This is a genomic window from Mycoplasma sp. 6243 (assembly GCF_051200785.1).
In the GTDB taxonomy this organism is placed as follows: domain Bacteria; phylum Bacillota_I; class Bacilli_A; order Mycoplasmatales; family Metamycoplasmataceae; genus Mycoplasmopsis.
Window position 1 is genome coordinate 922,743 of record NZ_CP195154.1, and the last position, 57,671, is coordinate 980,413.

At 30.6% G+C, this 57,671-nt stretch carries 41 protein-coding genes, 8 tRNA genes and 2 rRNA genes (2 of these 51 cut by a window edge); 33 read left to right on the plus strand and 18 right to left on the minus strand.

Annotated features, from left to right (window positions below):
- On the minus strand, positions 1–545 hold the beginning of the coding sequence (locus tag ACR82Z_RS03820; RefSeq protein ID WP_435129031.1) for a DNA gyrase/topoisomerase IV subunit B. 1,396 nt of this gene lie to the left of the window's left edge; the window shows 545 of its 1,941 coding nt (coding positions 1–545); it begins with the start codon at positions 543–545; the stop codon falls past the left edge of the window.
- 271 nt (positions 546–816) lie between these two features.
- On the opposite strand from ACR82Z_RS03820, the gene secY reads away from it, so the two are divergent.
- The 10 genes from secY to ACR82Z_RS03870 all read left to right on the plus strand — a co-directional run bounded on the left by secY (position 817) and on the right by ACR82Z_RS03870 (position 7,642).
- Positions 817–2,238, plus strand: coding sequence for a preprotein translocase subunit SecY (gene secY, locus ACR82Z_RS03825; protein WP_435130640.1), 1,422 nt, complete (start codon positions 817–819; stop codon positions 2,236–2,238).
- Entirely contained in the window at positions 2,232–2,891 is a 660-nt protein-coding gene (locus tag ACR82Z_RS03830; protein WP_435129034.1) for an adenylate kinase family protein, read from the plus strand. The genes secY and ACR82Z_RS03830 overlap by 7 nt, the downstream gene beginning before the upstream one ends.
- A gap of 62 nt (positions 2,892–2,953) precedes the next feature.
- Positions 2,954–3,700, plus strand: a complete 747-nt coding sequence (gene map, locus ACR82Z_RS03835) for a type I methionyl aminopeptidase (protein ID WP_435129037.1) — start codon at positions 2,954–2,956, stop codon at positions 3,698–3,700.
- Position 3,701: 1 nt separating this feature from the next.
- Positions 3,702–3,920 carry a translation initiation factor IF-1 gene (infA, locus tag ACR82Z_RS03840; RefSeq protein ID WP_435129040.1) on the plus strand — a complete coding sequence of 73 codons (219 nt, stop codon included), beginning with the start codon at positions 3,702–3,704 and terminating at the stop codon, positions 3,918–3,920.
- A gap of 11 nt (positions 3,921–3,931) precedes the next feature.
- Entirely contained in the window at positions 3,932–4,045 is a 114-nt protein-coding gene (gene rpmJ, locus ACR82Z_RS03845; protein WP_435129043.1) for a 50S ribosomal protein L36, read from the plus strand.
- A 17-nt stretch (positions 4,046–4,062) separates the two neighbouring features.
- Positions 4,063–4,431: a 30S ribosomal protein S13 gene (gene rpsM / locus ACR82Z_RS03850; RefSeq protein WP_435129046.1), complete on the plus strand. Its 369-nt coding sequence runs from the start codon at positions 4,063–4,065 to the stop codon at positions 4,429–4,431.
- Positions 4,431–4,820, plus strand: coding sequence for a 30S ribosomal protein S11 (rpsK, locus tag ACR82Z_RS03855; RefSeq protein WP_435129049.1), 390 nt, complete (start codon positions 4,431–4,433; stop codon positions 4,818–4,820). Before rpsM ends, rpsK begins: the two co-directional genes overlap by 1 nt.
- A gap of 31 nt (positions 4,821–4,851) precedes the next feature.
- Positions 4,852–5,862 (plus strand): DNA-directed RNA polymerase subunit alpha, encoded by a 1,011-nt coding sequence (locus tag ACR82Z_RS03860; protein WP_435129052.1) that lies wholly within the window; start codon positions 4,852–4,854, stop codon positions 5,860–5,862.
- Position 5,863: 1 nt separating this feature from the next.
- Positions 5,864–6,226 carry a 50S ribosomal protein L17 gene (rplQ, locus tag ACR82Z_RS03865; RefSeq protein ID WP_435129055.1) on the plus strand — a complete coding sequence of 121 codons (363 nt, stop codon included), beginning with the start codon at positions 5,864–5,866 and terminating at the stop codon, positions 6,224–6,226.
- Positions 6,227–6,424: 198 nt separating this feature from the next.
- Positions 6,425–7,642 (plus strand): IS3 family transposase, encoded by a 1,218-nt coding sequence (locus ACR82Z_RS03870; protein ID WP_435129058.1) that lies wholly within the window; start codon positions 6,425–6,427, stop codon positions 7,640–7,642.
- A gap of 43 nt (positions 7,643–7,685) precedes the next feature.
- On the opposite strand, the gene ACR82Z_RS03875 is transcribed toward ACR82Z_RS03870, so the two are convergent.
- From ACR82Z_RS03875 to recO, 9 genes are all read right to left on the minus strand, one after another.
- The gene (locus tag ACR82Z_RS03875; RefSeq protein WP_435129061.1) at positions 7,686–9,587 is read right to left on the minus strand and encodes a M13 family metallopeptidase; all 1,902 of its coding nucleotides are present in this window, start codon (positions 9,585–9,587) and stop codon (positions 7,686–7,688) included.
- A gap of 19 nt (positions 9,588–9,606) precedes the next feature.
- On the minus strand, positions 9,607–11,409 hold the full coding sequence (gene lepA / locus ACR82Z_RS03880) for a translation elongation factor 4 (RefSeq protein ID WP_435129064.1): 1,803 nt from the start codon (positions 11,407–11,409) through the stop codon (positions 9,607–9,609).
- Between the two features lie 289 nt (positions 11,410–11,698).
- Positions 11,699–13,789 carry an elongation factor G gene (gene fusA / locus ACR82Z_RS03885; protein WP_435129067.1) on the minus strand — a complete coding sequence of 697 codons (2,091 nt, stop codon included), beginning with the start codon at positions 13,787–13,789 and terminating at the stop codon, positions 11,699–11,701.
- Between the two features lie 18 nt (positions 13,790–13,807).
- Positions 13,808–14,278, minus strand: a complete 471-nt coding sequence (gene rpsG / locus ACR82Z_RS03890) for a 30S ribosomal protein S7 (RefSeq protein WP_435129070.1) — start codon at positions 14,276–14,278, stop codon at positions 13,808–13,810.
- A 34-nt stretch (positions 14,279–14,312) separates the two neighbouring features.
- Positions 14,313–14,726 (minus strand): 30S ribosomal protein S12, encoded by a 414-nt coding sequence (rpsL, locus tag ACR82Z_RS03895; RefSeq protein WP_435129073.1) that lies wholly within the window; start codon positions 14,724–14,726, stop codon positions 14,313–14,315.
- 241 nt (positions 14,727–14,967) lie between these two features.
- A complete protein-coding gene (locus ACR82Z_RS03900; protein ID WP_435129076.1) occupies positions 14,968–16,260 on the minus strand; it encodes a hypothetical protein in 1,293 nt (430 codons plus the stop codon).
- 18 nt (positions 16,261–16,278) lie between these two features.
- On the minus strand, positions 16,279–18,666 hold the full coding sequence (locus tag ACR82Z_RS03905) for a S8 family serine peptidase (RefSeq protein ID WP_435129079.1): 2,388 nt from the start codon (positions 18,664–18,666) through the stop codon (positions 16,279–16,281).
- 1 nt (position 18,667) lies between these two features.
- Positions 18,668–20,323 (minus strand): hypothetical protein, encoded by a 1,656-nt coding sequence (locus ACR82Z_RS03910; protein ID WP_435129081.1) that lies wholly within the window; start codon positions 20,321–20,323, stop codon positions 18,668–18,670.
- A 102-nt stretch (positions 20,324–20,425) separates the two neighbouring features.
- Positions 20,426–21,097: a DNA repair protein RecO gene (recO, locus tag ACR82Z_RS03915; RefSeq protein ID WP_435129084.1), complete on the minus strand. Its 672-nt coding sequence runs from the start codon at positions 21,095–21,097 to the stop codon at positions 20,426–20,428.
- A gap of 96 nt (positions 21,098–21,193) precedes the next feature.
- On the opposite strand from recO, the gene ACR82Z_RS03920 reads away from it, so the two are divergent.
- The 18 genes from ACR82Z_RS03920 (at position 21,194) to ACR82Z_RS04005 (ending at position 46,399) form a co-directional block, all read left to right on the plus strand.
- Positions 21,194–21,490, plus strand: a complete 297-nt coding sequence (locus ACR82Z_RS03920) for a hypothetical protein (protein WP_435129087.1) — start codon at positions 21,194–21,196, stop codon at positions 21,488–21,490.
- Positions 21,490–23,115: a DAK2 domain-containing protein gene (locus ACR82Z_RS03925; protein ID WP_435129090.1), complete on the plus strand. Its 1,626-nt coding sequence runs from the start codon at positions 21,490–21,492 to the stop codon at positions 23,113–23,115. The genes ACR82Z_RS03920 and ACR82Z_RS03925 overlap by 1 nt, the downstream gene beginning before the upstream one ends.
- Positions 23,115–24,083 (plus strand): phosphate acyltransferase PlsX, encoded by a 969-nt coding sequence (plsX, locus tag ACR82Z_RS03930; RefSeq protein WP_435129093.1) that lies wholly within the window; start codon positions 23,115–23,117, stop codon positions 24,081–24,083. The genes ACR82Z_RS03925 and plsX overlap by 1 nt, the downstream gene beginning before the upstream one ends.
- Positions 24,076–24,786, plus strand: a complete 711-nt coding sequence (gene rnc / locus ACR82Z_RS03935) for a ribonuclease III (protein WP_435129096.1) — start codon at positions 24,076–24,078, stop codon at positions 24,784–24,786. Before plsX ends, rnc begins: the two co-directional genes overlap by 8 nt.
- The gene (locus ACR82Z_RS03940) at positions 24,773–27,718 is read left to right on the plus strand and encodes an AAA family ATPase (protein WP_435129099.1); all 2,946 of its coding nucleotides are present in this window, start codon (positions 24,773–24,775) and stop codon (positions 27,716–27,718) included. Before rnc ends, ACR82Z_RS03940 begins: the two co-directional genes overlap by 14 nt.
- 216 nt (positions 27,719–27,934) lie before the next feature.
- Positions 27,935–37,141, plus strand: coding sequence for a beta-N-acetylglucosaminidase domain-containing protein (locus ACR82Z_RS03945; protein ID WP_435129102.1), 9,207 nt, complete (start codon positions 27,935–27,937; stop codon positions 37,139–37,141).
- Between the two features lie 222 nt (positions 37,142–37,363).
- Positions 37,364–38,869 (plus strand): 16S ribosomal RNA (locus ACR82Z_RS03950).
- 269 nt (positions 38,870–39,138) lie between these two features.
- A 23S ribosomal RNA gene (locus ACR82Z_RS03955) occupies positions 39,139–42,044 on the plus strand.
- Together the 16S and 23S rRNA genes with 8 tRNA genes alongside form the textbook arrangement of a ribosomal RNA operon.
- Before the next feature lie 269 nt (positions 42,045–42,313).
- Positions 42,314–42,390: transfer RNA gene (locus tag ACR82Z_RS03960), tRNA-Pro, on the plus strand.
- Positions 42,391–42,394: 4 nt separating this feature from the next.
- Positions 42,395–42,471 (plus strand) — tRNA-Ala (locus ACR82Z_RS03965).
- A gap of 5 nt (positions 42,472–42,476) precedes the next feature.
- Positions 42,477–42,553: transfer RNA gene (locus ACR82Z_RS03970), tRNA-Met, on the plus strand.
- 22 nt (positions 42,554–42,575) lie between these two features.
- Positions 42,576–42,651 (plus strand) — tRNA-Ile (locus tag ACR82Z_RS03975).
- Positions 42,652–42,655: 4 nt separating this feature from the next.
- Positions 42,656–42,748, plus strand: a tRNA-Ser gene (locus ACR82Z_RS03980).
- Positions 42,749–42,784: 36 nt separating this feature from the next.
- A tRNA-Met gene (locus ACR82Z_RS03985) sits at positions 42,785–42,861 on the plus strand.
- Positions 42,862–42,863: 2 nt separating this feature from the next.
- Positions 42,864–42,939: transfer RNA gene (locus tag ACR82Z_RS03990), tRNA-Asp, on the plus strand.
- Positions 42,940–42,941: 2 nt separating this feature from the next.
- Positions 42,942–43,017: transfer RNA gene (locus ACR82Z_RS03995), tRNA-Phe, on the plus strand.
- A 102-nt stretch (positions 43,018–43,119) separates the two neighbouring features.
- Complete coding sequence (ileS, locus tag ACR82Z_RS04000; protein WP_435129105.1) at positions 43,120–45,792, plus strand: isoleucine--tRNA ligase; 2,673 nt, start codon at positions 43,120–43,122, stop codon at positions 45,790–45,792.
- Positions 45,785–46,399: a signal peptidase II gene (locus ACR82Z_RS04005; protein WP_435129108.1), complete on the plus strand. Its 615-nt coding sequence runs from the start codon at positions 45,785–45,787 to the stop codon at positions 46,397–46,399. Before ileS ends, ACR82Z_RS04005 begins: the two co-directional genes overlap by 8 nt.
- A gap of 72 nt (positions 46,400–46,471) precedes the next feature.
- On the opposite strand, the gene tuf is transcribed toward ACR82Z_RS04005, so the two are convergent.
- Positions 46,472–47,665 carry an elongation factor Tu gene (gene tuf, locus ACR82Z_RS04010; RefSeq protein ID WP_435129111.1) on the minus strand — a complete coding sequence of 398 codons (1,194 nt, stop codon included), beginning with the start codon at positions 47,663–47,665 and terminating at the stop codon, positions 46,472–46,474.
- A 315-nt stretch (positions 47,666–47,980) separates the two neighbouring features.
- On the opposite strand from tuf, the gene ACR82Z_RS04015 reads away from it, so the two are divergent.
- Complete coding sequence (locus ACR82Z_RS04015) at positions 47,981–48,631, plus strand: transposase (protein WP_435129114.1); 651 nt, start codon at positions 47,981–47,983, stop codon at positions 48,629–48,631.
- A 580-nt stretch (positions 48,632–49,211) separates the two neighbouring features.
- On the opposite strand, the gene nagB is transcribed toward ACR82Z_RS04015, so the two are convergent.
- The 3 genes from nagB to ACR82Z_RS04030 are packed head-to-tail and all read right to left on the minus strand — an operon-like array spanning position 49,212 to position 51,890.
- Complete coding sequence (gene nagB, locus ACR82Z_RS04020) at positions 49,212–49,934, minus strand: glucosamine-6-phosphate deaminase (protein ID WP_435129117.1); 723 nt, start codon at positions 49,932–49,934, stop codon at positions 49,212–49,214.
- Positions 49,935–49,941: 7 nt separating this feature from the next.
- A complete protein-coding gene (gene nagA / locus ACR82Z_RS04025; protein ID WP_435129119.1) occupies positions 49,942–51,042 on the minus strand; it encodes an N-acetylglucosamine-6-phosphate deacetylase in 1,101 nt (366 codons plus the stop codon).
- A complete protein-coding gene (locus tag ACR82Z_RS04030; protein ID WP_435129122.1) occupies positions 51,042–51,890 on the minus strand; it encodes an N-acetylmuramic acid 6-phosphate etherase in 849 nt (282 codons plus the stop codon). Before ACR82Z_RS04030 ends, nagA begins: the two co-directional genes overlap by 1 nt.
- 181 nt (positions 51,891–52,071) lie before the next feature.
- On the opposite strand from ACR82Z_RS04030, the gene ACR82Z_RS04035 reads away from it, so the two are divergent.
- Positions 52,072–52,401 (plus strand): hypothetical protein, encoded by a 330-nt coding sequence (locus ACR82Z_RS04035; protein ID WP_435129125.1) that lies wholly within the window; start codon positions 52,072–52,074, stop codon positions 52,399–52,401.
- Positions 52,401–54,182: a PTS transporter subunit EIIC gene (locus ACR82Z_RS04040; RefSeq protein ID WP_435129127.1), complete on the plus strand. Its 1,782-nt coding sequence runs from the start codon at positions 52,401–52,403 to the stop codon at positions 54,180–54,182. The genes ACR82Z_RS04035 and ACR82Z_RS04040 overlap by 1 nt, the downstream gene beginning before the upstream one ends.
- A 163-nt stretch (positions 54,183–54,345) precedes the next feature.
- Here ACR82Z_RS04040 and ACR82Z_RS04045 read toward each other — a convergent pair whose 3' ends face one another.
- Together ACR82Z_RS04045 and ACR82Z_RS04050 are read right to left on the minus strand one after the other, a co-directional pair.
- On the minus strand, positions 54,346–54,858 hold the full coding sequence (locus ACR82Z_RS04045) for a transposase (protein WP_435129130.1): 513 nt from the start codon (positions 54,856–54,858) through the stop codon (positions 54,346–54,348).
- A 20-nt stretch (positions 54,859–54,878) separates the two neighbouring features.
- A complete protein-coding gene (locus tag ACR82Z_RS04050) occupies positions 54,879–55,121 on the minus strand; it encodes a transposase (protein WP_435130642.1) in 243 nt (80 codons plus the stop codon).
- Positions 55,122–55,234: 113 nt separating this feature from the next.
- On the opposite strand from ACR82Z_RS04050, the gene ACR82Z_RS04055 reads away from it, so the two are divergent.
- Entirely contained in the window at positions 55,235–56,569 is a 1,335-nt protein-coding gene (locus ACR82Z_RS04055) for an IS256 family transposase (RefSeq protein WP_435129133.1), read from the plus strand.
- 18 nt (positions 56,570–56,587) lie between these two features.
- Here ACR82Z_RS04055 and ACR82Z_RS04060 read toward each other — a convergent pair whose 3' ends face one another.
- On the minus strand, positions 56,588–56,842 hold the full coding sequence (locus ACR82Z_RS04060; RefSeq protein ID WP_435129136.1) for a hypothetical protein: 255 nt from the start codon (positions 56,840–56,842) through the stop codon (positions 56,588–56,590).
- 10 nt (positions 56,843–56,852) lie between these two features.
- A complete protein-coding gene (locus tag ACR82Z_RS04065) occupies positions 56,853–57,233 on the minus strand; it encodes a hypothetical protein (RefSeq protein ID WP_435129138.1) in 381 nt (126 codons plus the stop codon).
- Between the two features lie 50 nt (positions 57,234–57,283).
- On the opposite strand from ACR82Z_RS04065, the gene ACR82Z_RS04070 reads away from it, so the two are divergent.
- A protein-coding gene (locus ACR82Z_RS04070; RefSeq protein WP_435129141.1) for a hypothetical protein crosses the window boundary here: on the plus strand, positions 57,284–57,671 show its 5' portion. The gene runs 365 nt beyond the window's last position; 388 of the gene's 753 nt are visible here — the first part of the coding sequence; it begins with the start codon at positions 57,284–57,286; its stop codon lies beyond the right edge, outside the window.

Below are 57,671 nucleotides of genomic sequence, written 5' to 3' on the forward strand. Positions count from 1 at the left end.
ATATTTAATTTAGCACGTTTAAAGAAGTGATAATCGGGTCAAAATTCAACCGATGTCCCTGTCTCCTTGCTCTTTCCTACTTCATGGGTTCGCTCTTTAATATTATCACCTTCGAAAACAGTGCGATATAATTTACCATTTCTTGCTACAGTTGCTATTAATTGAGTTGACAAAGCATTGGTAACACTTGAACCAACACCGTGTAAACCACCTGATGTTTTATAAGCACTTGAATCGAATTTTCCACCAGCATGTAATTCAGTAAAAACAACTTCTACAGCACTGCGATCGTCATCTTTTATCTTATCTACAGGGATTCCTCGACCATTATCTGTAACTTTTACCGAACCATCTGTTCTTAAAAATACTGCTATTTTGTTTGCATAACCAGCCAAAGCTTCATCAATTGCATTATCTACAATTTCTCAGACAAGATGGTGTAAACCATTTACATCAGTTCCACCAATATACATTCCAGGACGCTTACGAACCGCTTGTAAACCTTTTAATTGTTGGATACTACTTGCATTATATTGCTCATTCATAATTTTAATTATATAATTATTTTCGCTACATTTAAAATTGAAAAGCAAAATAATGTTTGTTTTATAAATTTTTAAAATTGCTTTCAAATTTCGTTAAAATAATAAGAAATTTAAAAGCAATTTAGTTTTTTGAAATTATATTAATTAAAACAATATAATATTTAAAGGTATGATATATAGACAAAAATGTAAAATATCTTTACTATTTTAAGCACACATATTTAATAAAAAAAGGTATAATTAAAATGTTTTTTATAAAGGAGTAAATTTGTTGACTTTTAGTAATCTTTGATATAAACTATCTAAAGGCTGAAGAAAGTTTTGAGAGAATAAAAATTTAAGTAAAAAAATTATTTTTACGATTATAATGCTTACTGTTTTTGTTTTTGGAACCACTATTACAGCACCATTTATTCGTATTGCTGATCCAAGTCAACTTTCGAATAATGCTTTTTTAAACACTCTTAATTTAATTGGTGGTGGGGGTTTGCGTCAGTTTTCGATTTTTGCCTTAGGGATTAGCCCTTTTATTAATGCATCCTTGATAATGATGATTTTGCAATCAAAGTTTGTTCCACCAATTTACAAACTTTCACAAAGTGGGCCACAAGGAAGAAAGAAAATTAATGTTATTACCCGTTTTGTAACATTAGCAATTGCTTATCCGCAGGCAGTGTTTTTAACAAGAGCTCTTTCATCAGGGAGTCCATCATCTGTATTTATTTCAATTACAGGAACCCAGTATTTTAGTGAAAATGCATTAGTATATTTTATAATTCCGATGATTTTAGTTTCTGCTTCGTTATTAGCACTTTTTATTTCAGAACAAATTACCAACAAAGGAGTGGGTAACGGAACCAGTTTATTAATTTTTACTGGTATTGCAGCAAGGTTACCTCGTCAGTTTCATACAGCAATTTTATATTATATAGGTGATTTAGCTGAAAGTGGAATAATGAAAGGCATAATAAGCTTTATTAGTTATTTATTAGTTTATATTTTAACAATTGTAATAATTGCAATTGTATATGTTTCGGAAAGACATGTGCCGATTCAACAAGTCGGAGCAGGACGCTCAAAGAGTCGTAAGGAAATGGGTAAATTACCAATTAAAGCGAATCCGGGCGGGATAATGCCTATAATTTTTGCAATGTTAGTTTTATCATTTCCTACAATGATCGCTAATGTTTTACCACAACATAGTGCTGCCAAATTTTGAATAAACATAAATTTACAATTCACTCAACCGATTGGATTTACTTTGTTAATTGTAATAGTGTTAGTGTTTTCAGTGTTAATGGGAATTCAGCAATCAAAAGTTGATAAAATAGCAGAAGATTTTACTAAAAACTCTACATTTATTCCTGGGGTGCGTCCTGGTGAAGAAACGCAAGATTATTTAGTTGCTATAGTTTTTCGTTTAAGTGTATTTTCATCACTTTACTTAGTAATTCTAGGAAGTATGCAATTTATTGCAATTATGGCTCATATACTTCCTCAAGCAATTGCTTTTGGTGGAACAGGTTTAATGATTTTGGTATCAACTTCACTTGAAACACTCGGACAACTTAAAGCACGTCGTATGAGCAACAAATTATCTAAGGCAAAACGACTTACTCTTGAAAATTTTGAAAATTTAAATTCTGATAAATCAGACGATGATAAGAAGATGGGAACAGGATTATTATGATAGGAAAAATAGATACAAATATAATTTTAATGGGACAACCTGGAGCAGGTAAGGGAACTGTAGCAGGAGTTTTTGCTAAGAAAACCGAATGAATACATTTATCTACCGGAAATATTTTTCGTCAAGAAATCCATAATAAAACACAACTTGGTCAGAAAGTAGAATATTATGTAAACTCAGGTGGATATGTTCCTGATGAAATCACAAATGAAATAGTTAAAAATGCAATTTTGAAACTACGAACAGAAAATAAGTTTTTTATTTTAGACGGTTATCCACGTACTATTGCACAAGCAGAATTTCTAAAACAAATTCCTAATTTAAAATTCAAAGTTATATTATTAACTGCTTCTGAAAAAATAATAATGGAACGTTTATCTGGTAGACTTGCTTGCGAAATTTGTGGGACAGGTTATCATATAAAATTCAAAAGAAGTTTCGTTCCCGATTATTGCGATATTGATGGTGGAAGGCTTTATTCACGCGATGATGACAAGCCTGAAAAAATTAAAAACCGTCTTAAAATATACGATGAACAAACTAAACCATTATTAGAATATTATAAAAAAGCAGGTGAATTACTAACTTTTGCTTGTGAAGGCGATCCTGAAGAAGTTGCCAATGAAATTGCTTCTCATTTTAAAATAAGATGATAAAATTATGATACTTTTGAAAAAGTATCATTTTTTTGTTTTCAAAAGTACATCTGGAGGTAGTATTGATTCAAATTTTAAACGAAGAACAAATCAAAAAAATTACCAAAAGTTGTAAAATCTTGGCAGAAGTAAAACAAATTTTGTGAGATTTCATAAGACCAGGGGTTTCTTTAAAAGAAATTGATCAATTAGCTTTTAAAGAAATTACTAAAAGGGGTGCTAAACCAGCTTTTTTAGGTTTATATGGTTTTCCTGCAACAACATGCATCTCTGTAAATGAACAATTGATCCACGGAATCCCTAATAATTACATTATAAAAGATGGTGACTTAGTTAGTGTTGATATCGGTTGCATCTGACAGGGGTTTAATAGTGATAGTGCATTTACCAAAGCTATTGGTAATGTATCTGCATCTGACCAAAAACTTATTGATGTTGCAAAAGGAGCCTTTGAAGCAGGATTAAAAGCAATTAAAAGAGGCGCTCGAATTGGTGACATCAGTGCTGCAATAGGTAGGTATATCAAAAAAAACGGATTATATACACCTGTTGAGTTTTGTGGTCATGGTATTGGAAGTCAACTCCATCAAGATCCAAATGTTAATAATACAGGACATAAAGGAAGTGGTCCTTTATTAAAAAACGGTATGGTTCTTTGTATTGAACCAATGATAATTCAAACTCCACATATTAAAATTTTATCAGATGGTTGAACTGTTATTAGCGCTAATAAAACAAATACAGCCCATTATGAACATACCGTTTTAATAAAGGATTTTCAAGGTGTCGTTCTAACGAAAGGAATATAATTTGGCAAAAGACGCAATTAAATTTAAAGCAGTCGTTAAAGAAGCTCATACAACAGACTTATATACAGTTGAATTAAGCGATAACGGTGCCCTAATTAAAGCTCATATTTCAGGTAAAATGCGTGTAAATCATATTCGTATTTTACCTGGTGATACAGTTGATGTAGAAATGAGTCCTTATGATTTGACACAAGGACGCATTGTCTATCGTCATAAATAAAAGGAGAAACTATGAAAGTTAGAGCAAGTGTAAAGAGTATTTGCAAAGATTGTAAGATCATTAAACGTAAAGGTGTAAACCGTGTGATTTGTATTCATCCAAAACACAAACAAAGACAAGGTTAATAAGAAAGGAAAGTTAAATGGCTAGAATTTTAAATGTTGAAATTCCAAATGATAAGCGTGTAGTTGTTTCATTAACTTACATTTATGGAATTGGAAGAACCTTAGCAAAAGAAATTTGTAAAACTGCAAAAGTAAGTGAAGATGCTCGTGTTAAAAATCTAAGTGAAGAAGAATTATCAAGAATTCGTGAAGCTGCAAAAGTATATACCACCGAAGGTGATTTACGCAGAGAAGTAACTTTAAACATTAAACGTTTAATGGAAATTAAATGCTACCGTGGGATCAGACACCGTAAAGGATTACCAGTTCGTGGTCAATCAACCCAAAAGAATGCTCGTACCCGTAAAGGTCCAAGAAAAACTGTAGCAGGAAAGAAAGGTAAATAATGGCTCGTAAATCAAAAAAGAAAAATATTGTTAGTGGAATAGCACATATTCACTCAACAAATCAAAACACTATTGTTACTTTCACAGATGAAAAAGGTGATGTAATTGCTTGATCATCAGCAGGAGCAATTGGTTATAAAGGAACCAAGAAAAAAACTCCATATGCTGCAGGTTTAGCAGCACAAGCAGCCGCGGAAGCTGCAAAAGAACACGGAATGAAGACAGTCAAGGTTGAATTAAAAGGACTAGGAGCAGGTAAAGATGCTGCTAGAAAACAAATCGAAGTCGCTGGAATTACAGTTACTGAAATTAAAGATGTTACACCTGTTCCGCATAATGGTACTAGACCTCCAAAACGTATTTTAAAACGTGAACGTGCAAAAAAATAATTAATACCATAGTATTTAAAGGAGTCTCGATATGGAAAAGATGAAACAATTATCTTATAGAAAAAAACCAGTATTTAGAGAAACAGACGATAATGAAACCACATTCACCTTACAAGGACTCGAAAGAGGTTATTCAAACACATTAGGAGTTGCATTAAGACGTGTATTGCTTTCATCTACTACTTCGCTTGCACCGTTTTGTGTTCGCATCGAAGGGGTAGAGCATGAATTTTCTACAATTAAAGAAGTTGTAGAAGATGTTCCAAGTTTGATTATGAATTTGCGTAAGGTTAAATTCACTTATGATCCTAATATTGTTTCAGATAATGAAATTGTTAAGGTTAAATTGGTAGCAGATGAATCAGGTGTATTAACAGCAGGAAAAATGCAGATTTCAAACCCTGGTGTTCGTGTAATTGATCCATCAGTACACATTGCAGAAGTAGTGAATCCAAATGCATTAAAATTAGAAATGTTTTTACGTGCAGGACGTGGATTTGTTTCATTTGAGGAGAATAAAGTTCTTTTACTAAATCCACAAATCAAAGTTTCGTTAGATACAGATATTAAAAAGGCTGAATATATCGCAGTTGATTCTGATTTTTCTCCAATTGAAAAAGTATGATATACACAAAGAGAACTAAACTCATCATCACCCAAGATTGAAGAAGAACTTGAATTAAATATTAAGACAAACGGAACGGTTTCAGCAAAACAAGCGATTAAATCTGCATCAGAAATTTTAATCGGTTTATTCGCTGTTATCGGTAATGTTGATAGTATGGAAGATGTAAAAATCTTTGAAGAACCAAAACAAGTTGAAGAAGAAAAACCTGATGATGATATTGATATTTCACAACTTGGTTTAAGTGTTCGTTCATATAATGCACTTAAAAAAGCTAATAAACGCAAACTTAGTGAATTTGCTGCAATGAAACTTGAAGACCTTGAAAACATTAAAAACTTAGGTAAAAAATCTATTGAAGAAATCGTCAAAAAACTCGCTGAGCAAGGTATTATTTTAAAAGAAGGAGTTGAATAATATGGCAAATCCAAAACAAATCTATTCACGTGATACAAAATGAAGAACTGGTGTAATGCGTTCATTAGTTAGTGAGTTGATAGCTCATGGACATCTAACAACAACCTTAACCCGTGCAAAAGAAGTTCGCAGACATGCTGAACGTATGATTCAAAAAGCAAAAACCCCTACCTTAGCAAACAGACGTGCAGTAGCTTCATATGTTCGCGACATTAAAGTTGAAGGTAACAAAAATGTTCTTAAACATTTATTTGACACAGTAGCACCTAAATATGCACAAAGAAACGGTGGATACACAAGAATTATTAAATTACCAAAACGATTGGGTGATAATACACGAATGGCCTTAATTGAATTAGTTTAATTTCCTTACTTATTTTAGAGCTTTAAAAATTTATTGCAAACAGCCCACTTAGGGTTGTTTTTTTGTATAAAAATATCCACATATAAAGTAGGACAAAAAGATTAACAATTAATTCTGTTAATTTTTTTGTTTTATTAATAGGATTAACCAACACCCCTAGGGGTGTCCGCGCCTAAAAATATTAAAGAAAGGAAAGCAATGTCAAGGCGTTTTAAGAAGGAAGAATTTGATAAAATTTTTGAAATTTATTCAAGTGAAGGAACCGAAAAAGCTTTATATTTTATGAAAGAAATCGAGTCAAAATTAATCTTTATTAAATCAACAAGTTTAAGAAATAGATTGAAAAAAATTGTTTCATATTATAATTTAAATATGGAAAATCAATTATTAACCAAAAAGTGGTTCATAAAGAAAACCAGGTTCTGGAAGACCGAAGAAAGACAAGAAAATCTAAGGTTCCAAATTTTGAAAAAATTTACCAGACAAGATCTAATAATTATCGCGACTCGATACTATGAAATCGCAGAAAAAATGGATAAGAATCAAAAGAAAAATGAGTCTCATGAATTAGAAGACTTATCACAAACTAAGACAGCAGAAATATTAGATGCAACTAGACAAACTATCTCAAAATGAAAAACAAATTCAATAAGCAAAAAGGAAGAAAAATACGAGCAATACAGAGAAATAATCCTGAAAGTTTTTTACGAAAACAAGCAAGTTTATGGTCGTGTAAAAATGTCTATTGTATTAAGAGAAAAATACGGAATATACATAAATTACAGGACTTTAGGAAGAATAATGAAATATTTAAATATAAAATCTTTTGTTCGTAATAAGAAAAAAGTTCGTGAAAAGAAGAATACAAATTTTCAAAAAGAAGATCTAGTTAAAAGAGATTTTAATGATAAAGATTCTAGAGGAATCATCGCTACTGATGTAACATATATCCCTGCTCCTGCTGACCTAAAACCTTTCCAAAACCATATATTCTTATCTGCAATTATTGAACATAAAACTAAAAGAATTTTAGGATATTCAATATCCACCAAAAATGATTTAAAACTTGTTATCGATAACTTTAAAAACATTAAAGATTTTAATCGTGATTCTTTTATAATCCATTCGGATCATGGATATCAATATACTTCAAAATACTATATTGATATGATAGAAAGAAAGAATGGAAAAGTATCATTTTCAAGAGTTGGTAATTCTTTGGATAATAGAGAAATCGAGTATTGATTTTCTTGCTTAAAATCAGAATGACTAAAAAAGGTTGATTATTCAAAAATTACTTTCGATGAATTAAAAAAACTAATACACCAATACATAATTTGATATAATACAAAACGAATTCAATCTGTTTTAGATTGAAAATCACCTCAGCAATATGCCGAGATGATACAATGTTAATTTTCTGTTAATTTTTATGTCCTTGTTTAATAAGCGGATATTTTTATCAAATTTTAATGCGCTTTTCAGGTGATAAATACATTTGATCACCTTCTTTTATATCGTAGATTTTCAAAAATAATTCGTTATTAGATAAAACTTTATTTGCACGTACTTTGGTTGGAGTATGTACATCTGAATCAAGTAGTCTTTTTGCTCTACCTTCTTTATAAATTGCTCTTCAAACAGTAGCTCAGTTTTCAAAGAAAGCATGTGCATCAAAATCAGGATATTTTTGAGCTGCTTTTAAAGCACAATCAAATCCACCTAGATCTGCGATATTTTCAGAAACTGTTAATTTTCCATTCACTTTGCCATATTCTGTCTCTGTTCCATCATATAGATCAATAACTGCTTGAGTGCGCTTTTTAAATTCATTTAAATCATTTGCTGTTCATCAGTTGTTTAACTTACCGTTTTCGTCAAATTGTGCTCCGTTGTTATCAAAACCATGTGAAATTTCATGTGCGATAACAACCCCGATTCCACCGAAATTAGCCGACTTAGACTGATTTACATCATAAAAAGGAGATGCTAATATCGCAGCAGGAAAAACAATTTGATTTCGCATCGGATTATAGTAAGCATTAATTGTAGCGGGTGTCATACCCCAAAGTTTTTTATCTTCTGATTTATGATATAAGGATAATTGATATTCACTGATATGTTTGTTAAATTCCTTAATGTTTTCAAAAATATTAGAACCATCTTGATATGTTTTTACCTTAAATTTAGCATAATATGGACGAATTTTTTCTGGATAACCTACCATTGGTTCAAATTTTTCAAGTTTTAAGATTGCTTTTTGAATTGTTTCTTTTGATAGTCAACTGTTATGTAATAAACTATCTTTGTATACATCAATCATAGATGCAATCATATTTTCCACATCTGCTTTAGCTTTTGATCCAAAATATTTATCAGCATAGAACATTCCGAGTGGCATTCCAAAGAACTTACTGGTTAAATCATATGCAAAATCATTTAATTCTCTTACTTTTGCCACTGAATTTACTGCATTAGCATACTCGGTTGCTTTAATTCTTATTTCTTCTGATAAATAAGTTGTAGTTGCTAGCATATTTTTAATAAACATTGAATCACGGAATTTTTCAAAGTTTACTTCATTAAAAATTTCATCAAACTTAGCAAAAAGTCTTAGATTTGGAATTGATGCTTCTGATACTTTTTGTCCAATAATTAAGTCTAAGAGTCTTAAAAAGTCATATTTTTTAGAAAACAAACTTAGTTCTTCTCTGGTTTTCAGATTATATAAGGATACATAATCAGCTTGTTCGACTGATGAAAGAATGTAGTCTTTATAAATATCATCAAAAGCAATCGCATTTTCAATCATTATATTTACTTTTTGCTGAGCAAAACCGTAATCTAAAAGTAAATCATTTACCATATTTTTTCATGCATTAAGTAATTTTTCTTTTTCTTTTGGTTGCTCATAAGTTTCCTTAGATGGTAAGATTACTGAAACTGAATCAAGTCATAAAATTCTTTTATCATTATCTGTAAAATCTTCATAAATTTGTAATTCTAATGGTAAGAAATTGTAATTTAATCACACATCACGATTTGCATTGAAAATATCATTAAAAGAGTTAAATTGATATATTCTATCTAAAAAATTACGAACAGGTTGTCAGCCTAATTCATTTCTTTTTTTTGAATTAATAATGAGTTGATAAAATTTTACTAAATCAGACATCATCGGATGATCTTTTGGCAATTCTTGTTTACCTAATGATCATAGGGAAATTAAGTTCTTAAGTAATTTTTCTAAATTTAACTCTAACTCAACAAAAGATCCGATTGATGAACGATCTTCTGGTATTTTAGCAGTTTTTAATCATTCTGCATTAACATATTCATAAAAATCATCTTTTTTATTCATATTTCTCCTATTTTTTTGTTTATATATTAGTTTTTAAAATTGATAAGAAGGCTTCTTGTGGAACTTCGATGCTACCAAGTTTTTTCATACGTTTTTTACCTTCCTTTTGCTTTTTAAGTAACTTTTGTCTTCGAGTTACATCTCCACCATATAACTTAGCAGTAACATCTTTTCGATAAGCCTTAATAGTTTCGCGAGCGATAATTTTTCCACCGATTGTTGCTTGCACAGGGACTTCAAAGTTTTGTCTAGGAATAGCATCCTTTAGTTTAACACATAATTGTCGAGCTTGTTCATAAGCACGATCACGATGACATATAATTGAAAAAGCATCAACTTTATCCCCGTTAAGTAAAATATCTACTTTTACTAAATCACTTTCACGATATCCTAATCATTCATATTCAAATGAAGCATAGCCCTTGGTAGTTGATTTAAGACGGTCAAAGAAATCAAAAATAGTTTCAGCCAATGGTAGTTCATAAATTACATTAGAACGCTTAGAATCTATCATTTCAAGCGACTTATATATCCCACGCTTGTTTTGACATAATTCCATTACATTACCGATATAGTCGTTAGGGATAAAAATTTGTGCTTGCACATAAGGTTCTTCGATTTTTTCAATAAATGTTCGATCAGGGAGTAAGGTAGGATTGGCGATCATTTCTATTTCACCTTTGGTGGCGGTAACTTTATATTCTACACTTGGAGAAGTTGCAATGATACCAACTTTATATTCACGATCTAATCGTTCTTGTAGGATTTCCATATGTAAAAGTCCTAAAAAACCAACACGAAATCCAAATCCTAATGCTTTGGATGTTTCTTGTTCTCAACTTATTGATGAATCGCTTAAAGAAATTTTTTCTAAGCTCTCTTTAAGTAGTGAATAATCTCGTGTATCAACTGGATAAAATCCAGTAAAAACAACAGGTTTCATTTTTTTATAACCAGGTAAAGCATTTTGAGTTGGTTCTTCTAAATATGTAATGGTATCACCGACATTAACTTCCTTAGCATCTCTGATGGCTGCAGAAACTCAACCTACTTCACCTGCTTGTAACACCTCTTTTTTAGTTTCATAAGGATTTCTGACCCCTAATTCGATTACATGATAGCGATTGTTCTCATCGTTTCGAGACATAAATTTAAATTTATCACCTGCTTTTAAGATCCCTTCAAAAATCCGAACTAACATTACAACACCACGGTATGGATCAAAATAACTATCGAAAATTAAAGCTTTTAATGGTTTATCATCATCAGCATCTTTTGCGGACGGGATATATTTTATAATTGCTTCAAGTAACTTATCTACCCCTAATCCTGTTTTTGCTGATACTAATACAGCATTCTCGGTTGGTATCCCGATAACATCTTCAATTTCTTTTTTAACACCTTCCACATCTGCAGATGACAAATCAATTTTATTAATTACCGGAATTATTTCAAGGTTGTTTTCTAGAGCAAGATATACATTTGCAAGAGTTTGTGCCTCAATGCCTTGTGTTGCATCAACTAGTAACAAAGCACCTTCAGAAGCTGCCAAGGAACGTGAAACTTCATAAGTAAAATCAACATGACCAGGGGTATCAATAAGATGAAAAATATAATCTTTATATTTAATTTGCACTGCATTAAGTTTTATAGTAATTCCACGCTCTTTTTCTAAATCCATTGAATCAAGAAATTGCTCTTTTAATTCTCTTGTTGCAACAGTGTTAGTTATTTCAAGAATGCGATCAGCGAGGGTACTTTTACCATGATCAATATGTGCGATGATTGAAAAATTTTTAATTTTTGATTTGTCTATTTTCATATTATTAAATTATATTAAATTCTTTCTTTATGCGTATTAAATTTTGTATAATGTATCATTTGCGTTGCATTATAAATTTGTTTTGTTACTTTTTTATATTTAAATTATAATGCAAAAAAGTAATTTTTATTTATTTGTTATTAGTATGTATTTATAAGTCTTCTACTAAAAATAAAGTAGATATAATGATATGGAAATAAGTTGTAAGTAAACATAAAATCCATATCTAAGATAACAAAACACAAGAAAATTTCTTGTGTTTTGTTATTATTTTATGAAATTGTTAATATTAATCTTCGTCTTTAGATTGAATATTTCTACGTTTAATAATTTCATCAGCAATGTTTTTTGGTGCTTTTTCATAGTGATCAAATTGCATTTGATATGTACCACGTCCACTAGTCATTGATCTAAGTTCGGTTGAATAACCAAACATTTCAGCAAGCGGAACCATTGCTTTAACAACAACTGCACCATCGCTTCTTTGTTCTTGATCATTCACCAGTCCTCTACGACGTGATAAATCACCGATAACATCTCCCATATGATCTGATGGAACAACAACCGCAACATCCATAATAGGTTCTAATAAAACAGTCCCAATCATATCTTTTGCTTTTGTTAAGGCTTTAGAAGCTGCTATTTTGTATGCTAATTCAGATGAATCGACATCATGGTATGAACCATCAAATAATGTTGCTCTAATGTCAATCATTTGATATCCTGCTAAAATTCCTGCAGCCATTTTTTCTTCAAGTCCTTTTTGAATTGATTTAATGTATTCTTTAGGGATTTTTCCACCAACAATTTTATCAACAAATTCAAAACCACCATCAGGATTTGGTTCAAATTTTAATCAAACATGACCATATTGTCCTTTACCACCTGATTGTTTAATATGTTTTCCTTCGACATCTGCTGTTTTTGTGATTGTTTCACGGTAAGAAACTTGTGGAGCACCAACCTTTGCTTGAACTCCGAATTCACGTTTTAAACGATCTACAATAATATCAAGGTGCAATTCACCCATACCAGCGATAATTGTTTGACCTGTTTCATCATCGGTATATGTTCTAAAGGTTGGATCTTCAGCAGCTAATTTTTGTAATCCGATTGAAAGTTTTTCGGTAGCTGCTTTTGATTCAGGTTCGAGAGCTTGAGAAATAACAGGTTCAGGGAATACCATTTTTTCTAAGATGATTTTCGCACCTTTTTCATTAACTAAGGTGTCCCCAGTTGTAGTATATTTTAAACCTACAGCTGCAGCAATATCTCCGGCACGACATTCATCAATTTCGACACGACTGTTGGCATGCATTTGCAATACACGTCCGATTCTTTCTTTTTCTCCCTTAGTAGAGTTATATACATAACTTCCTTTTGTTAAAACTCCACGGTATACACGGAAGAAAGTTAATGAACCAACAAAAGGATCGTTCATAACTTTAAAAGCTAATGCGGCAAATTCACCATCATCGGTTGCTTCAACACTAACTTCATGCTCGTTATCATGTGCTTTGATTGCTGGAATATCAACAGGTGATGGTAGATAATCAACAACAGCATCAATCATCTTTTTTACACCTTTATTTTTGAATGATGTTCCACACACTACTGGGAAGAATTCAGAAGATAATGTCGCTTTACGAATCGCTTCTTTGAAAGCAGGTATTTCAACTTCATGTCCTTCTAAAACACTCATCATTAGTTCATCATCAAAAGCAGCAACTGCTTCTAATAATTCTTGACGTTTAATTTCAATGATGTCTTTAAGATCTTCTGGTATTGCTGTTGCAAATTCTTCTTCTTGTGGTTCGCCATTATATGTATATGCTTCACGGGTTACAAGGTCGATAATTCCTTTGAATTCTGATTCAGCACCAATTGGTCACTGAATAGCAACAGCGTTTCCACCTAAACGTTGTTTAACAGAAGCAACTGAAGCAGCAAAATCAGCACCAGCTTTATCCATTTTGTTTACATAAACTATTCTAGGAACTTTGTAGTTTGTTGCTTGTCTTCATACTGTTTCAGTTTGTGGTTCAACACCAGATTGTGCATCTAAGACAGCGACTGCACCATCTAAAACACGCAATGAACGTTCAACTTCAACGGTGAAGTCAACGTGTCCAGGGGTATCAATAATATTGATTCTTTTACCTTTTCAAAAAGCTGTTGTAGCAGCAGATGTGATGGTAATTCCTCTTTCTTTTTCTTGATCCATTCAGTCCATTTGAGAACCACCATCATGGGTTTCCCCGATTTTATGGATTTTACCTGTATGGAATAAAATTCTTTCGGTTGTTGTAGTTTTTCCTGCATCAATGTGGGCCATAATACCGATATTACGGTAGTCTTTTAAATCATAATCTCTTGCCATATTATTTTATAACTCTGATTATCATCTAAAGTGTGCAAAAGCTCTGTTGGCTTCTGCCATTTTGTGGGTGTCTTCGCGTTTTTTAATTGCTCCACCAGTTTTATTTGATGCATCAATGATTTCGTTTGCTAAACGAACATCCATAGTTTTTTCGTTTCTTAATCTAGCATATTGAACAAGTCATCTTAATGCTAATGTTTGTTTTCTGCGAGTAGGAACTTCGGTAGGTACTTGGTAGTTAGTTCCACCGATTCTTCTTGTTCTAATTTCAAGTTGTGGTGTAATATTTTCAACAGCAGCTAAAAATACTTCCATTGGCTCTTTGTTAGTTTTACTTTTGATTAATTCAAAAGCTGAATATAAAATATCTTGTGCGATAGATTTCTTTCCGTCAAGCATAATTTGGTTAATTAATTTTGTAACAACTACTGAATTAAAAACTGGATCTGCAAGTACTTCACGGATAGGTGCACTTTTCTTTCTTGACATTTGTCCTCCTTATGTTTAAAATTAATTATTATGCTTATTTCTTTTCTTTTTTAGTTCCGTATAAACTACGACCTTGATTACGTTTTGAAACACCAGCAGCATCTTGTGTTCCACGAACAATATGGTATCTTACTCCAGGTAAGTCCTTAACACGACCACCACGTATTAATACCACTGAGTGCTCTTGTAAGTTGTGTCCTTCTCCTGGAATGTACGCTGTAACTTCCATTGTATTTGATAACTTAACACGAGCATATTTACGTAATGCTGAATTAGGTTTTTTAGGTGTCATTGTTGCGACACGAGTACATACACCACGCTTAAATGGAGAAGCCATTTTTTTTGATTTTTTAATTAATGAGTTGTAGCTTTGGTTTAAAGCAGGCGCATTTTGCTTTTTAACCTTTGAACTACGACCATTTGTAACTAACTGATTAGTTGTTGGCATTTTATCCTTTCTAAATTAATATTAACAATAATGATATAAAAATTGCTTTTTAATTATACACTAACAACTGCTCCGTGTGTATCATATTTACAGTTTTTTATTACTATATACAAGGGATAAAAATTTACAAAATATAAATTTTATTATTTTTATACTACAAAATTACTCAAATTCAGATTTTATTATATAAAGCATTATGCATAAAAGGTTGATATATCCCAATTTTAAATGATTTATCAAATTAAGGATTTGATTTGTTGTATTTTTTGTAGTCTTCAAACAAAGAAAGCACAGATTTTCCGTTATATAATAATGATAATAATCGATAATACTCTTGTTTCAATTTATCATTTTTATTATAAACCAATGCAGATGTAAAATCAAAGGTTTCAGATGAAATTATTGTGTTTTCTAGATGGAAAATTCTTATAGATTCTTTTTGAGGTTGTTGATATTTTCAAATGTTTTGATTCTTCAAGAAAGAATCATAAATTTTTTCCTCAGTATTTTTTGAATTGGCATCGTAAGTGAAAATATAAAATAACATCTTATTTTTTATGTTTTTTTCTAAATATCTAGAAATATCTATAAATAAGGTACTTTGTGGTTTATTGACTTCAAATAAAGGTTTCTTAGCATACCTTTGCTGAATATATTTATTAAAACTGATTGGTTTATTTTGTTTAACAAATTTAAAACTAATAAAAATAGAACCACTAGTTAATTTCTCTTTTTGAATTTTTATATAGTAATCATTTTGTTTTAAATCATCATTTATTTGAAAACGCAAAATTTTACGAAAAGGAAAATATGTATTAATCGGGTCCAAATAATTTATTATTTCCTGCGATTTATTTGTCTTCAGATCAAAAATTTCAGGATTTAGTATTCTCGGAGAAAAATTGTTTTCAAAATTTCATTTTGTATCCAAATAATTGTCATCATAAAAAGATTTTTGTAATGCAGAATCTACATTATTTTGATTTTTTGTATCATATGAAAGAAGAAATGGATTGTTATAATCAAAGATAGTTGAATAAATATTTGAGAGTTCTTTGATGTAAATATCAGGAATTTTATTCTTATTTGGATTATCGCTGTGTTCAACGGAAATTATATGATTTAATTCATTTTGTATATTATAACTATAACTTCGATTATAAAATGTCTGGATGTTTTTATCACCGATATAGTGATCTGTATCGGAAAGTTTTATTAACGATGTATCATTTTGTATTTCTATAATTTGATTAAGAAAACTTAGATATTGATTATAGTATTCTTTATTGTTGTCATAGTTTGATAATGAATTTAAAAAAGAATTTATATGTTTTTTAAATTCATCATTTAAATTCTTATGTTCACTAATTTTTCTAACTAAGTTTTGTCCATCTTGGTTTAAGTAATGTATTGACTTATTTATAAGTTCTTTTGATAAATCAAATTTTAATTCATTTTTTATTCCACAAGACGTTAATGTAATAGAAGAAACTGAAAATAACAAAAAAAGAGAAAGATATTTATTTTTTTTCATAATTAATAAAATTAACCTTTAATTATGTTCATAATAAGACAAAATTTCTAAATTCTCTTTTATGTGTTCAAAGTATCCGTCAATTAAAATCATAAGATTTTTATTTAATTCTTGTTCGTATATATTATTCTTCTTATTTTGCTGATAATTAGCATCGTTTTTCTGTTTTTTATCATAAAAAGCATTAGTATATTCTAACATATAGTGTTTTAGTTCGATAAGGTAAATATATAAAGTATATTCAGGATTAAAAAGAAATTTATAATTACCAAAATATATTCTATCGATGTTTGAATAGTCTGTTCTTAATCATTTCATTCAACGTTTTTTATATATTATTTCATTTTTATCATTTTTTAAAACAGAATTAAGATAACCTGTAAGTTCATAAACCTTGTTTATATCATCGAATTTTCTATTATCTCATGTTATTGTTTTTTTCTTATCATTTTCAAAAATATATGTTTTTAAAATAACTCATGGATTGTAATTATCATATTCTTTTTTTATTGTATTTGAATATTGTTTTTCGATATAATCTGAAAAAAAACTTTTATATGAAGAGACAAATGTATGATTGAGATTTTGAAAATTAGGCAAGCTATCTCTTTTTGCTTCTGGGTCTTTTCATGGATACTCATCTATTTGTTTTTTGAGGAGATTGAAATCTAGTTTTTCTATTTTATTTTCATTGTATATCTTAAACATTTTGAAAAATTTTGGTATTCCAAACCCAGTTTTGTTTTTTTGTCTATTTATTCTTCAAATTTCACTTGGGAAAATTTTAGATCTATAATTAAGTGCAACATCTAAGTTACCTAATTTTGCTGTATTTGTTGATGCATAATTTGATGAACTTATCAGAAGTAATTTTGTTTCATTCAATGATAATTCTCTTTGTAATTTATGCTGTAATAATGAAATTAAACCAGTAATCATTGGTGCTGATTTACTTGTACCATTAAAATTCATTGCATAATTAATTTTCTCTTTTAAATATTCAGGTAATCTTTTGTTTATAGAGTTAATTTCCTCGCTTGAATAATGATTTTTATTATCTTTATTAATCTTTGTTTCATCTTCGACTAAACTTGATCCATATGCAGAAATTAAAGGCAAATATGGAGATTTAGAATTACCAAACGATGTAAAATTGGATGGTTTATTGTCATATGATACAGATCCTACATTAATTATATTTTCTTTGTTCTTTATGCTCTCTCATTTTAAGAGTCCACTAAAAATATTGCGAGAACTTATTAACTGGTTTCCGAACTCTCAATTATTAAAATCATCATAGGTATTGCTATGATAAATATAGTTATTCTTTTCGACTTTATTTTTCAAAAAGTCATATAATAAATAAATACCTTTTATGTCTTTTGAATTAGGATATAACTTAAAACTACTATAATGTTTTTTATAAATATTTTTTGCTACAATTTTAAATTTTTTAAAGACATTATTTCAATTAATGTCTATTAAATGATTATCTTTATCATTGATAAAGAAATTGTTTTTATCGAAATATGAATCCAGATTTTCTCATGCATCAACTGTTTCATCACTTGAATTTCCTGCAGAGAAGATAACTTTTCAATCAAATATTAGTGCTTGTTCATTAATAGCATTTAATAAATTATCTCAGTTCTTTGTAATAGAGTGATTAAATTTCTCATTTGTATCAAAATAAAAATTAATTATCGCACTTGATAAAGCATAAAAATTTTGTTCATCTTCTTCTGTTGTATAATTATCTTCAAAACTTTGAACATCATTTATGAATAATTTTTTTATATTATCTGAAAAATTCAAAAAGTAACCATCTAATGGTGTATCTAATTGACCAATGCTTATATTAAAAATTTTAACACCATACCTATCATACATTCTTTTTAGAATATTATCATATGCCTTTTGTTTCCAAACTTCATCTCCTTTTGTTCCTACATCAAAATATTTCCTATCTGGTATATCAAAATTATTTGAAAAATAAATATCTGCATTTTTATTGATTCCAAAATCAGTACCAATAGTAGAAACAACATTTCATGCATGATTTGAATATTGATAATTATCAATATCAAATTTTTTAATTTTGAAATCAGGATTTTTTGAGAAAAGTAAATTTTGATCGACATTTCCTAACTCGATAATTCCTACTTTATCAAATTCATTTGTAAAATAGCTATTACCTCTTTCATAGCGTAAACCGAGTTTATTGTAATATGGTACATACATATTAATCAATTTATTATAGTCATTTACATTTAAATTAATATAAGAATTATTATTAATGTAAATTGATTCGTTATATTTTTGAGCTGATGTATTAGCAGAAACAGTTATTATTGTTATGCTTACAAGACTGAAAGACCAAAGAAATTTCTTTATATTTTTTTTCATATTAATTCCCTTCTGAATATCCTTTAATTTCTATATTTTTATTACTTGTCCATGGTTTATTATTTGGGTTATTATTTGTTTCTTTTTTTCATAAAGTTTTTGAATCGGCATATCATTTATAATAAATATTAAAATTATCCTTTTTATCATATAATCTCATATCAAAACTATCTGATGTAGCAAGTAAATTCTCTATATTGTTATTTATTGTGTAATTTCTTCAAAAATTATTTTCTATAAAGAATTTATATTCATTTTTCTTCATATTCTGTGTGTATAAATCATAAGAGTTAACAAAAAATATATTTTTTTTATTAGTTTTGTTTTCTATTTCATCTGTAATATCTATAACAAAAGATGATGATTTTGAGTTGTAACTAATATTTTCAGATTTTTTAGTGTGATTTTGCAAGAAAAAATCAACAAAATCATTTAAAAATCATTTTTTATCTATTTTATCTACATTTATGACTATTATGTTAGTGTCATTGTTAATAGGATAAGATTTGAAAGAAAGAAACAATTCACTATTTTCTAAATTATCATTAATATCAAATGATAAAATATGTCTTTCTTTTTTAGTATGATTTGTTTTATATTTAATGATGTTTTTTACTTCATTATAGTTAACTTTATATACATTAACATTTTTTATTTTATTTATTATGTTTCTTGAAAAAGCATAATTATTATTTATGTTTGTTAAATCTGTACTGTCAGTTAAAAAAAGATTAGTGCCAGTATCATTTTTAGCAGGATAAACCAAATTATTTTTCTTAATAAAAACATCTAGAGCCGGAAAATTACTTTTGTCATATTTTAGATATCGCTGATAGTAGATTCAGTCAATATCGGGCGTATCTTCAAAGTCATATTTATCTAAACCATATGTCCTTGAAATCTCTAACAAAGGTGGATATTCATTATTGTATAAATCATCATTGTGAATATAGTTTGTTATTGGTTTTTCTAAATAGTCAATACTATAAAGTTGATAAGAATTTAATGAATTGCTTAAAAAGTTTTTAGTTATTAAGTTTCTTATGCTATCTTGATATTCTTTATTTGATTCATCATTTAAAAAGTGATATGAATTATTAACAAAATTATAGATTTCTTTGTTAATTTCAAGTTTTGGGATACCTTTTATATTAATTTTGATATTTTTACTTTGTAAATAATTCATATTGTTTATATCTATCATCTGATTATTTTCATTATCATATTTCATTAACAAATATACAAATGAAAGATAATTAAAATAAAGATGGTCACGTTTATAAAGCTTCAATTGATAATATTTATTTTGTTTTTGATTAAAACTATTTTTATGATATTCATTCATTTTATTGATATAATCCATAAGTAAAAATGAATATTTATTGTTATAAATTTCATCGGAAAATAATAAATCGACAAGGGTGTAAAATTTGCTATCATTATCTAATTCCATAGCTTTCTTTGTAGAATTTATTAAAAGTTTCCTTAAAATATCTTTTTTTATATTGTATGAAATATTTAATTTTTCATTATGTATGTTTTGACTTAGTTTTGCTTCATTATTTTGATTATGCGAGCAAGAAATTAAAGTTAACAAAGTTGGTAAAAAAAGTAAAATAAACAAATTTTTTATTTTTTTAATGCTATATTTTATCATAATTAAATTATATAAATTTTATTCAAAACGACTAGTTATTTACTAAAATAAAAAATAAATAATAAAAATATATGTAACTATTTACATAAAACAAATTATTTCTTATAAATAGTATCCTGCTTCGGAAATTATGTGTTTGAGTTGATTAAGCAACAATATATTTTCTGTTTGTGATACTAATTTGACATATTTTTCTGGTTGATAATATAAGTATCAATATAAAAGTAATTGTTCTTGGTTTTTTGTATCATTAAGATTATGATTCGAGCAAATAAAACCACCTTCAAGGATGCTAAAATCAACAAGGTTCTTCCTTTGATGACATATTCTACATTTATTAAAACTAGGTTTTACACCAAAATATACACTACTTTGTGCATAAAAAACACATAAATATTTTTTTAAATTGTCTTTTTTAAATTTATCCATATTTAGAATGTAAAAATTAAAAATATGATTTGGTATTTTCAAGTTTTTAAAGAGTTTGATAAGTTTTAGCAGAAAGATGTTTGTATCAGGACTAGTAATACTAAAAATATGCAATAAATTTACTCTTTTTAATCTTCCTATTCTACCTTTTAATCTTGCGGAAAAATATTCAATTTCAACCAATGAACCAATTTGTAAGTTGCTACGATTTTTAGATAACTGTTTATTTAACCCTTGTGCGAAAAGAATTAAAACACCTTTATCGTTAAAAAAAGTCACATAAAATTCATTTTCTGATTTTTCGATAATTTCTAATACAATTGCCTTTGCGACTAAAAGTGCCATTCTGCTCCTTAATTTCTTAAAAAATATTAATAATATTATAAAATATAATCAATAATTTTTAAGATATATTTGCATATTATATCGAAAGTAGGCATAATGGAATTGTTAAAAATCAAAGAGATGTTTTTAAAGATTGCTGAATCAATACCTGGAATTAAGGAAATAAATCCACTTTCTGATGATGATATAGTTACAGATACAACAGAACTAATAGATCGTGTTAATATTATTCAAACACCGAAAGGATATAGTTTTTTTATCGCAGTTTCTTTAATAGCAGATGTTTTTGCAAAAGTCATCATCGCAGAATTTCATCAAAGGTTAGCGTTTGAAATGGAAAAAAATAAATTAAAATTTAACAAGTTAACAATATTCATTGAAGGGATTAAATAATGTCAAAAATTTTGCTGGATAGTAAAACTTTTTTACAAGGGATGCTTTCGGGTTCAAATGCATTAGTTAATGCTAAGAATCGCATTGATGCTTTAAATGTTTTTCCAGTCCCAGATGGAGATACAGGAACTAATATGTCATCGACAATTTCTGCAGCAATAGCTAAATTAGATGAATCTTATTTTAATTTACCTATTTCTGAAGTTACTAAGCAACTTGCCTTAAATATGATGTATGAAGCTCGTGGTAATTCTGGAGTGATTTTATCACAGGTTTTTAAAGGATTTTCGCTTGCTTGTGCTGGTTTAGCATCCTTAGATTTAAAACAGTTATTAATTGCCTTTCAAGAAGCAACAAACCGTGCTTATAAATCGGTTTTTAATCCCGCTGAAGGGACAATGCTCACTGTTATCAGAGAAACATCAGAAAATTTAAATCAAGAATTTTTGAAAGCAACGGAAGTGAGCTTGCTTGATTTTTGAACTAAGGTTTTAGATTTTTCGCGAAAGAGTTGTGATGAAACACCAAATAAATTAAAAACTTTGCGCGAAGTAGGAGTTACTGATAGTGGTGGAGAAGGTTTATATATCATTTTTAAAGGTTTTTTTGAATATTTAAAAGGAAACCCAGTTGAAAAAAGTGAAAACGGAGATGATATATCGGTTTTGGTTTCAGATAGTGAAATATATTCAGGTGAATTTGGTTACTGCACTGAGGTTTTAGTTAATTTAAATAATCCACATACTTTTGATAAAAATATTTTTTCAAAACAAATAGAAGAAATAGCAAACTCACTAGTAATAGTTAACGATGATAAATTGTTAAAGGTGCATGGTCATACAGTTAAACCTGGAGAATTTTTAACTCTAGCACAAAAATACGGTGAATTTATTAAAATAAAATCTGAAAATATGACTTTGCAAGCAAACAATTCCAAATCAATTTATGCAAAAACATCTGATGAAATGGCTGAATGTGGGCTTGTATCATGTAATTTAGGTAGTGGGATAATCAAAAGAATGCAGGAATTAGGAACTGATTTTGTAGTTGAATCTGGACAAACCCAAAATCCATCTGCTCAAGATTTAATTAATGCTGTTGCTAAAGTAAATGCAAAAAATGTTTTTATTTTACCTAACAATTCTAATGTTATTTTAGTAGCACAACAAGCAGCGCAAGTTATCACAGATAAAAATATTATTGTCATTCCGACAAAGTCCCAAATTCAAGGTTTAACAGCAGTTTTAAATTTTAATTCAGAATTTAGTGCAAAGGAAAATGAAGAATTAATGTTAGATAGTTTATCTGATGTGCAAACTGGTGAAATAACTAAATCAGTTCGTAAAGCAAAGATAAATAATCTTGTGATAAAAAAAGGTGATTATTTCGCCATTCATGATGGAAAAATAATTGCTTCTGAACGAGATTTAACAATAACTTTTAAAAAGTTAATTACTAAGATGGTAAAAAAACAATCTCAAATGATAACATTATATTACGGAGATGATGTTGATACAGCAACACTTTTAGAATTAAGTAATTACCTTGAAGCAAATTATAATTTACAAATAGAAGTAGTTGAAGGTAATCAACCTAATTATCAATTCTTAATAGGAGTTGAATAATGAAAATAGTTTTAGATGCAAATGGATTAGATTTAGGTGTTAATGTTGCTTATAATGCAGCAGCAAAATTTGTTAATGATTATCAAGATGTACAAATTATTTTAGTTGGTAACTTTGATAAATCTATAAACAAACACCCGAATATCCAAATAATTTATAATCCAAATAAACCAAGCGATCCAAGAAATATCCGAGCAAGTTTAAAAGAAAATAATTCGATGAATGCAGCAATTAATATTATTAATGAAAATAAAGCTGATGGAGTGATTACGGGGGGTGATTCAGGAAGTTATATTGCAGCACTGACTTTTAAACTAAAACGTATTGATAATGTTTCTCGGCCTGCTTTTATGCCGATTATTACTTGTTTGAATGATGAAAAACTTTTATTATTAGATGTAGGAGCTAACCTTGAAGTAAAATCCGAATATTTATATGAGTGAGCAAAATTAGCATCAGCATTTCATACAACAATGTTTAATAAGCAAAATCCAACTGTTTCACTGCTAAATGTCGGGGTTGAAGAATACAAAGGATTGCAAGTTGTTAGAGAAGCACAAAGTTTAATAGAATCGGATCAAAAACTTAACTATATCGGTTTTTCTGAAACACGAAACTTGCTTGCAGGAAACATAAATGTAGGATTAATTGATGGATACGGTGGAAATTTAGTCATTAAAAGTTATGAAGGTGCTGTTATAAGTTTCAAACAAGCAATTAAGCAGCAAGTTAAACAAAGTTTTTTTGCTAAACTAGGTGCATTATTATTAAAACCTAGTTTTAAAAAAATAGCACAAAAACTTGACTTTCGTAATGTAGCAAATGCATGAGTTTTAGGTATTAATGCCCTTGCATTGAAAATCCATGGTGCAGCAGATGAATTATCCATTTATATAGCACTAAAACAAATGCATAATGCAATTTCTAAGGATTTATTGAATAAACTAAAGGTAGCATTAAATGTTTAAACAACAACATCTCATTGATTTTTTGATTAATATCGGAATACAACCAAACCATATAGAATTTTATCAACTAGCAACTACTCATAAATCATATAACACACACGATAAAACTAAGTTAGAAAATTATGAAAGGCTTGAATATCTAGGGGATTCGCTGTTGTCGTTTATGATAGCAATTTATGCATATAAAAAGTTTCCCAATAAATCTCAAGGTGAACTTTCGCGCTGGAGAGCATCAGCGGTGCAAACCGAAACCTTAGGAGCAGTTTCTAAAAACATTGGACTTTTAAAATTTTTAAAAACTGGAAATGGTCAAATGCATACAGATGTTTTAGATTCACCAAAAGTACAAGCTGATATTTTTGAAGCTTTTCTAGGAGCAATTTATTTAGATCAAGGGATGTCAAAGGCTTGATGATTTGTGCAAAAACACCTACTAGCAAGCAATATAAGTGTAGATGGACATCATATATTTCAAAGTAACAAGGATCCTAAAACACAACTTCAAGAATATTTTCAAAGCATTAGTAAAAATAATATTCATTATATTTTTGAAGAAAAAGATAAGCTTTTTATAGCTAAAGCCGTTCATGAAGATATGATTTACGGAATAGGAAGTGGTGCTTCTAAAAAAGAAGCTACTACAAATGCAGCAAGAGCAGCCTTAAATAAAATGAAAATGAAAGGAAATGATGAAATTAATTAAAATAGAAGCATTAGGATTTAAATCTTTTGCAGATCCGATTGTATTACACTTTGATGGTGGAGTTGCAGGTATTGTAGGACCCAATGGTTCTGGTAAAAGTAATATTAACGATGCAATCCGCTGAGTTTTAGGGGAACAAAGTTCAAAAGAATTACGTGGTGATTCAATGGAAGACATTATTTTTTCTGGTTCAAAAACTGTGCAACCGATGCAAAAAGCACAAGTAACATTGACTTTTGATAACAAGGATCGCCTTAGTTCGGTTGATTCAGATGTTATTTCAATTACTCGTGTTTTAGAGCGTGGTAAAGGGATAAATGAATACTATATAAATAACCAAAAATGCCGTCACAAAGATATTAAAGCAATTGCTATGGAAACAGGAATAGGAAAAAGTTCGTTAGCGATTATTTCGCAAGGAACCGTTTCGGATATAGCGCACTCATCTGATGAAGATCGCAGATTAATTTTTGAAGAAGCAGCAGGGGTTTCTAAATATAAATTCCGTAAAGCAGAAGCAGAAAAAAAACTCGAACGAGCCCAAGAAACCTTAGGAAAGGTTGATGTATCAATTAAAGAATTAGAAAAACAACTTGCTCCACTACGCATTCATGCTGAAAAAGCACTAAAATACAAAAAGATGGCCGAAGAGTTGAAAAGTGTTGAAATAGGCTATTTAGCACACGAAATAAAAAAACATAGTGAATTAGTTAAAACATTAACTGAAGATCTTTCAGGTGTTGATGAAACTGATAAACAATATAACAGTCAACTTGAAGAATTAGATATCCAAATTAAAAATAAACGCGAAGAAGTTATTGAAATAAACCGTAAGTTATCAAGTGATTCGGGTAAAAAACAAGGTTTATCAGACCGCATTAATAATATCGAAAAAGCCATTTCTGCAGACCGGGCTCGTCGTGAAATGATTGCCAGTGGACAAGGAAATTTCGATGAAAAAGAGCGTATTTCAGCGATTTTAAGTGAATTACGTACTTTGCAAGAAAAATATCGTTATTTAAGTGAATCGTTATCTGAAATGGAAACTAAACGAAATCATGCAACTGAAAATATTACTACATTAGAAAGTAAAATTAACGATGGTAATATAAAAGTCAAGGATTTAGAGAACAAATATACTAAATTAATTTCAAAACTTGAAATTCTTGAAGAAAAGAAAAATAATTTTACTAACTTATACAAAGGAACAAAAACAGTTTTAGAAAATAAAACATTACTTAAAGGATTTATAGGACTAGTAGCAGATTTAATTAAGATTCCTAACGAATTTCTACCTGCCCTAGAAGCAATTTTGAAAAATGCTGCACAGCATATAGTAGTTGATCATTCTGATACAGCTGTTAAAGCAATTAATTTCCTTAAAAAAAATAACGGAGGTCGTGCAACATTTATTCCTCTTGCTTCAATTAAAGGTAAATTTATCCGAGATGATTATTTATTAGTGGTTCGTAATCACCCTGGTTTTGTAGGTGTGGCTAAGGATTTGGTAGAAATTGATAATAAATATCAAGTGCTAAATGAATTTTTATTAGGTAATGTATTAGTTGTTTCGGATATTAAGTCAGCAAATGAAATATCAACAATTATTGAAAAAAAATATATGGTAGTTACCACAGATGGTGACATCGTGCGTGTTGGTGGAGTTATGGTTGGTGGAACTGTTGAAGCCAGTGAAGATATTTTAGGTCTTGATCAAAAAATTAAGGAACTTAAAGACTTGATTCCAGGAATTAAAAATGTTATCGCACAAACAACAAAAACTATTTTAGAAGATAACGAAAGTTTACAACAACAAAAAACTTATCAAGCTTCTTATAACTCACAATATCTTAATTTATCATACCAAGTTAAAGATACTTTCGGTAAAATTGAACATTATAAATTACAAACACAAATTTCATCTGCTAATAACGAGCAAATCAGCGAATTAGATGTTTCTGAACAAACTATTGCGCAACTACAACAGCAATTGCAACTACTTGAATTTGATATCAGTTCAAATACACAAATAAAAGAAGCACTTGATGCAAAAATACTAAGTTGAGAAGAAGAATACAAAAGAATTTCGAAATTACAAAAGACTCTTAATGAATCATTTCGTGAAAAAACTGCTGCATTTGAAAAATCTAAAAACTTACTCGAAAAACATAAAGAACGTCTTAGTTCACATTATGCATTAACTTTAGAATATGCAATTGAGAATTATCCATTAAATATGTCACCAGTTGCTGCCGAAGAATTAGTAAAGGAACTGCGTTATGAAATTCAAGAACTTGGAAATGTTAATTTAGAAGCCATTGAACAACTACAAGAAGTTGAATCACGTTATGAATTTAATACCAAAAACCGTGATGAAGTAACCGAAGCAATACGTTTATGTGATGAAGCGATTTCAGAAATGAATAAAAAAATTGTTGCTCGTTTAACTAACATAGTAGATGATGTTAACATTGAGATGCATAAAGTATTTTCATCAATGTTTGGTGGAGGAAGTGCGGAAGTTAAATTTATTGATCCGAAAAACATTCTCGAAAGCGGAATTAGTATTTTTGCTCAGCCACCAGGCAAATCTGTTAAAAATCTTAAATTATTTTCAGGTGGAGAAAAATCATTAATTGCAATTTCATTATTATTTGCAATTTTAAAAGCTCGTCCATTACCCCTTTGTATCTTGGATGAAGTAGAAGCGGCTTTAGATGAAGCAAATGTGGTTAGATATGCTGAATACTTACAAGAACTTAAAAAACAAACCCAGTTTTTAGTTATCACACACCGTCCAGGAACAATGTCACGAGTAGATGCTTTATTTGGTGCAACAATGCAAAAACGCGGAGTTACTAGCTTTTTCAGTGTTAAATTAGAAGATGCTAAGAAACTAGCAACCCAAGATGAAAATACACCAAGTGTATAATATATAAAAATCTTTCTTTTTCTTAGATTTTATTTAAGAAAAATAAGGAAAAATTACAACAAAAGCAACATATTTTATTGCAAAATTTTTAATTATTTCATATTTTCTTATCAAAATATGAAATAAAAGCAATTTACCACAAAAACGGATAAACAAAATTATTTTTATCCGTTTTTTTTTTTTTTTTGGAAAATTTAATAAACTTATAATATGAAAATGAAAAAGAAAATAAAGACATTACTAGCAGTAGCTGGTTCTTTGGGACTATTTGCTGCTATTAGTGCTACAGGTGCAAGTGATTCATCAGCAAAATCTGCTGCTGAAACCCCTGCAAGCACCCCAACAAACAATCCAGTAGTTGCATTGCCTGACTACAAAATTTATCCAGGTGTGCAACAAATCAATTATGGAGGAAATAATACATATTCATTAACTGATACAGTAAACATCGTTTATGATGATAGTGTATCAGAAGCTACAATTAAAAGATTTGAAAATCTTTTAAAATCAAAACATATTTCTAATATTACTCGTAGCAAAAATTTATTATTTGGTAAAACCAATATCTTAATTGGTATTAAAGGTGATTCGGATAATACTGTTGATAACTTATTAAATACAGTTGGTATTAGTTCAAGTGAGTTAAAAGATAGTTCTTCAGATAATGCTGCAGATTTATTTAGTCACAATGATGCATATTATTTAAGATCATCAAATAACTTTATTACTTTGTATGCTAAGGATGCTGATGCGGCATTTTATGGTGCCACTACTTTGTGACATATCTTTAAACAAATTGATGGAAGCCAACTTCGCAATTTCACCATTAAAGACTGAGCTGATCGTGAAATACGTGGGCTGTCACTAAGAAATACTTCATCAATTAGCACCCTTGCATCCAAATTAGATTTAATTAACTATGCTGGTTACTTAAAATACAACAGATATTACTACCAACCACAAACTGATTTAAAAACCACCACATTATGATCATCGTTATATACCCAAGATGAATTAAAAGATATTAAAACATTGATTAAAGCAACTTCAGATAATGGAATGAAATTTGTATATTTTATCAATCCATTTGTAGGCTCTGATAAAATCACAACTGCAAATATGAATGATAAATTACCTCTTTTAAAAACTAAAATACAACAACTTTTAGATGTTGGTGTTAAAGATATAGTTATTGCAACACCACTTAGCAATGAACCATTTGCAGATGCAGTTTCTACTACTGGTACTTTATCTTCATCTGATTACACTACTATTGGAAATAAACAAAAAGCATTTTTAGATGATTTAGTTAAATGATGAAATGAACAAAGTAAAAGATATGATAATTTAGATACAAAGATTGGATATCTTGATTATCGAAACCGTTCAAATCCAAAAAATGGAAGTACATCCCTTAAAAGTTACTATGATCAATTCAATTCAAATGTACAATTATATATAGATTCTGGAACTGATTGACCAGATATTAATGGTTCAAACAACTTTACTGCAGGAAACAAAAAAATAATTTATATTCAAAACTGACATAAGGGTGAAGGTAGTTTAGATTATCTGATGTTAGGAATTAACCAATTCTGGTTAAAAACCTTACAAGATATTAGTGATAATAATAATCCTGACAAAAGCAATTATAAGTTTGCTAAAATTGATGGAATTGCAATTGATCCAAACCAAATGGAAGGACCTTCAAAGGTAACTTTATTCGATTTTGCAGATTATGCATGAAAACGTTGAGTAAATAACAAATTAACTGATTCAGATTCGTTAAGAATTGAACAAAGAACCCATCTTAATGCTTTAAATTTCGCAGTAGACCAAAGTTATAATGATCCACAATTAACAGATGCTTTATACAACATTTCAACCCACTTTTATAAATTATATTGAGACTTTAATCGAACCTGATTATCTAATGGAAATTTCGATTATAACTTCAAAGGATTCCCAGTTGAATCAACTGATATAAACTCTGCACCTAACTTTTATTTAGGTGGAATCGGTGATTCAATTCGTAGGGGAATCGATTCGGTTTCAAGAAGTGATATCAATGGATTAAGAGCAAAATTATCAAAACTAGTAGATGATATTAATTATGTATTTTTAGCGGCTGGTAAAAGTCAACTTGTTTTACAAACAAAACCATGATTGCAATCTTTATATGATTTGGCTAATGCGGGTATCATCGCTCTAGATGCTACAATTGCTTACAAAAATTCTGACTTTGTAGTATTTGGTAAATTAACCCAAGAAGCAAAAGTTGTCTACAATCGCTCACAAACATATAAAGCTATGATTAAGGGTGTTTTAAAAGCAATCCAAATAAGTGATTCAGATTTAAATAACTTTGTAAGTAATTTAACTAATTTTTTAACTAATTTACATAATAATGTTTTAGCAACTGTGGATAATTCATCATTAGGTGCAGTGCAAAAAACATTCTTTACTAACCTAAGTCGCGATGGTAGAGCTGACTGAGATCCAAGTCATTTAGAAGCAGATAACAGCGATTCAACATTTACATTTGATATTAGTTCCGATGGAAAATACAAAAGAATGAAAAAGGGTGATTATTTCGGATACCAATTCAGTCGTCCAATAACCTTACATGATGTATATGTAAAGATGTGATATGAAAAATGACGTTTATTATCTAAATTAAAATTACAATATCAAACATCTGATAAACCAAATCAATGACAAGACTTACAAGATAATAAAGGTGAAAAAAATATAGATATAACTAATTTAACAGTTTCTTCTAATAATCCACAGTCAGTTGCAGGTTCCGTAAGTGATCCAACTGCAACATGAGGAACAACCGAATTAGGTGAAAGCGGGATTGCAAATGTAACAGCAATTAGAATAGTTAATAATCAAGAAGATTCCACTAGCGATAATATGCTTTCACTAGTAAGTTTTATTGTTAATAAAGATGAGACAGTTAATTATGCACAAGATTTAAATCCATCAATTTCATCAACTGATTCTAATTCAAAAATTTCCCTTGTACAAGCATCGGCAAATGTTACTGATAAAAATTCATCATTTGCAACAAATGGATTAGTGCTTCAAGTTGCAAACAAAACTGATTTATTATTTGATAATTCAAATGGTACAGCAAACGGAATTTATTTACAAACTCCATCAGGTGGTTGACAAGCAAATCAAAGCATTGGATTTAAACTTCCTAAAAAAATGAGTATTACCCAACTATATTTATTCCAAACCTATCAAAATGCAGGTGACAGAATGAATGATTTTGCAGTTGAGTATCTAGATGGTGAACCAAGCACTGGTGAGTGAAAACAATTTGGATTCGGCCACTTAAATGGTTCTGCAATTCAAACAGTGTATGGAAATGCTACATTCCAATACTTTAGATTAGTAGTTAAAGGAACACACGATACAGGAAGTCGTTGAACTATCGGTAATATCCAACTTGAATCATTAAGTAATGAAGCTGATTTAAAGTTATTTCCGACAACTGATTCAAATCTTGTTTTAGATTCAGCGATTACTAATAACAAATTATCTAACTTAACCGATTCAAACGATGCCACCTTTGCATCATTTAAACATAATACAACAGGTTCATCGTCTCAAACTACAATACAAGATAATGATGATTTTGTAATTAATTTCAACCGTCCAGCAAAAGTAGCAGAAGTAAAGATAAAACAAGATCCACAAGCAAAAGTATCTGATATTAAAATCCAAGGGCTTGTTAATAATAAAGCATTTGATATCCCATCTGATAGATATTCTACCACTAAGGATGCACAAACTGGGGAAGTAACTATTTCAATTAATGATCATCCAACAACAACTTCTGGTTCTAGTGATCAAACTACTGCAAATTACAAAGAAGAATGAACAGGATTAAAAGTTATTGCTGAACATGTAGTTGCTACAGAACCAACAGCAGTTGCTGTTTCACAACAAGCAACTGATAGTGAACCATCAAGTCAGTCTCAACCACAACCAACACCAACAAACACATTAACACACTGAAACATTAAATCAGTCGATATTATCGAAAGACGTGTTAATATTTCTAAATATTTATTAAATCATAATGGTTCTTTATCAACAGGTTTCGATGGAAAAGAATTTGATTTATATAATAAAGAAGGAACACATAACACTCCTGTTACTGTTGATTTAAAACCAAATGATTCAGTAGGTATAGACTTTAATTCTGTTTATAAATTGACCAGTCTTTCTAGAAGATTTAGTGTTGCTGCTCAAACAAGCGATAAAACTGTTGTTTCATCCGAAGGAAGTAGTTCTGGTAGAAAACAAAATTCACCATTACCTGCTCCAGCTGTTTCACCAACTTCTCAACCAAAACAAGCAGCAGATGAACAAGGTTCATCAACTGATAATGCTAATCAACTAAAAGATATTAAAGTTCAATATTCACTAGATGGTTTCCACTGAACTGATGTAGCAATTAATGCAGACAATACTGATGTATTTGTTGCTAAAAATGCAAGATTTGTTCGTGTAATAAATACAGGTAGCAGTAATGTTAATTTATCATTTACTAATTTAAAAGCAAAAGTTACACCTGTGGTATATACAGTTAATGATGATGATCGTTTTGATACCACTGGATTAACACCAAAAGATTCAAAAGTGGCTGTGCCTGCAGTTGGAATTGATGATGCTCATAGTCCAGAAAAAATGATTGATCGTGATGCAACAACTTTCTATCAACCAAAGAACCCTAATTCACAAATTCTTTATCGAAACGAAAAAGGTTACTTTGATAATCTTGATTTAAGAATTATCACTGATACCAGTTATCCAGATGTTAGCGTATCTGCACAATATTTTGATACAAAAGATAACACATTAAAATATAGAAAACTAGGTGAATTATCTCGTAGTGATACATCATTTACCATTCCTCGTGATATATATGTTACTGGTATTCAAATTACATGAGGAAAAACTGTTCCTAAAATCACTGAGTTATTCGGATTCCATAATAAACAACTTAATGCAACCGATAAAACTCAATTAAGTGCTTTAATCGCAAAAGACCCTGATTACATAAGTCAATGAAGCAAAGAAGATCAAGACAGATACAATGAACTTAAAGCACAAGCAAAGCAAATTGTAAACAAAGACTTCCTTGCTACCCAAGAACTAGTTGATACAGTATACTTTAGTATGCAAAATGTTATTAAATATGCAAAAGTTACTTTAACACCAGATCAAGTTGCTAGTGCTTCAGCGAATGTAATCAGCAATGCTGATAACCAATATACTGATCAATCATATGAACAATACCAAGATGCAGTGACAGCACTGCAAAATGCAGTTGCAGATCCTAATAGTCTTACTGAACCATCATATAATCAATTATTAGCAAATGTAAAGACAGCACAAGATTCATTGAAACCATCAGTATTTGCTCGTGATTTAGTAAAAAGAGATTTTGATACATTTGAAGATATCAAAGCACAATTAACCCACTACAACCCACAAGCATATGCTAAGTTAGCAGATTTTGTTGAAGCAAATAAAGATAAAGTTAATTCGCCTGATACCAAGGTTACTGACTTAATAGCAATTAACAAAAAGTTTCGTGCATTAATGGATTCGGTTAAATCACAATTATCAGAACGTGGTGCTAAATATCAAGACTTTGTTAAAGAAGCAGACAAATTAACTGATATAGCATTAGGATACCATCAAAGTTATCCATCATTATATAATCAACTTAATAAAATAATTTCTGATCAAAGAAATATTGCTTCTAATCCAAATGCAGATTCAGCAACTATCGATGCTGCTAAAGCTACAATCGATGCAGCTATAGCACAAGTTCAAGCAAATATTGATAAACAAAATGCTGCAGTTGCACAGTTACAAAAATCTAAAGTATCAAATGAAAATGGTGTGTATACTATCGATTCATATAGCACATATACATCAAAATACAATGCATTAGCTAATTTATATAAACAACGTGCTTTCACAAATGATGTTACTGATAAACAAATTACAGATGCACAAAAACAACTTGATGACGCAACAAATGCATTAGCATTAACAAATTCTGATGTAGCAAAAGCAGAAGTAAAAAGTATGCTTGATAATTTATCAAGCATACCAGGTGTTGATCAAAGTCTTTTAAATGATTTGAAAACAAAAGCAAATAAAGCAAATATTTCAGATGATGAATTAAGATCATTATTATCTGATTTAAGAAGTGCAATTGTTGATCAGGATGAAAAATCATTAAATACTCTTAAACAACAAGCAAAAGATGCATTAGCAAATATCACTGATGCTGGTGTAAAAGCAGATTTAACTAAACAATTATCTGATGTTCAAAGTGTCTTGGATGCTCAAAGGTTAATGCAAGCAATCACCGATGCACAAAATGCACAAATTGCTTTAGATGCACATATTGCTAAAACAAAAGAAAAACTAACTTCACAAGCACAAGTTATTACTGATGCTGCTACTAAAGAAGCATTTCTTAAAAAAGTTAATGATGCAAATTCATTAGGTGTATTAAATGCATTAAGTAATGAATTAATATTAGATTTAGCACCAGTAGAAACTACCCCAGATGCTGCGACAAAAGCAAAAATTGATGAACTTAAAAAGTTAGCTGAATTTTTACCAACCCAAGAACAAAATGATTTTCTAACTCGTTTAAATTCATACGGAATAAAAGGGGTATCATTAAACCTTGATGCAATTGAAAATTCATTATTAGCTAATAATCCAAAATTAAAAGAAAAACTTGATGCACAAAGCAAACTAGATGCATATAACCAAACAGTTGATAAATTGAATAAATACATTTCATTGCTTCCACCAAAACTAGCAGCTGATTATCAAGAAAGATTAAATCCAGTTACTGATAAAGTCAAAGCATATGAAAACCTTTATAATTCATTTGTTCCAGAAGAAAAAGCAAACTTAGATGCGTTAATTGAGCAACTTAAAACTAGAAGAGATGTTTTATTAGAACTTTCTCAATCATTACCACAAAGCAATCAAGCAGATATTATTTCATCATTAAAAGACATCAATGTATATGGTATGGATGATCAAGCAAATGCTAAGTTGGACGAAATTTATCAAAAAATGGTTACAATTCGTCCAAGTCTAACTGATACATATACAAAACTACAAGCACAAAATCAAACAAAGAAAAAGATAGATAAATTAACAGATGATTTAGTAACAATCTTTGATTTAAATCCATTAAAAGATTCACCAGTGTTTGTAAATTACCAACAACTTGCAAAACTATATGCAAATGATGCGGATAAACTTGCTGGATTAAAAGATGAAATCTTAACTAAATTCTCTGATATTAAAACAGGATTCGAAGATAGACAAGTAAGAAAAGCAAGAGCTAAATTTAATGATATGGTTTCAGGTTTAAATGACCAATTAAAATTAGCAGCAAAAGCACAAGAAGAGTTACTTGATCCAAAATTCAAACAATTAACAGACCTTAAAAAAGCAGTATTAGGTTCAAATGCACAACAATATATGGATGCAGTCGATGCAGATGCACAAAAACCAAGATTATTAGATTTAATTAAGAGTCTTGATCAAAGCAATCAACAAGATTTGATAAATAAGGTTAATGCAGCAGCTACAACTAAACAACTTGATGCTCTTAAGAAAGAAATATTTACTTTAAAACCTGAACTTAAAGATGTTGATGCAAAAGCAAGTTTTGATACTCTCAAGGATCAACTTGTAAAAATGATTGCTACCTTAGCACCTGATTTACAATTTAATTACTATAAACAACTTAATGAATTTAAAGATCCAAGTCGATTAGCAGATTTAAAAGCATTTAAAGACAAGTTGTTATTTGATAATGTTGATTTAGCAGTTACACAAGATAGCAAATTAATTTATGATGCAATTAGCAAATACCTGCAAAAAAATGACAGTCCAACTAATAAAGAAAACTTGGATAAATTAAATAAAATTTATTCAAATACTAACCCACAAGTTGATTATGTAAATAATTTATATAACGAACTTAGCCAAAACTCTCTTGTTAAAGCAAAAATAGCTCAAGAGCAAAAAGCTCAATCATACACCGATGCTTTAAATAACATCAATGATTTAATCAACATCCTTCCTGCCGATAAACAGGCAGATCTTAGAGCAATGCTTACTGATAGTAAATTACTAAAAGCAAAACAAACTGTAGCATTGAACAATTTAGAAAATAAATTAAAAGAAATGCCAGCAGTGCAAAAGTTATTAGAAGATCAAAGTTATCAAGCAAATCGTGCTGATTTAATGTATATTATTTCATTTATTGATGCATCTAAGCAAGCTGAGTATATATCACAAATGGATGCATTAGGACCAAATGCTACCCAACAACAATTTGAAAGTCTTAAAGCAAAAATATATTCTGAAATTTCAGGACTACAAAAACAAGTTTCAGATAGTGATCAAGCAGCAAAAGCAGCGGCTGATGCTAAGAGTTTTGCTGAATTTAAGATTGCTCTCGATGCGCAAATTAGAAGCCTACCTAAGGCAAAACAAAGCAGTTATTTAGATGCTTTAGCAACATTAAATGCTAAATCAGATGCACAACTTACTGATTACCAAGCACTTAAAGGCAAATTATTAAACGAAAATCCTGATTTAAAAACTTCTGTAGACCAACAACAAGTTAAAGACCAATATCAAGCAACCTTGAATAAACTTATATCATGAGTAAATGCGTTAAAAGGTGATGATAAAATTGCAGCTAAATCTGAATTAGATAATCTTGATAACGATGCAAAATTATTAGTTTACACTGATGTTAAAGCAGATGTATTGAAAGTAGATCCTCAAGCCGAAACTAAGCTTTCCGAGCAAAAAGCACAAGAACAACAACTTGATAAGATTAAAAAACAAGAACAAACATTAGCAACCTGATTATCTGATCCAAGTATTTCAGATGTGCAAAGAAGTAAATATCAAGCCCAACTCGCTAAGGTATCAAGTAAAGATTACAATGTATTAGAATCAGATTTAAATGATGAATTAGATAATAGTAGTGTTGCTCTTGGGAAAATGACAGAAGCATTGAATAATGCTGTTAGTCAAGCACAAGAAGAAATTAACAAACTTCCTGATACAAATAACAAAAAAGCAGACTACCAAAACAGACTTGATATATTAAAAACAGGTTCATATAGCTTAGAAAAAGTTGCTAACCTTGAAACACTTAAAAAGGAAGTTGAAACTGAAGTTTCTAGACAGCAAAATGTAAAACCAGAGCAGTCAAAACCTCAACCTAAGAGCAATGGTGGAGTAATTGCAGGAGTTGTTATCGCTGTGTTAGCATCATTAGCAGCAATTTTAGGATTAATCTTCCATCTTAAACGTCGCAAGAACAAAAAATAAACATAAAAATCGCTTATAAAAGCGATTTTTTTATTAAAATATCAAAAATTATTAGTAATTAATAAATATTATGATAAGATAAATTAAGTATCGCAAATTTTATCTAAATTACATTATCAAAAAAAATATTTTGAAATATAAAATATTGTGATATGATTAATAACGAAGCATTTAGATGATTTAAAGTTCTTTGAAAACTAGATATAAAACATGACAGTCAATTTTTTCGAGAGTTTGATCCTGGCTCAGGATGAACGCTGGCTGTGTGCCTAATACATGCATGTCGTGCGAAGTTATTTATAACTTAGCGGCGAATGGGTGAGTAACACGTACTTAACGTACCTTTTAGATTAGGATAACGATGAGAAATTATCGCTAATACTGGATACCTTTAACTTTTGCATAAAAGTTAAATTAAAGGAGCATTTGCTCCACTAAGAGATCGGGGTGCGGAGCATTAGTTAGTTGGTAGGGTAAAGGCCTACCAAGACGATGATGTTTAGCGGGGTTGAGAGACTGATCCGCCACACTGGGACTGAGATACGGCCCAGACTCCTACGGGAGGCAGCAGTAGGGAATTTTCCACAATGGACGAAAGTCTGATGGAGCAACACAGCGTGCAGGATGACAGCCTTCGGGTTGTAAACTGCTGTTATAAGGGAAGAAAAAGTATTAAAGGAAATGTTAATACCTTGACGGTACCTTGTCAGAAAGCAACGGCTAACTATGTGCCAGCAGCCGCGGTAATACATAGGTTGCAAGCGTTATCCGAAATTATTGGGCGTAAAGCGTCTGTAGGTTGTATGTTAAGTCTGGCGTCAAAATTTGGGGCTCAACCCCAAATCGCGTTGGATACTGGCATGCTAGAATTGTATAGAGGTTAGCGGAATTCCTAGTGAAGCGGTGAAATGCGTAGATATTAGGAAGAACACCAACTTGGCGAAGGCAGCTAACTGGGTACATATTGACACTGAGAGACGAAAGCGTGGGGAGCAAACAGGATTAGATACCCTGGTAGTCCACGCTGTAAACGATGATGATTAGTTGATAGATACTATCGACGCAGCCTAACGCATTAAATCATCCGCCTGAGTAGTATGCTCGCAAGAGTGAAACTTAAAGGAATTGACGGGGATCCGCACAAGCAGTGGAGCATGTGGTTTAATTTGAAGATACGCGTAGAACCTTACCCACTCTTGACATCTTCTGCAAAACTATAGAGATATAGTGGAGGCTAACAGAATGACAGATGGTGCATGGTTGTCGTCAGCCTCGTGTCGTGAGATGTTCGGTTAAGTCCTGCAACGAGCGCAACCCTTATTCTTAGTTAATTATCTAAGAAGACTGCCCGAGTAATTGGGAGGAAGGTGGGGACGACGTCAAATCATCATGCCTCTTACGAGTGGGGCAACACACGTGCTACAATGGATAGTACAAAGAGAAGCAAAATAGTGATGTGAAGCAAATCTCAAAAAACTATTCTCAGTTCGGATTGTAGTCTGCAACTCGACTACATGAAGTCGGAATTGCTAGTAATCGTAGATCAGCTACGCTACGGTGAATACGTTCTCGGGTCTTGTACACACCGCCCGTCACACCATGGGAGCTGGTAATGCCCGAAGTCGGTTTAGTTAACTACGGAGACAACCGCCTAAGGCAGGGCCGGTGACTGGGGTGAAGTCGTAACAAGGTATCCCTACGAGAACGTGGGGATGGATTACCTCCTTTCTACGGAGTACATTGTTATTTATATAACAAATATTAACGACTATTTTATTTATGTTATGTGCTTTTGTTAATAGTCCAAAAGTTATATCTAGTTTTGAGAGAACTTTTCTCTCTTTTGTTCTTTGAAAACTGAATAGTAAAGATAAATTAATATGACAACGACATCAAAAAAAATGAGTCAATTTGTTTGATGATACCGAGTAATTATTTATAAAATAATTTATTAAAATGTCTTTGAATACATCAAATCAATAGGTTATATTGTCAACTTTTAAATAAGAAAGAGTGAGTTGTGGATGCTTGTGGGTCTGGAAGTCGAAGAAGGACGTGATTACCTGCGATAGTCCTCGTAGAGCCTGGATATAGTCTGCGACACGGGGATTTCCGAATGGGGAAACCTAATTAGAATAATATCTAATTGCATTGAAATGAATCTATAGTTTCAACTGACGAGACACGTTGTGAACTGAAACATCTTAGTAGCAACAGGAACAGAAAATAAACAATGATTCCATAAGTAGCATGAGCGAAATTGGAAGAGTCTCAAACCAACTTATGTTGGGGTTGTAGGACTATCTACACGAAGTTACAAATTGCACTGATAGCAAAAGAAGTTGGGAAGCTTCAGCATAGAGGGTGATACTCCCGTATGTAAAATTATTGCAACTTCTGATAGTATCCTGAGTAGGGCGAGGCACGTGAAACCTTGTCTGAATCCACCGGGACCATCCGGTAAGGCTAAATACTAACCAGACACCGATAGCGAACTAGTACCGTGAGGGAAAGGTGAAAAGAACCCCGGGAGGGGAGTGAAATAGAATCTGAAACAACTTACTTACAATTAGTCAAAGGCCGTTAATGGCTGATGGCGTACATCTTGCAGTATGGACCGGCGAGTTATATTAACATGCAAGGTTAAGCAGAAAAAAGCGGAGCCGTAGAGAAATCGAGTCTGAATAGGGCGTTTAGTATGTTGATATATACCCGAAACCATGTGATCTATTCATGAGCAGGTTGAAGTTTGGGTAACACCAAATGGAAGACCGAACCGTAGTACGCTGAAAAGTGCCCGGATGACTTGTGAATAGTGGAGAAATTCCAATCGAACTTGGAGATAGCTGGTTCTCCTCGAAATAGCTTTAGGGCTAGCGTGTGATGTTAAGAATTGGTGGTAGAGCACTGAATATGGAATGGCCGCGCCTAGTGGTACTGACTATAATCAAACTCCGAATACCATTTTGTATTATCATGCAGTCGGAACCGGGGTGCTAACGTCCCGGCTCGCGAGGGTAACAACCCAGATCGTCGGCTAAGGTCCCAAAATTGTGTTAAGTCAGAAAGGTTGTGAGATTTCATAAACAACTAGGAGGTTGGCTTAGAAGCAGCCACCCTTTAAAGAGTGCGTAATAGCTCACTAGTCAAGAGATCTTGCGCCAATAATTTAACGGGAGTAAAACACAATACCGAAGCCACGGGTACATTATGTACGTTAGAGGAGCGTTCTTAAGACAGTGAAGTTACACCGTAAGGAGTAATGGAGACTTAAGAAGTGAGAATGCCGGTATGAGTAACGATTTGTGGTGAGAATCCACAACGCCTATTGGGAAAGGTTTCCTGGGGAAGGTTCGTCCACCCAGGGTTAGTCAGGGCCTAAGGAAAGGCAGAAATGCGTATCCGATGGATAACAGGTTAATATTCCTGTACCACCTTAATATGTGATGGAGTGACGGAGAAGGATAGCACTACCTATAAATGGATTTTTTAGGGGTAAATAACAACTGGGGAAGATTAGTTAAATGCGTCTTCTAAAAGAAATTGCAACCGGAAGTTATGATGCATAGATTCTTTGAATCAAATTGTGTGATTTCATACTTCCTAGAAAAGCTTCTAAACTTTAAATATTTTGGTGCCTGTACCGAGAACGGACACACGTTCCCAAGATGAGTATTCTAAGGCGAGCGAGAAAACCAATGTTAAGGAACTCTGCAAATTAACCCCGTAAGTTCGCAAGAAGGGGTACCAGCTTGTAAAAGTTGGTCACAGTAAATTGTGAGGGGCAACTGTTTATCAAAAACACAGCTCTCTGCTAAACCGTAAGGTGATGTATAGGGGGTGAAGCCTGCCCAGTGCCCGAAGGTTAAGTGGATGCGTTAGCTTTATGCGAAGCGTTGAAATGAAGCCCGGGTGAACGGCGGCCGTAACTATAACGGTCCTAAGGTAGCGAAATTCCTTGTCGGCTAAATACTGACCTGCACGAAAGGCGCAATGATCTCTCAACTGTCTCAACATTGGACTCGGTGAAATTATGGTCCCAGTGAAAACGCTGGGTACCCGCATCAAGACGAAAAGACCCCATGGAGCTTTACTACAACTTCGTATTGGAACTTGGCCTAACATGTGTAGGATAGGTGGGAGACATTGATACTGAAACGCTAGTTTCAGAGGAGTCACCGTTGAAATACCACCCTTGGTATGTTGAGTTTCTAACCTACCACCGTGATCCGGTGGGGAGACAGTGCGTGGTGGGTAGTTTGACTGGGGCGGTCGCCTCCTAAAAGGTAACGGAGGCGTTCAAAGGTACACTCAATACGGTCAGAAACCGTATGTAGAGCGCAAAGGTAGAAGTGTGCTTAACTGCGAGACTTACAAGTCGAGCAGGTGCGAAAGCAGGACTTAGTGATCCGGCTGTACATCATGGAATGGCAGTCGCTCAACGGATAAAAGTTACCCTGGGGATAACAGGCTTATCTTGCCCAAGAGATCACATCGACGGCAAGGTTTGGCACCTCGATGTCGGCTCATCGCATCCTGGAGCTGGAGTCGGTTCCAAGGGTTTGGCTGTTCGCCAATTAAAGCGGTACGCGAGCTGGGTTCAGAACGTCGTGAGACAGTTCGGTCCCTATCTGATGTGGGCGTTGGAATATTGATGAGAGCTGCTCTTAGTACGAGAGGACCGGAGTGGACGTACCACTGGTGTTCCAGTTGTTCCGCCAGGAGCATAGCTGGGTAGCTAAGTATGGAAGGGATAACCGCTGAAAGCATCTAAGTGGGAAGCCTCCTCAAAGATAAGTATTCCCTTGAAATTCCTTGTAGACTACGAGGTTGATAGGATGGAAGTGTAAGTGTAGTAATACATTCAGCTGACCATTACTAATAAATTGATAGGTTTAAAAGTAAATGTATTCAAGACATTTTAATGAATTATAATTACTATTCAGTTTTCAAAGGACTATGCCTAAGGGGCATTTTTTAATTGAAAACACAAAAAAGAATAAAGAAATTTAATTAACATAAAAATATTTTAATATAGCAAGAATGATAAAATAAAAATCTAAAATTTTATGTTTTTATTTTTACAAAATTATGCTAAAATATATAAGCAATAAATAAGAAAAGTTTTTTTGATATATATAGTTTTATTGTATAATACTATAGCCAATACACGGAGAAGTAGCTCAGTTTGGTAGAGCACTACATTTGGGCTGTAGTGGTCGCAGGTTCAAATCCTGTCTTCTTCACCATTTCGGGGGGTTAGCTCATTTGGCTAGAGCGCCTGCCTTGCACGCAGGAGGTGGTGGGTTCGAATCCCATACTCTCCACCATTTATGGCACTATAGCTCAGTTGGTTAGAGCATCCGGTTCATACCCGGAAGGTCAAGAGTTCGACTCTCTTTGGTGCTACCAAAAAATCTATAAATTCGGAAATGGACCTATAGCTCAACGGTTAGAGCAACCGGCTCATAACCGGTTGGTTACAGGTTCGAATCCTGTTGGGTCCACCAATATGGGTGATTACCCAAGTCCGGTTGAAGGGAGCAGTCTTGAAAACTGCCAGGGGCTTTACGGCCCGCGGGGGTTCGAATCCCTCATCACCCGCCACCATAACTTAACATAATATGAATTTATAGAACATATCGCGGAATGGAGCAGTTTGGTAGCTCGTCGGGCTCATAACCCGAAGGTCACAGGTTCGAGTCCTGTTTCCGCAACCAATGGTTCAGTGGTAAAGTGGTTAATACGCCTCCCTGTCACGGAGGAGAACGCGGGTTCGATCCCCGTCTGGACCGCCATTGGCTCTGTAGCTCAGTTGGTAGAGCAACAGATTGAAGCTCTGTGTGTCGCTGGTTCGATTCCTGCCGGAGCCACCATCAAAAATTGCTATATTTTATAAACTGCAGTAAATTAGTTTATAAAATATAGCAATTTTTATTTTTTTGCTAAAATATATAGATATAAAAAAGGAGAAAAATATGGACTATAAAAAGACATTAAATATGCCAAAAACTGATTATGAAATGAGAGCTAATTTATTAGTTAAAGAACCAAAATATCGTCAGTTTTGGGAAAGTTCTAAAATTTACCAAAAAGTATTATCAAAAAATAAAAATAACCCAAAGTATATCTTGCACGATGGTCCACCATACGCTAATGGAGGTATTCATGTTGGTCATGCATTAAACAGAGTTTTAAAGGATATTATTGTTAGATATAAATCTTTATCAGGGTTTTATTCACCATTTGTATTTGGTTGAGATACACATGGTTTACCAATAGAACATAAAATGCTTACTGAGAGCAAATTAAATAAGGATGAACTTAATCCTGTAATTTTACGTAAAAAAGCAGCTCAATATGCTTTACAACAAGTTGATAACCAACGAAACCAACTTAAATCTTTACAATTATTTACTGATTTTTCAAAATCATATATAACCTTAGATAAACAATATGAGGTTATGCAGCTAAAGGTTTTTAAAAAGATGGTAATGGATGGATTGGTATATAAAGGATTAAAGCCTGTATTTTGATCACCTAGTTCCCAAAGTGCTTTAGCCGAATCTGAGGTAGAATACCAAGATGTAATTTCACCATCAATATATGTTGCTTTTGAAGTTGTAGCAAGTAATTTTGAAAATGTTAAAACTGGTGATAATTTAGTGATTTGGACTACAACTCCATGAACATTATTGGCTAATGCAGCGGTAGCGATTGGATTAGATATTGAATATGCCCGTGTAAAAAATAATGGAAGTTTTTATATCATTGCAACTGATTTATTAACTGTTGTTGCATCAAAATGTGGTTGAGATACATATGATATTGTTTCAGTTTTTAAAGGTTCACAAATTTTAAATTATAATATTGAATATTTAACACCAATTTTGAAGTTTCATGCTCCATTAGTGATTGGGCATCATGTTAGTGTTGAATCAGGATCAGGTTTAGTTCATATTGCTCCGATGTTTGGTGAAGATGACTTTTTAATTGGACAAAAAAATAAGTTACAGATGATTATGCATATTTGTGATAAAGGTTATATTGAAAATACCAATACTGATTTTGATGGGATGTTTTATCAGGATGCAAATAAGAAAATATCAGAATTTTTAGCAAACAAATTATTACACTTTGAAAGATTTAAGCACTCATACCCACATGATTGAAGAACTCATAAACCAATTATCTTTCGCGGGACACCACAATGATTTGTTTCAATTGACAAAATTAGAGAGCAAATTTTAGATCAAATTGAAAATAATGTTACTACTTATCCAGCATGACCAAAAAAACGTTTATATTCAATGATCCAAAATCGTTCTGATTGAACTATTTCACGTCAAAGAAGTTGAGGAGTTCCACTAATTATCTTTTATGATAAGGATGGAAAACCAGTTTTTGATTCAGAATTATTTGATCATGTTATAGATTTAGTAGCAAAATACGGAACTGATATTTGATGAGAAAAATCAACTGAAGAATTATTACCTTTAAAATATCAAAATCAAGGTTTTACTAAGGAAAAAGACATTATGGATGTTTGATTTGATTCAGGTGTTTCGAGTGTTGCTGCTGTAATTGAACCGAATTTACAATCACCATATGATTTATATTTAGAAGGAACTGATCAATATCGTGGTTGATTCAACTCATCAATTATTAATTCAGTTGCATATAAAGGATTAACACCTTATAAAAATCTTATATCACATGGTTTCGTTGTAGATGCTAAGGGAAATAAGATGTCTAAGTCAAAAGGTAATTCAATTGAACCTTCTGATATTATCAATAAACGTGGTGCAGAGATTTTAAGATTATGAGTTGCAAATTCAGAATATCAAGGTGACATTTCAATAAGTGAAGATATTTTAAATCAAAATACCGAAATATACCGTAAATTAAGAAATACCATTAAATTCTTGCTTGGTAACTTAAATAATTTTGAATATTCTAAAGACGTTAAAAGAACCGGAATCCATAAGTTTATTTATCAACAACTTCAAGAATTAAAATACAATGTAATTAAAGCATATGACGAATATAAGTTTTTAATGGTTGTAAAACTGCTTTCAAACTATGTTGTTGAGCTTTCTAGCTTCTATTTGTCTGTTACCAAAGATATTTTGTATGTTCGTTCATTAAACGATCCACAACGACTTATGACACTTGCAAATATGTATGAGATAGTCGAATTTCTTATAATAGCGCTTGCTCCAATTTTACCTACCACATCCGAAGAAGCATATGAGTTCTTTAATAAAAAAGATAAATATGAATCAGTATTTTTAGAAAATTTACCAAAACTTTCTGAAATAACATATGATGCATCATTGATCATTTCATATAAAGAATTTTTTGAACTACGTGATAAAGTTAATGTGCTAATTGAAAATGCGATTAAAGCTAATTTAGTGAAGCGATCAAATGAATTAGAATTATTTTTACCTAAAACATCTGATTTAATAGCTAAACTTGATTTAAAAACATTATTAATGGTAGGAAAAATAACACAGGGAAATGAATTAAAAGTTGAAAAATTTGATTCATTAAAATGCTTAAGATGTTGAAATCATTTTGATAAAGAAAATGTTAAAAATGATTTATGTAATCAATGTGAGCAAATTGTAAGAGAGTTTCATGAATAAAAAAATAAAAATATTAAAAAACTACTTATCTGTAAATAAAAAACGTATTTTAATAACATATATATTTATTTTTGCTTCACTAATAGTTTTTTTATTTATAGATCAAATGACAAAGAATCTATTATTTAATCACGGTTCAATAAAAACTTTGGATCAAAATTTTGAAGTATCTTATAATGGTCAAAGATTTCCTGCTGAATCTATATTAAATAGTTACACAGTTTCGCCACTACTTGGGATACGAAGCATCTGACACGGGGGTATTACCTTTGCTAAAACCCGTAATACAACTTTAATTCAAACCATTTCAATCATTTTGTTTATTTTTATTTTAACATATGGATTGTTTTTAGATAAACATAATAAAATACGTGCAATATTTGTAGGAATAATATTGGCGGGTGATTTAGGTAATATGTTAGATCGTTTTATTTTTAGTGGTTATGTTAAAGACATCTTCTTTATACCTTTTTTAAATAGAGATGGCACATTTAATTTTGCTGATTCATTAATTTTCACCGGAATTGCTTTATTGCTTATCGGTAGTTTGATACCAGAGAACAAAATTAGAGACCTTAAAAGACATAGGGATTTAATAATTCACTAAAACAAGCATATTTGCTTGTTTTAGTTTGCAAAGCATTAAAAAATCGGGATATAAACCCGACTTTTAAATTGTTTATTTAATAATCTTTGTTACTGAACCAGCACCAACTGTACGTCCACCTTCACGGATAGAGAATTTGGTTCCTGCTTCAACAGCGATAGGAGCGATTAATTTAACTTTTAAGTTAACGTTTTCTCCTGGCATAACCATTTCACGTTTTGCATCAAATTCAACTCCACCAGTAACATCAGTGGTACGGAAGTAGAATTGTGGTTTATAGTTTTTAAAGAATGGTGTGTGACGTCCACCTTCTTCTTTTTTTAGAACATAAATAGCTGCTTCAAATTCTGTGTGAGGGATAATTGAACCTGGTTTTGCTAAAACTTGTCCACGTTCAACATCTTCACGGTTTACTCCACGAAGTAATAATCCAGCATTATCTCCAGCTTGTGCTTCTTTAAGGTTTTTACGGAACATTTCAATTCCTGTAACAACTGTTTTCTTAGTAGGTTTTAAACCAACGATTTCAACTTCTTCGTTTAATTTAAGTGTTCCACGCTCTACACGTCCTGTAGCAACTGTTCCACGTCCTGTAATTGTGAATACATCTTCAACAGCCATTAAGAAAGGTTTTTCAAAGTCTTTAATAGGTGTTTCAATGTATGTATCAACCGCATCCATTAATTCCATAATTTTTGGTTCTCATTTTGCATCACCTGATAATGCTAATGATGCAGAACCACGGATAACAGGAGCATTATCTCCATCAAATCCATATTCTGTAAGAAGTGAACGAACTTCAAGTTCAACAAGGTCGATCATTTCTGCACCTTCATCACCTTCTAGCATATCACATTTATTTAAGAATACAACGATGCGAGGTACACCAACTTGTTTTGATAAAAGAATGTGTTCACGAGTTTGAGGCATTGGTCCATCGGTTGCAGCAACAACTAAGATAGCACCATCCATTTGAGCTGCTCCGGTAATCATATTTTTAACGTAGTCAGCGTGTCCAGGACAGTCTACGTGAGCATAGTGACGTTTTTCAGTTTGATATTCAATGTGTGCTGTGTTAATTGTAATTCCACGAGCTCTTTCTTCTGGAGCAGCATCGATTGAAGCATAATCACGAGCTTCTGAAAGTCCTTTTTTAGATAAAACTGTAGCAATAGCAGCAGTCAAAGTTGTTTTACCGTGATCAACGTGTCCAATGGTTCCAACGTTAACGTGTTCTTTACTACGATCAAATTCTAATTTTGCCATATTAATATTCCTTTCATATTGTTTATGATTTAAATTAATTTAGTTTGTCTTAGCGCTAAAACCAACCATAGCCTAGTCTTTCATCTAGGTCCTGTCCATAAGCACCAATAATTTTAGCAAATTCTTTTATATAATTTAGAAATTGCTTTTTGTATTAATATATTTTACCATATTTTTTATATTCATTAATCATTAAGATTATGCTTTTAAGGCTTTATTCTATGATTTTATTTACTAAATGATTGATTTATATAAAATAAATTGGCTATATATGTTTTAAATGTGTTTTATTTGAAAATAATGTATAATTTAGTAATGTCAACAAAAGATGAAAAACTCAAACAACTAAAATTAATGACAAATTCATGAATAAAGTCATTTACTGACCTTCCGAATGATGTTAAAGAAGTATTAGCATCTTATATTACTTCATGAAATAATAGTAAAGATATAACAATAGAAAAACCTAAATATTGTCATAGATGTGGATACTGTAAAGATACACAAGCACGGTTCAACAAACAACATGCTTATCGTTATGAATGTTTAGATTGTAAGAAAACTTTTAGTAATTGCACTGGAACAGTTTTTGAAAGATTTAAGAAAAACACATCAAGTTTAAATATCAAATGTTTCTTGAGTGTCATTTTAAAGAAATTAACACTTAAAGAAACTGCAGCGATTTGTGGAATTAATTTAAAAACAGACTTTTTGTTTGAAGACATAAATTTATTAGATTTTATTAAATCTAAGCAAAAAGAATCAGATGTCAGTAGTGGAATAATCGAACTTGACGAAATATATTTTCTTGATGTAAAAAAGGTGAGACACAAGAACGGAATAGGTAGAGCAGCAAGAAAACGTGGAAAATCTTTATACTATAACTCAAAAAGAGGTATAAATAGTGATTTAGATTGTGTTTCTACTATGGTTGATAGAAATGGGGAATCGCAATTTCTTATTTAGGAAAAGGTAAAACCTTCTGCAGAAAAACTATATTTTGCTTTTAAATACAAAGTTAAAAATCCTGAATCTGCAAAATTTATAACTGATGGGGAAACATCATATAAACCTTTTATAAATAAGATAGGTGCATCTCATTATATTGTTGGTGCTTCTAAGAAAAAATCTTTTGTTTATAAAGAAAATTCAGATAAAACAAAAAGTGTAAGGGAAAAATTACATATACAAAATGTTAATAATTTTCATCGCAAGATTAAAGAATTAATTGAAAATGTATATAACGGAGTTTCAAGTAAAAATTTAGATAAGTATATAAATTGGGTAAAGTGAACAAGAATAAACAAAGGAAATCATTATTCAATGATGATAGACTTTAAATAAATTTTTAACAAGCAGGTAAAAATAAGACAAAAAGATTTTTTGGATTCTTAAAATATAACAAAAAATAAGAATTTAAATTAAATAATAAGTTGTTTTTTAGTTTTTTAACAAAAACATTTAAAATTATTTAAAAACACACATTTAAAACATAAATAGCCAATAAATTATTATAAAAATCAATAAGTTTTCCTTATTGAAAGTTTTATAATAATTTTGCTGCTTTTGCATCTAAAATTATAGTTACATCATTATGTGTTTGTAAGAAACTAGCAGGAACATCCGAGCAAACAGGACCATTTATTGTTTTTGTAATTGCTTCTGCTTTTGAATCTCCATCTGCTAATAAAATAATTGTTTTTGCTTTTAATATAGTTCCGATACCCATTGATATAGCTGTTTTTGGAACTAACTTTATATTGTCAAAATACTTTTTATTAGCATTTATAGTACTTTCAGTCAAAATTACTTCACGAGTTGTATCATTGATTTTTGAACCTGGTTCATTAAATGCAATATGTCCATTGATACCGATTCCTAGTATCATTAAATCTATACCACCTTTTTCTGCTATTAACTTTTCATATTTTTTAGCATTTAAACCAATATTTCCTATTCCGTTTGGCAGATTAATATTTGATTTATCTACATCAATATAATTAAAAAGTGTATTGAACATAAAATAATGGTATGAGCAAGGGTTTTTTATATCAATTCCAACATATTCATCAAGGTTAAATGTTGTAACATCTTTAAAAGAAATCTCTTTATTTTGATATTTTTGAATCAATAATTGATATGTTTTTATAGGAGAGTTACCAGTTGGAAAGCAAATGTTTAAATTAGGTCTTGATTTAATAGCATCTGCTATTAAATCTGCTGCATATTTAGCTTGTAAATCTGAATTTTCTTTAATTATAACTTTCATATTTTCCTTAGTTTACCTTTTTTCCATCAATATAAACACTTTTAATATTTCAATTATAATCCATTAATACTATATCTGCTAGATAACCTATCCTAATTTTGCCTAACTTTTTATTTAATCCTAAGTATTTAGCAGCATTATATGATGTCATTTTTACTACATCACAAGAATTTACATTGATACTCAATAAGTTTTTAAAAGCATCGTGTATACTGATACCTGAACCTGCAATAGTATTACTGTCTTTTAAAGTTATTTTTAATCCATCTTTTATAACAGGGATATCACCTGAAATATTTTCTCCATCTTTATAATAAGCAGGTTTAATTGCATCTGAAACAGCAATAATTTTATCAAAACCTTTATTTTTGATAGTGAATCAAATAGACTGCTTACAAATATGAAATAAATCGAAAATCATTTCTACATAAGTGTTTTCGTTCATTAATGCAGCCTGAAGCAAACCTGGGTTTCTTGAGTCGATTCCTGACATTGCATTTCATAAGTGACATACAGATTTGCAACCATTATCAAAGAAGATTGATGCAGTTTCAAAATCAGTTGCTGAATGTCCGATAGACCCTATTATATTGTGTTTTTGCATCTGTTTAAATACTTCTATATCTACCACATCAGGATCGAATGATATTTTTCTTAGTGTGTTTTGTGATGCATTAATAAGTTGTTCGATATCTGAAACAGTTGGTTTTTTAAGATACTCAAATTTATGTGCTCCTTTTTTAGCATTTGCAATAAAAGGACCTTCTAAATGCAAACCTAAATTTCTTGAAACATATTTAGCATTTTTACTCACATCGTCTAAAACATCTAAAATATTTTGTCACTGATTTGTCATCAATGTAGGCATAAAAGCAGTTGTTCCATGTTGAGCAAGTTTTTTTGAAATAGCAGAAACCGCATCGCTTCCTTCCATAACATCGTAATTATAAAAACCGTGTATATGTGTATCGATAAATCCAGGAACTGCTATATATTTTGCTTGATTTTGATTTGGTATAATTTTTTGTATTTTATGATCTTTTATATATATATCAGCACAATCAATGATGTTGTTATAATTTATAATTTTAACATTTTTTATTTTCATTATCCAATTACTTCCCTTAAATTATTATGTGATTTTTTTAATAGCTTAATCGCATTTATTTTATCAACTTTATTTAAATGCATTACAGCAGCAACTTTAATATTTTGATCTGCTTCTGAATATAACTTTTGTGCATCTAATGCAGATATATGTGTTATTTGTTTTAAAATATCAATGCTACGCTTAACTAATTTTTCGTTTTTAGGAATTAAGTCAATCATTAAATCATCATATACTTTACCTAGTTTTATAGCAGTAATTGATGAGATAGTGTTTAAGATAAGTTTTTGCAAAGTCGCTGCTTTTAAACGAGTAGAACCAGAAATAACTTCTTTACCTACATCACCAACTATAACATCATCTGAAACAGATTCACAGTCTCCATTTTTTTGATTTGCTATCAAGGTAGTTTTTGCATTAGTAGTTTTTGCATAAACAAAAAAACCTTTTATATATTTAGTATTTCCCGATGCAGACAAACCGATGATTAAATCTTTATTATTAATATTTTCTTTTTTTGCATCACAGTAACCTAAGTTATAATCATCTTCATAGCCTTCTAATGACGCTAAGATTGCTGCATCTCCACCAGCCATCGAGTATTTGAATCAATTTAACTCTCCAAATGTAGGTAAAATATCTAAAGCATCTAATAAAGCGATTCTTCCACTACTACCAGCACCTACATAAAATATTCTACCGTTTTTTTTGATGACTTTAACACATTGCTTAGCAAGTTGAATAATATCTTTTTTCAAATTATTATATGCTTTGATTACATCTTTATTTGATTCAGCAAAAATATTTACAAGTTGCTTATAATTTAATGTATCTAAATGTTTGTTCATAACAACCTCGCAATTATTTTATTATGGAAGTCTATTTGATATGTTAAATAAAAAATTTTTTTATTTTTTATATTAAACATCATTAATAAAACAAAAAATATGAAAAATTTTTTCATCTTAGCATTTGTATATGAAAATGATTTTATAATATTTTAGAGTGTAAATCACTCAGTGAGGTTATATGGATAAATTTTTAAAAAAACTCAAAGACTTGCACTGGTCGCAATGAGTTTATATTATTTTATGAACTTTATTTATTGTCTTCTTAATCATACTTATCGGATTATTTGGAGGTTTCACAGAAAACAGTCACGGGTTTTCAAAAGAAAAACTAGGTGCTCATTATGATGCATATGTTGCTGCTTTCAAAAAATTTCGATCAGATGTGATAGGTGCAATGGGATTCTTATTCTTTCTTAGCTTTTTTGGAGCAATTATCGCTACAATTGCTTCACATGGATTCTTTTTGAAGAAGAAAAAACTTCTTTTAGCTAAAGCAGGAGGTAAATAATGACTACAACTGCTAAAAAAACATTTTCAGGTGGGTTAGCTAAAGGATGAATGACAAAACTCTCACGTATAGGATCAGCATTGATGTTTCCGATTGCGGTGCTACCGGTTGCTGCGATCTTGTTAAGAATCGGAGCAGAATTACCAGGTGATTCTCCGTTTGGTAAGTTTGTGCAATCATTATTATTAAAAAGTGGTGATGCAGTATTTTCAAACTTATACATTATATTTGCAGTAGGTGTAGCATTTGCTTTCACAAAAGACAAACGGGGTGAAGCAGCATTTGCTGGATTTATTGGAATAATGATATTAACCTTTTTAATGGTTGCTTTAACCGATGTGTATTATGGAACTTTGTTTGTACATAAAGGTTATGTAGATACTGATACAGGTGTTATTAAGGATTTTGTAGCATCTTCGCCAAAAGATACAAAATCAGGAACAGGATTTAAAGAATTTACTAGAACTTATCAAGTAGTTTCTACCGGTTTTCATACAATTTTTGGAAAGAAAACAGATGATGTTCTTGCTAAAAATGTACTTAATGGTATTGTAGTAGGTGCTTTAACTGCATTTGTATATAATCACTCAAACAATGTTGCATTGCCAAAAGTATTAGGATTCTTTAGTGGAAAAAGATTAGTTCCAGCAGTTGCTATTATTGCATCAACATTATTTACAATTGTTTGAGCAGTTATTTTCCCTTGAATCGGTTATGTGATTTTTGCTATTTCAGAAGCGATGTCAAAAGCCGTAACATCAAAACAAGGTGAATCATTTAATTTATCAGCACAAGCGCGCTTTACAAGAGCGGGAATAATGGGTGTATATGGATTTTTAAACAGACTTTTAATTCCATTCGGATTACATCATATTCCAAATAACATCTTCTGATTCCAATTAGGTGAATGACCAAAAGAAGGTAATCCATCACAAACTGTTAATGGTGATATTCTAATTTTCTTACAAGGACAAGCAAAAGGCAACCCAGGCGGTATCTTCCAAGCAGGTTTCTTCCCAATGATGATGTTCGGATTGCCTGCTTTAGTTGGTGCATTTGTTTATTCAGCAGAAACCAAAGAACAAAAGATTAAAGTTGCTTCATTATATGGTTCAGCAGCAATTGTAAGCTTTTTAACAGGTATTACAGAACCAATTGAATTTGCTTTCTTATATGTTTCTCCACTTTTATACTTATCACATGCAATCTTAACAGGTATCTTTGCATTTATAACAAGAGCATTTGGAATACAATTAGGATTTGGATTTTCAGCTGGATTATTAGACTACATTACTTCAATACCTAAGTCATTAAGAATAATCAATGAATCAGGTTATACAGGCGCAGCAAGAGTATTTGCTAACCCAGGATGAATTTTCCCGATAGGATTTGTAACTGCTGCTGCTTACTTTGGTGTAGGGGTTGGATTTATCAAAGGATTTAACTTATCAACACCTGGTCGTGGTGAAGGTATCATACGTTCAGAAGAAGAAATAAAAGAAGTTGTCTCACCAGAAGCAAATGATGGTAGCTTTTCAACAAAAGCAAGAAATATTGTTAAAGCTTTTGGTGGCTGAGATAATATAACAACTTTTGAAAACTGTTCAACACGACTTCGTTATGAAGTTAAAGATGGAAGTAAAGTATCTGAAGAAGATTTGAAAAAAGCAGGTGTATTTGGTTTAGTAAAAGTTTCTGAAAAATCATTTCAAGCAATAGTGGGAGTCGAAGCAGAAAGTATTAATAACCAGATTACATCAAATAAAGGAGCAGAATTATAATAATTTTGATGACACAGATGTGTCATCTTTTTATATTAAATAGTTTTATAATAAGATTAATTAAAATAAAGAAGTGGAATAAAGAAAAAATATTGCAAAATAAAGAAACATAAAAAGCATAAAATAAACATGGACACTTTTGTGGTACTAAAAATGTGTTTTGTTAAAAATTGAATTCTCTCCAACATTGTTGTGGAGTTTTCCAATTTAAAACTGATTGGAATCTAATTTTATTATAAAAATTTATATATTCATCAATTAATTGATAAATTTCGTTAAATGTTAATTTATTTAAGTTGTATAAATTTAAGCATTCTGATTTTATAACAGAAAAGAAATATTCTGATTCTCTGTTGTCTAGTGAATTTCCTATTCGTGACATTGAAATTTGAGCATTTAATTTTTGTGTTAACTTTATATATTCTTTTGAAGAATATTGATATCCGTGATCGGAATGAAGTATTCATTTATCTTTAAAATGAATTTTTGAAATATGCTCAATAACAAGTTTTGTGTCATTTGTTTCTGAAAGGTTTCAAGACACAACAGCCTTTGTTTTGTGATGTATTGCAACTGATAAATATAAATGATTTGATTCTGAATCTTTTGGAGCAGTAATATATGAAACATCTATAGAAACAATGTTATTCTTTTCACCGTTATAATCTCTTTGCACAAGATCGATAAATTTTACATTTATATCCTTTTTTCTTTTTTTCTTTTCTTTTGTCTAACGAGACATTTTAAAGAAAATTTGTTCATTATTCTCCCTATTTTCCTGTAATTTAGGTTTATTTTATATTTTTTGTAGATGTAAATCGATAATCTTACACGACCATATAAACCTTTATTTTCTTTGAAAGATTTAATAACAAGTTCTTCATCAGAAGTATTTTTAAACTTCTGGTTTTGGTAAATTAATTTGTTTGGGACGCTTAAAAAAGTTGTGTATTCATAACTGAGTTATCTTCACAAAAAAGATTTTTTAAAAAATATTAAAAAAGAGTGAAACTCCTTTAAAATTGTATGTGAAATAAAACAAAGGAGAACACATGACAGATATTATATCAAAAAATTTGTTAATTTCAGAAAAGATTAATGAAATAAAAGAAAATGGGTTTAAATTCGTAGCAGAATTTTCAAGAGATATCATTACTAATATAATGAATGCAATCTTAAAAGAAGAGTTTGATGAGAACTTAAAATTTGAATTTGAAAATTCTAAATATGAAAAGAAAAATACACGAAATGGTTATTATACAAGAACGACTAGATACACCTATTGGAAAAAAGCATTGCTAAATGTTCCAAGAGATAGAGCAGGAAGAATTAAAAGTAAATTATTTACCAGATATAGTCGAAGAAGTGATGATCTTACTCAGATGATAATGTCCTTTTGCAAACTAGGTGGTTCTTATAAAGAAATCACTGATTTCATTGAGAATTCTACAGACATAAAAATGTCAAGACAAACAATTTCTAATATCTTTACTACTACAAAGGAAAAGGTAGATGAATTCCAAAATAGAAAACTACCAAAGAAATTTCAAGCAATTTTTCTTGATTCTACTTACTTTTCCATCAAACGAGGAAGTTATGCAAAGGAAGTTTATAAATATCGTTATGGGAATTGACGAAAAAATGGTTATAAGCAAGTGCTAAACTTTGAAATTTGTCCAAATGAAAACAAAGGAATTTTTAGAGAATTATTACTAAAAATCAAGGAACAAGGTGTAGAAGAAGTTGAAATTTTTGTCTTTGACGGTTTACCTGGTTTAGAAAATGTTGTAAATGAAATTTTTCCAAAATCTAAGACTCAAAGATGTCTTGTACACATTCAAAGAAATATTGTGTCTAAAGTAAGGGTTTCTGATCGTAAAGAAATTTCTAATGATTTTATGTTGATTGCAAAACGAAGTAATATAATTGAAGCACAAAAAGAACTAGAAAACTTTGTATCAAAATGAACTATAAAAGGTTACAAAAAGAAGTCTCATATCTTTTGCAAATGCAAAAATTTATTAACATTTTTTGATTTTCCACCTGAAAAGCGTAAATCTATTTATACAACAAATCCAATCAGATCCTTAAACTCGAGATATGAAATTGATTTTAAAAAAAGAAAAGTTTCATTTCCTAATACGGAAAGTTTATCACTGCTTTTAGCACATATTTTTGATAACTGAAATATTGACAGAAGTTTTAGAGCAACAAACGGATTTAGAAAATATTGGTTAAACTTCGATTTGGTATTGAAAAACCTGCAAAATATAAAGCAAAAGAACAAAAGATTACTTTTGTTCGCTTTATTTTGCGGGTTTTTCAAAAAAAAATTTTTAAATTTTTCTGATAAGATGCTATTATATATACTACTTACCTTTTTATAGGATATAACTTAGATTTTATTAAAATACACAAGAATTTTTATAATGTCATTTTGCATTTTTAAAAAATGAATATTTCACATCCTCTACTAATGCAAGTAATATTTGAAACATTTGTAAAGGAGAAAATCTCTCATCAGCTATTGGATATAAATCTTTATAATTAAATCCCTTTTTATTAATAATCAATTCTAAGATTTCCTTTTGGTCATCATCAAATTTTGATAATGTCTCAGGTTTAAAATAGTATTCTAATTTTTCTTGTTCTTTTTGCATACATATTCCTCTATCATTTTTTTGAAGCCTCAGAATAGACATCATTTAATTTTGATTCAATAATTTTATGTGATTTACTTAAAGAATCATAAATATTTTGAAGCATTTTAATCCGTTCGATATTTTCAATATCCTTTCTTGTTGCTCTTATTTCTTGTAGTGGATATTTTGGTCTAATATAGAAAAGATTGTCAATATTATCATCTTTTTTCAATGCTAGATATATCTGAAACATCTGTATTGCTGAATACCTTACATCTGCGGCGATTTTTAAATGATCCTTATTAAGATTTCTGGTATTAATGATTAATTCTAAAACTTCTTTTTGACCTTCATCAAATTTTGATAATGTCTCAGGTTTAAAGTAGTATTCTAATTTTTCTTTTTCCATAATTTAATTTTACAAAATACATTAAAGTGGGAAATTCAGGAGGGTGTTTTTTGGATTTATTACCAATTAATAAAAGAATTGGTATAGATTTAGACCCAAAAAGAAGTGATGTTATAAAAAGTAATTACTTAAAATATCAACTTCCTAATAAACCATTTATAGTTATTGGTAATCCCCCGTTTGGACATCATGGAGTTTTGGCTCTAGAGTTTATAAATTATTCCAAGGATGCAGATTTTGTTTGCTTCATATTACCAATGTTTTTTGATAGCAAAGGAAAAGGTAGTGTACGATATCGTGTAAAAGGTTTAAATTTAATCTATAGTGAACAGTTACCTAAGAATTCTTTTTATACTTCTGATAACTCTGATGTAGATGTTAAGTGTGTATTTCAAATATGATCGAAAAATCATATAAATGATAAATTAAATACTTTTA